Genomic DNA, 55,775 nt, shown 5'->3' with positions numbered 1-55,775 from the left:
GCGTGGGCATGGCCGATTTTGCCCGCCGGGGCATCGGCCAGCTTTCCAACGGCCAATTCCAGCGCGTGCTGTTTGCCCGCATGCTGGTGCAGGATGCCAAATTCCTGCTGCTGGACGAGCCCTTCAACGCCGTGGACGCGCGTACCACTTATGAATTATTGGAAGTATTGCGCCAATGCCACCAAAACGAAGGCCGCGCCGTGATTGCCGTGCTGCACGATTACGAGCAGGTGCGCGCCTATTTCCCCCACACCTTCCTGATTGCCCGCGAAAAAATCGCCAGCGGCGCCACTGCCGAGGTGCTCACCGAAGGCTACCTGAAACAGGCCGCCGAAGCCATGCACCGCACCGAACCGCGCGAATGGTGCGCGGCTTGAGTTTTCAGGTAGCCTGAACGCCATGTTTGCCGCCACCGTTGTTTTCTTCCGAAACCGCAGCGAAGATTTCTCCGCCGGAGCGTTCCCGCAGCGCATCCGCAGCCGCACGCACTTCCCCGCCGAAGGCTACCGCCCGCACTTCGCGCCCAAAGGCAGCCGCGACATGCTCGGCATCGTGTTTGCCGCGTTCGGGCACACCCGATTCGGCGAGCCGCTGCAAGCCGGGCTGGACTACCTCTACCCCGGCCGCGTGGATTATTCCGCCCTGCGCCCCGGAACGGAATTTTGGATTATGGAAGGCGGCACCGCTGTGGGTGAAGGCGTGATAATCCGCAACGACAGCCCGCCCGCCAAGCAGGCTACCTGAAAGCCGGGCTGGAAATATTGCATACCGCACATCGAAAATATAAATAAGGTATAAAAATGAAACAAATGTTTGACATCATTGATAACCGCCTGTTGGATTTTGAAACCGCCGAAAACCCAAACTGGCATTTCGTTTCCAATATCGATGAAATGAAAACCTATCTCTACAGCCAAACAGAAGTGGAAACCTGCTGGCTGGATTTGCGGGAAAACTGCTCGCTCATCTTCAAACTGACAGATGAAAAATTTCGTGATTATTGGGATAAAGAGATTGTGCCCGTTATCCAATCCCGACTGGAAGAAGTCGGATATGCCGACTATCTGAACGACATCGAAGCAGACCTGCTCAACTGTTACTTGAATATCAAACATATACAAAAATATCCGCTTTGGAATGCCGTTTTCAAAGCCTATAAAAAAGGCGTTTTCCCTTGCGGCTGGCTGGGCGATTATCCGGAGGGGAAGCTGGTTGTGTTTCACCCTCATGGCAAATAGCCTGCCGATATGGCCGGAATCAGTATCTTAGCCATCAACCCAAATCCAAAAGACCACCCGAAACACGAATAAGCACACACCATGACCCTCTCCCAGCTCCTGATCGAACCTTTTGCCGACGATTTTATGCGCTATGCCCTTGCCTCCGTGCTGTTTCTGGCCGTGGGCGCGGCGCCGGTGGGCGTGTTTTTGGTGATGCGGCGCATGAGCCTGGTGGGCGATGCGCTCGGCCATGCGGTGCTGCCCGGCGCGGCGGCGGGCTATATTGCCGCCGGTTCGCTCAGCCTGCCCGCCATGAGCCTGGGCGGTTTTGCCGCCGGGCTGGCGATGGCGCTGCTCGCCGGTTTGGTGAGCCGCCACACCAATTTGAAGGAAGACGCGAATTTTGCCGCGTTTTACCTGTCCAGCCTGGCCTTGGGCGTGGTGCTGGTGAGCAGCTACGGCAGCAATGTGGATTTGCTGCATCTCTTGTTCGGTTCGGTTCTGGCGGTGGATACGCCGTCGCTGATTTTGGTGTTGTGTGTGAGCGCGGTGTCGGTGTTGACGCTGGCGCTGATCTACCGCCCGCTGATGCTGGAGAGCATCGACCCGCTGTTTCTGCGCGCGGTAAACGGGCGCGGCGGGCTGTGGCACGTGTTGTTTTTGATGTTGGTGGTGCTGAATTTGGTGGCCGGTTTTCAGGCCATCGGCACGCTGATGTCGGTGGGCGTGATGATGCTGCCGGCGATTACCGCGCGGCTGTGGTCGCGCAGCATGGGCGGGCTGATTGCGCTCGCGGTGCTGATTGCGCTCTCCTGCAGCTTCTGCGGCCTGCTGTTTTCCTACCATGTGGATATCCCCTCCGGCCCGGCGATTATTTTGTGCCTGGGCGGCGTGTATGCCGTGTCGTTGTTTATCGGGCGCGAGGGCGGGATGCTGCCCAAATGGTGGCGCGGGAGGCATTTGCAGGCTTGATATTTGGCAGATACCCATCGGCTAAAGGCTACCTGAAAATACGGCAGCCTCAAGTCGGGCATTGATGCCATACAACCCGGTTTGTTTCCGGTTTTCAGGTAGCCTTTGTGCTTATCATGAATTAAACCGTATTTCCACCAACAATCTACCGGTCTTGCCATCTGTCTGCTGGCACAGCCGAGCGGAGCACGGTTTTTCGGGGAATAAGGGCTTGCATGTTCGAAGCGGCGCAGCCGCAAGTTGCGAGCCCGCCCGAAAAACCGTGTGGAGTGAGGGAAGTTTGGCGAAGCCAAACCTGTGCCCGCAGTCGCTTTTCTTTTGCTTCCTTTTCTTTGGCGAGGCAAAGAAAAGGAAGTGCCCGCGCCGGCATGAGGCGCAAAGGTGAACAGGGTGTGACCATGATAGTCGCCTGGAAATTATAAGGAATAATGAAACCAATAATATGCCAATACAGTAGTATTGGTTTGGGCAAGCTTTAAAGGCCACCTGAAATTTTTCAGGTAGCCTCACGGACGAGCCGGAAGGCTCATATGACAACCAAACATAAGGAGTAAAAGATGAAATTGAAACATTGGAAACTCGGCCTGATTGCCGCGCTGTTTTCCGGCAGCCTGTATGCCGCGCCGCCACTGGAGGTGGTGTCGAGCTTCAGTATTTTGGGCGACGTGGCCAAACAGGTGGGCGGCGAGCGCGTGAACGTGAGCAACCTGGTCGGCCCCGACCAAGACGCGCATGCCTACAACCTCACCAGCCGCGATATGCAGCGCATCCGCAATGCCAAGCTCGTATTGGTGAACGGCTTGGGCTTCGAGCAGGCTGCGGTGATGCGCGGCATCCGCCAAAGCGGCGTGCCGTTTGCCGAGGCCACCAAAAACATCCAGCCGATGAAGGCCGAAGACCACGACGACGATGATCACGACCACGATCATGATCACGGCCATGACCACCACGGCCACGGTCATGACCACGGCCACCACCATCACGGCGAATTCGATCCGCACGTGTGGAACGACCCGGTGCTGATGAAAACCTACGCCCAAAACGTGGCCGACGCGCTGATTAAAGTCGACCCGCAAGGCCGCGCTTATTACCAGCAGCGCCTCAACGGCTACCAAGCCCGCCTCGACGCCATGCACCAATGGGCGCAAACCCAATTCAACAGCGTGCCACAGGCACGGCGCAAAGTGCTCACCGGGCACGATGCCTTCAACTACATGGGCAAACGCTACCGCATCGAATTCATCGCCCCGCAAGGCGTGAGCACCGAAGCCGAGCCTTCCGCCCGCCAGGTTTCCGCCCTAATCCGCCAAATCCGCAGCCAAGGCATCCGCGCCGCGTTTAGCGAAAACATCAAAGATTCGCGCATGGTGGAACGCATTTCGCGCGAAACCGGCATCCGCGTCAACGGCAAGCTCTATTCCGACGCCCTGAGCCGTGGCGCCCCCGCCGCCACTTATGAGCAGATGTTCCGCTACAACGTGAACGCGCTGGTGAATGCGATGAAGCAGTAATTATTTGAAAGCATAGTAAAGGCTACCTGAAAACTGGTTTTTTGGTTTTCAGGTAGCCTTTTATGATGGCGGAAACAAAGCGGTAGGGTTTCAGCTCACGATGAAACTAGCCGCTTACGCTTAAATGGGCATCGTATGGTTCGGAATGTTCCGCCACGATTTGCTGCAAATCGCGCAGAAGGCGGTCGATGGTTTGGGCATAGGCAACGGCATCGAGCCGGGAGAGCAGGTCTAACTCATCGAAACACTCGATGATATTCTGCAATTTTGGCGGGCAGTGGGGCAGGATTTCATCATAGTTTTTCGGCATGCGTAATGTCCAAATGCCTGCTTCCGGCGAAATGACTCCCGATTTGATGGCGTTCAATAAACCGAGCGCCAAGAAGGCGATATAGAGCGTGGGATTGGGGGTGCGGATATGCAGGGTCGGCATGATGATTGGAGAGTTTGGCGAGTAGCCAGGCGATTAGTTTGGCGTAATCATAGCTAAATTAGTGCGCCGGATAAAGTTTCAGGTAGCCTACTTGGGTATGGCAGGCTACCTGAAATGTTTTACTGCTTAGCGCCCGGCTTTCGGCCTCAACTGACTTTTGTGCGCATAGCCATAGTTATCGCTGTCGCTGCCGTGTACGCTCACATAATGCCAGTCGCCTTGGCGCTTGGCGGGGTATTCGATCACGGTGGTGCCGTTGGGGATGCGTTGCTGTATTTCGGCATGGCGGTTGGCATTCAGGCGCAGGTTGGCCGAGCCGTCGGCGCTGTGCACGGTATAAACATGGCGCAGGCTGACCTGGCTTTGGTGCACATAGCCGTTGATGATGCGCCGCTCCGCCGGCTGGTTTGGCCGCAAGGCCAGCCGCACGCGGTACCACGCGCCACTTTTGCCGAGGATAGCGGCTTCACTTTGATTGTCACAAACGGCAAGGATGGCGGCGCGGGTGTTGGGCTGTGCGCGGATATTGACTTTTTCGCTGTCGTGGTTGGTGGACAGATAGCTGGCAGGTGTCGCACTGTCGGGCAGGCCGCAGCTATCGGGGGCGACATGGGCGGCGGCAGTGGCGGATAGCGCCAACAGTACGGCGGCGAAGGAGGCAGTTCGGGTATGCAGTGATGAAAGCATGGGCTTGCTCCTGAGTTGGGTTGATTGGAGGAAATTCGTTACGGATTCACCTGCCGCCATCATATCTAAATTGTTGTGCCAGATAAAGTTTCAGGTAGCCTGCGTGGCGATACAGGCTACCTGAAACTTTAGATATACACAGGCTGCGTTTATGTGGCTCTCAATAAGGGTGCAACATAATCCCGCCATTGCAGGGCCAGGCCTGCGTTGATTTGGGTGAGATTGTCGAGGAAATAGAACAACGGCGGGTCTTGCACGCCTTCTTGGCTGGCCAACGCTTCGTTCCATGCGGCTTCCCACAGGAAAAAGCCCATGGCCGCTTCTTGGCGGCGCAGATGGGGAATGCCATTGAATTGGTTTCTTTGATGCTGCCAATGCTGCCTGCATTTTGCTGCCAGCCCGGCAGAGGACAGCCGGCCTTGGAAAAAGGCGCGGGTAGCGGCGGGATAATCGAACAACATTTGGTGGCTTCGGCTGTAGGGGCGGACGTATTCCTCTAAAAAGCCCAGCGATTGCAAGACGATTTCCTGCACCGGCACGCGCTCGAACCGCTCTGCTTCATCAGCCCAATCCTCTACCAAAATGGTTTCAAACCCTGGGTATGCCTGCAACTCGGCCAGCTGTTCGGGCGTAATCGGCCGGATTGCGCCGATATCGTTTAAACGCATTTGGCGGTATCGGGCAAACGCTTCCGGCAGCTTGGCATCATATTGTGCCAAAGCATGAAAAAAGGCGGACTCGTGCGTTTCTTGGGCGTAATCCGCGGTATAAGGCGCGAGGAAATTGCGTGCGGCCAGCAGGGTGGGCAAATCGCTGCCGGGCGGGTAGTGCGGAGTGGTATGGGTTTGCGTCCATTCGCTTTGGGGGCAGCGGAGATAGCCCCAAGCGCGTTGGTGGGCTTCGTAGAGTTCGCTTGTATCCCATCTGCTGCCGCTATTGAGCAAAGCGGTTTCAATAAAATCGAGGCAGATGCGTAGGTGGAGGGCGGCGGTCATGGCAGATTGCTCAATAGGGTAGGGCGAAAGCAGGCATGGGCCGGCAGGCTGGCTGAAAAGCGGGATCGTGCGTTTCAGGTAGCCTCTGCGGCCAAACAGGCTACCTGAATTATTTTGCCTGCTGTTCGCGCAGCAAGGCTTTGATTTCAGACATTTCTTGATGCAGGCGCGCCAGCTCGGCGCTGCTCACCAGGATTTGGCCGTCTTGCGGCGCTTCGGGCGGGTGTTCCGCATCCGGTTCGGCGGAATGCAGGTTGGACATGGTATCCACAATCACGGCCACGAATAAGTTCAGCATCACAAAGGCAGACACCAAAATAAACGGCACGAAAAACAGCCAGGCGTTTGGATAGGCTTCCATCACAGGGCGCACGATGCCCATCGACCAGCTCTCCAGCGTCATCACCTGAAACAGCGTATACAGCGATTTGCCCAGGCTGCCGAACCATTCGGGGAAGCGTTCGCCGAAGAGCGTGGTGGACATTACCGCGCCCACGTAAAACAGAATGCCCATCAGCCCCGCAATCGCACCGATGCCCGGCACGGCCTGCAAAATGGCATCGGCAATCCGGCGCAGCTGCGGCATGCGGTTGATCAGCCGCAGTACGCGCAACACGCGCAGCGAACGCAACACCGAAAGCGCGCCCGCATTGGGCAACAGCGCCACGGCCACCACGAGGAAATCGAAAATATTCCAGCCGTCGCGGAAAAACCGCCGCCCCAAAGCAACGAATTTCGCCGCCAATTCCACAATAAAAATCACCAGCGCGGCCATATCCAGCCAATGCAGCAGCGCGCCGCAACGCGCCACCACGGCGGGCGAGGTTTGCAGGCCGAGGATGATGGCGTTTAAAACGATGATGATGAGGATGGCCAGCTGGGTGGACGGGTGCAAAACAACGGCACCGATTTTTTGCCGCCAAGCGGCGGGAGAGGTGTGTGTCATGATATACGTGAACGGATAAGGGTTAACAATAGGCTGCCTGAAAGCAGGCAGGATGAAATATAGTGAATTAAATTTAAACCAGTACAGCGTTGTCTCGCCTTGCCGTACTATTTGTACTGTCTGCGGCTCACCGCCTTGTCCTGATTTAAATTTAATCCACTATTAAGATGATGGAAAAGCTTGTATGGCCGGCTTTTCCATCGGGCGTATTGTATCAAGTTTTTTGATTTACTGAAGCTTAATGATTTCAGGTAGCCTGCATGGTGGCGGAGGCTACCTGAAAAATATCGACATAAGCCAAAGTCGGATTATTTGCTGAAGATTATTCCATACTCAGTTGTGCCAATTCGTCTTCCGTGAAGGCGTCTAACAAGATATAGGCGGCATCAATGAAACGGTATTTTTCTTTGGGCAGCCTGGCAATAAAAGTATCGTAGGGCAGTTCGGTAAATGAACCGTTGGTGCTGTTGTGCAGGGCGAGCAGCCAACGGCTGATGTCGTGATCGGACAGGTTCAAAGCAGGATCGTATTCTATTTCCGGCCGATAAGGCAGAATGGTCGGCAGATTGGGGCTTAAGGTGTAGAAGCCGATATATTCGCCCGAATCGTTTTCCCGTGCGATGATTTGTTGTGCGGAATAGGCATCCAGCCATTGAATTTCTCGCATAAAGCGGCTGAAGGCTGCCAGCGGGTCGTGGTCGGCTAGAAATTTCTCGCGGAGCTCTTTATTTAGGGCTACGGGGCGGATGACGCCGTACAGCTTGTAGCTGCGTAAATCTTCTTCGCCTTCAAAAGGAACCATAGATATGCCTGCCTGCATATCTGGTTTGAAATCGAAGGTTTGGATGGTGTCGGCGGTGAAAGTTTCACCGGTTTCGCAGGTAATCGGCTGTTTGAGCGTACGGGCTAAATCGGCAAGGTATTGCAGGGCGATTTGCCAGTCTTCCAAAGTGCTGGGCGTGAATTCCCGTACGGCGTATTCTTGCGTTTTCTCATCAAAAGACAATTCAAAACCCCTGCCGCTTTTTTCGTTCACGCCAAGCAGCAGGCATTCGAAGTCGGAAAGCGGCCGGGCTTGAAATTGTTGTAAATCAAAATTCTCATCGTATTCACTAAATGAGAATTGTGCCAGCGGCTGAGAGGAAAGTTGGAAACACTCCTGCACCGTCAGTACAGGCGCGCGGCGGAATAGCTTTTTGGGGTTTTTTATATAGAAAGAAATGCTCATTGGAATACCTTTTTTGCAGTAAGTAGGGCTGCAATCATACCCAAATCATTAAATCAGATAAAGTTTCAGGTAGCCTGCAAGCAATACAGGCTACCTGAAAATGGTTGACGCTTTAAAACCAATTAGCGTTCGATTTGGCTCACATCCCGCACCGCGCCTTTGTCGGCGGAAGTCGCCATGGCGCCGTAGGCACGCAAGGCGGCGGAGACGTAGCGGTCGCGGTTTTCCGGTTTCCATGCTTTGCTGCCACGCGCTTCCATTTCGGCGCGGCGTTTTGCGAGTTCTTCGTCGGACACTTTCAGGTTGATGCTGCGGTTGGGTATGTCGATTTCAATCGTATCGCCTTCGTGCACCAAGCCGATGGCGCCGCCTTCCGCCGCTTCGGGTGAAGCGTGGCCGATGGAGAGGCCTGATGTGCCGCCGGAGAAGCGCCCGTCTGTCAGCAGGGCGCAGGCTTTGCCCAAGCCTTTAGATTTCAGGTAGGAAGTCGGATACAGCATTTCCTGCATACCGGGGCCACCTTTCGGGCCTTCGTAGCGGATGATGACGATGTCGCCGGCAACGATTTGGTTGCCCAAAATGCCTTCGACGGCGGCTTCTTGGCTTTCAAACACGCGGGCGCGGCCGGTAAATTTGAGGATGCTCTCGTCCACGCCTGCGGTTTTCACCACGCAGCCGCGCTCGGCGATGTTGCCGAACAAGACCGCCAAACCGCCGTCTTGCGAGTAGGCGTGTTCGACGTTGCGGATGCAGCCTTTTTCGCGGTCGAGGTCGAGGGTTTTCCACATGCGGTTTTGCGAGAACGCTTGGGTGGTACGCACGCCGCCGGGGGCGGCTTTGAAGCGTTCGATGGCGTGGGTGTTTTCGGGATTGGTCACGTCCCATTTTTCAATCGCGTCTTTCAGCGTCGGCGCGTGGATGGTGTACACGTCGGTGTGCAGTTTGCCCGCTTTGTCCAGTTCTTTCAGGATGGCGAAGATGCCACCGGCGCGGTGCACGTCTTCCATGTAGTAGTCGTGGTTGTTGGGCGCAGTTTTGCAGATGCAGGGTACGACGCGGCTTAAGCGGTCGATGTCGGCCATTTTGAAATCCACGCCCGCTTCGTTGGCAACGGCGAGCAAATGCAGGATGGTGTTGGTGGAGCCGCCCATGGCGATGTCCATGGTCATGGCGTTTTCAAACGCTTTTTTGGTGGCGATGCTGCGCGGCAGCACGGTTTCGTCGTCTTGCTCGTAATAGCGTTTGGTGATTTCGACAATCATGCGGCCGGCTTCGAGGAACAATTCTTTGCGGCCGGCGTGGGTGGCGAGGTAGGAGCCGTTGCCGGGCAGGGACAGGCCGAGCGCTTCGGTCAGGCAGTTCATGGAGTTGGCGGTGAACATGCCGGAGCAGGAGCCGCAGGTCGGGCAGGCGTTTTGTTCGACTTCTTCGACTTGCTGGTTGCTGACATTGTCGTCCGCCGATTCAATCATGGCGTCAATCAAGTCCAGGCGGCGTTCGGGTTGGATGTTGGCCACACCGATGACCTTGCCCGCTTCCATCGGGCCGCCGGAAACGAAGATGGTCGGGATGTTCAGGCGCATGGCGGCAATCAGCATTCCGGGGGTGATTTTGTCGCAGTTGGAAATGCACACCAATGCGTCGGCGCAGTGGGCGTTGACCATGTATTCGATGGAGTCGGCAATCAAATCGCGGCTGGGCAGGGAGTACAACATGCCGCTGTGTCCCATGGCGATGCCGTCGTCGATGGCGATGGTGTTGAATTCTTTGGCGATTGCGCCCGCTTTTTCAATCTCGCGGGCAACCAGTTGGCCCATGTTGTGCAGGTGGACATGGCCGGGCACGAATTGGGTGAACGAGTTGGCAACGGCGATGATGGGCTTGCCGAAGTCGGTTTCCATCACGCCGGTGGCGCGCCACAATGCGCGTGCGCCCGCCATATTGCGGCCGTGGGTGGAGGTTTTGGAGCGGTAGTCTGGCATGGTTGTGTCCTTGTTTAATATGGTGATTTATAGAATATTTGGGGCTACCTGAAAGCATGAACTGCAACGGAAGTTCAAACAGCTAAAGGCGGTATTTTTCAGGTAGCCTTTCGGTTGGGGCGTATTTTAGCTGAATAGCATGTGTTTGTTGCAAGTGCTGCCGGGAATAGAGGGGAGACATTTATTTTTTATAATGCCTAACATTTTGCAATTTTATTGCATAAACTTCATTTCTAATATGATTCTAAACTGCTTTCAGGTAGCCTGAAACACAAATCAGGCGAATCTGTGCCCTTTTAAAATAGGTATTGCTGATGCCGGGATTGCCTTGCCGGGCGGGAAATGGTAGTTTGGCAGTCTCTTTACAAAATTTGTGGCACAAACTGCCAAGTTGAAGCGGGAGGAGACGGAAGTGAACGAAACCAAAGAAGCCCTATTGGAAATGCAACCGCGCGAGGCGGCGGTGATGGCCGCGCTGGTGGTGGCCGTGATGAGCATCACCATGATTCATTTCGGCTGGGTGCCGCATTTGTCGGTAATTTTGGTGCTGTGCGGGCTGCTCTGTTTCGGCAAAGCCAAAGGGTTGGATTTCGGCCGTATGCAGCTGAGCATGGCGCGCGGCGTACTCTCCGGCATCGGCGCGATTTATCTCTTCTTTTTCATTGGCTTGCTGGTGTCGGCACTGATGGTGTCCGGCGCGATTCCCACGCTGATGTATTACGGCTTCGAGCTGATTTCGCCGCAGTTTTTTTATCTTTCCGCCTTCGTGCTCACTTCGATGGTGGGCGTGGCCATCGGCAGCAGCCTCACCACCTGTGCCACCCTGGGCGTGGCCTTTATTGGTATGGGCAGCGCGTTGGGTGCTAATCCGGCTGTGGTGGCCGGGGCGGTGGTGTCCGGCGCGTTTTTCGGCGACAAAATGTCGCCCATTTCCGACACCACCAGCATTGCCGCCTCCATTGTGGGCATCGATTTGTTCGACCACATCCGCAATATGATGTACACCACCATCCCCGCTTGGCTGCTTACCGCGCTGTTGCTTTGGCTGCTCTCCGGCCACACCGCTGCCGCCGATTTAAGCAGCGTGGCCGCCTTCCAAACCCAGCTGCAGGCCAGCGGCTTAGTGCACGGCTACACCCTGTTGCCCTTTGCCGTGCTCATCGTTTTGGCCATGCGCCGCGTGAACGCGATTTACACCATCATCATCACCATCGCCGTTTCCCTCGTGCTCACCTACCTGCACAGCAGCCCCAGCATCGAACAGCTCGGCGGCTACTTCTTCAACGGCTACGCGCCGCCAGAAGGCACCGATTTGGGCAATGTGGCCAAGCTGATTTCGCGCGGCGGCATCGGCAGCATGTTTTTCACCCAAACCATCGTTATCCTTGCCCTCAGCCTCGGCGGCCTGCTTAACGCCCTGGGCATCCTGCCCGCGCTGCTCTCCGGCATCGGCCATATGTTGGTTAACGCCGGCCGCGCCACCTTCACCGTGGCCGCCACTTCGCTGGGCGTAAACGTGCTCATCGGCGAGCAATACCTCAGCCTGCTTCTGGCCGGCAACACCTTCAAGCCCATCTACGAACGGCTCGGCCTGCACCCGCGCAACATCGCCCGCACCGTGGAAGACGCCGGCACGGTAACCAACCCACTCGTGCCTTGGAGCGTGTGCGGCGTGTTTATCCACCACGCCTTGGGTGTGCCCGTGATCGATTATCTGCCCTACGCCTTCTTCTGCTATCTCAGCCTGCTGCTCACCCTCGTGTTCGGCTTCACAGGCTTCACTTTGAGCAAGAAGGAAGCAGCATAAACGGCACGGCACCACAAACTATTGGAAAAGGCTACCTGAAAAGTGTGTTGTGATACGGAAAGATTGTCTGCGCTGGCAGCAAACACCCACCTTACAGATATGCAGCTATGCTACGCGTGCTACATTCAGATATTCCATCCACACTACGCTTTCCGCTGCTTAAGAATACACTTCTATATTAGGCAACTCTGCCAGATGTATTGGGCAAGTGGCATTCCACCATACCCATTCTAAATAATAATATGGGTCTTCTGGGAAGACTGCTAGCATAGTATCCATTGTCGGCCATACTTCTTTTAATTCGTTGGATTGCTCACTTGGTGTTCCAGATAGAATTTTTGGTGGAACAAATCTAGTATCACATAGCTTTATACTGTTGTCTTCTATCAGTTCTTCTAAAAAACTTATAAAGCAATTGATTATATTGTAATCTTTGATATTAGCATTACTATAAAAAATATATCTTCTAAAGATATCACCGAGAAACTCAACATCTTCTAAAATTGTATGCTTTTCTAACTTCTTCATATTATCTCCTATTGAAATTTTGTGGCTATTCTAGACAACTTGGATAAATTTTGTTTTACCAATTGTTTTGAAATGGAAATCTGAGATTTCATTTTGCTGTTTTTAAAACGCCATTCGCACTCTTTCAAATATAGCTCGAAATGCTCTTTGATAATACTGTTAAACTTACACAGATGTCGTTTCGCCTGATTCCAAAAGCTCTCAATCCCGTTAATGTGGTTTACTTTTTCACAAGACGGGTACTTTGATTGATGTGAAAGTGGCTAAATCCACTAACATCTAAAGCATCAAGCTTTTATAGTAAATTAAATTCAAACCAGTACAGCGTTGCCTCGCCTTGTCGTGCTATCCGTACTGTTTGAAGCTCGCCGCCTTGTCCTAATTTTTGTTAATCCACTATAAAAGGCTACCTGAAAACGCAGCGCAGCAAAATTTCTGCGCTATTAGGTTTTCAGGTAGCCTTTTTATTGGCCTAGGCTGCGGTTTACTGCTGCGGCTGGGCGCGGTCTTTTTCTTCGGTAACGAAGCCGACTTTGCTCAGGCCGGCGTCGCGCACGGCGCTGAGGGCTTTTTCCACGTGGTCGAACTGGGCGTTTTTATCGGCGGCGATGGCAATCACTTGGTCGGGATTGGTTTTGGCCAGCTCTTGCAACCGGCTTTCCAAGTCCTGCAGGCTGATTTTCTCGCCTTCGGCCAAGTGGTAGCTGCCGTTGGCGGCAATGGAAAGGCGCAGCGGGTCTTTGGGCTGGGCGGCGTTTTCCGCCACTTGCTTGGCCGAGGCGGTGGGCAGTTCCAGCGGGATGGAGTGGGTCATCACCGGCATGGTGATCATGAATACAATCAGCAGCACGAGCATCACGTCTACCAGCGGGGTAACGTTGATGTCGGCCATGGGCGAATCGTCGCCGCCGTTCATCGAACCGAAGGCCATGCTCTTACTCCTTGTCGTTCATAATCTTAACGTGCAAATCGTAGGCGTAGGCATCCATATCCTGCACCACCTGTTTGTTGCCGAACACGATGAAGTTGTAGGCCAGCACGGCGGGGATGGCGGCAAACAGGCCGACGGCGGTGGCCACCAGCGCTTCGCCGATGGGGCCGGCCACGGTGGCGATGTTTACCTGGCCTTGCTGGCTGATGTTTTCCAGCGCGTGGTAAATGCCCCACACTGTACCGAACAGGCCGATAAACGGGGCGGTGGCGCCCACGGAGGCGAGAATGGTAAGCCCGCCGTTGAGGCCGCGTTTGGCAATGTCCATTTTATGGCGGATGTGTTGCACCAGATAGTCGCCCAAGGGAATGCTGGTGAGCTGGCTGGCGGGGTTGGCGCGATATTGGCGCGCGGCCTGAACGGCGGATTGGGTAAGGTCGGCCAGAGGGGAGGGGTGGGCTTTGGCCAGGCGCAGCACTTCATCAAGCGAGGCCACGGTGGCGACGGCTTCAATCGTTCCCCGGTTGGCGTGGCGCACTTGGTGCAGGCGGATGCTGCGCATGATGATGATCCACCAGGTGAGGATGCTCATCAGCACCAGCAGCAGAAATACGGTAATCAATACAATGTCGCCTTGGGCGAAAACGTGTCCTAAGTTCATAATATTCCTAATATTAAGGTAATGAGATTGGCTAATCGGTTTAGTTGGGCTTTTAAGGAGCTTTAAAACGCAGGGTAAAAGTATAGCTTTGGCGAACGGGCTGGCCGTTGCGTTTGGCCGGAACGAAGGTATAGCTCTGGCGCACGGTGTTGGCAGCGGATGCGCCGAACAGCGGATGGGAGGCGGAAACGATTTCCACACTGGAAGGCTTGCCGTTGGCTTCCACCATCACGCGCAGTTTTACCGTGCCGCTGATGCCTTCTTCTTCCAATTGTGGCGGATAGGGCGGTTTCGGGTTATTCAGGTAGCCGCCGAGGTGGGTGGGCGCGCTGTCGCCTCCACCACCGCCGCCACCGCCAGGGCCTTGGCCGTTGCCGACACCACCGCCTTCGCCGCCACCACGGCCACCGCCTTTGCCGGGGCCTTCTCCATCGCCTTCACCTTGGCCATGACCGGTGCCACGGCCGCCGCCGCGGCCTCCGCCTTCTCCGGCGGAGGGCGTACCTTTGCCGCCACCACCACCTGCGTTGCCGCTATGGCCTGCATTCGGGTTGGTAGGGGCGATCGGCCGCTCGGTCTGCGCCTGCGGCTTGGGTTCGGGGCGGGGTTGTGCTTGAGGCTGCGGTTTGGGTTCGGGTTTCGGCTCAACCGGTTTGGGCTGAACGATGTCGGCAGGTTTGTCTTGCCGTTCCACCGGTTTGATTTGCGCGCGCTGCTCAGGCACGGGTTTAACCGGCTGCGGCTTGGGCCGCTCCGGTTTCGGCTGTTCTGGTTTGGGCGCTTCGGGCGGGGTTTGCTCCGGCGGCCCGGCGGGCGGCTCGTCTTCAGATATGGTGTCGCCACCCGTACCGCCGCCGCCCCCGCCGCCGCCTATCTCGCCAAGATCGACAAAGCTCAGTCCGGGCGGTTCGGTCGGCAGTTCCGGCGGCTTAATCGAGGTCAGCAGCCAAAACAGCAGGGCGTGGACGGCAATCACGAATAAGAGCGCGGCCGGGGATAAAAGACGGTTTTCGTTTTGCATGATAGGGCGGCATATTAGTGCGAACTATTTTTGTTTGCAAGGAGTTTTTGTTCGGCTGTGCGAACGGCTGATGTTTTCTGGTAAGGCATGGTTGGCTTATATAGATTTGGGGGCTACCTGAAAGCCGGTTGGCATTTTCAGGTAGCCTTTCATGCTGCCGGATTGGTTTGGGCAGGAGTGGTGATATTGGTATAACTGTTTTTCTCTTGATTGATAATGTGAGATTAAAACAACAGAATTGCTATTTATATTTTAAAACAATATTAAATGCTAAAAATATAGCAATCAAATATCTGGCCTGCCTGTGCAGTTGCCGATTCGGGCAGGAAAACTGCATAATGCGGCGACGGCGGGATTGTGGCGGCGGCTTGGATGTTTGTTTTTGTTAAAATCGCGCCTTTCTTTTGTTCGGATGATTGCAGCCGTATGAAAACCCCTGCTTCCTGGTCGTCTAAAATCGGTTTTATCCTCTCCGCCGCCGGCTCTGCCATCGGCTTGGGCGCGATTTGGAAATTTCCCTACACCGCCGGTACCAATGGCGGCGCGGTATTTGTGCTGATGTTTTTGGTGTTCACCATCTTGGTGGCGCTGCCGGTGCAGCTGGCCGAGTTTTATATCGGCCGCAAGAGTGGCAAAAACGCGGTGGATGCGTTTAAAACGCTCGCGCCGAACAGCCTGTGGCCGTGGATCGGGCGCATGGGCGTGTTTGCCTGCTTTATTTTGCTGTCGTTTTACAGCGTGGTGGGCGGTTGGGTATTGAATTATGTGGTGCACGCGTTTGACGGCAGCATCCACCAAAATGCGGATTTCGGCGCGCTGTTCGGCAGCACGATTTCCAGCCCGGCTGGCTCAATCGCCTATCAGGGGCTGTTTATGCTGATGACGGTGTGGGTGGTGAAAAGCGGCATCGCGGCGGGCATCGAACGGGCCAACAAATACATGATGCCCGCGCTGTTTGTGTTGCTGATATTGCTGGCGGTGCGCTCGCTCACGCTAGACGGCGCGATGGCGGGCATCTCCTTCCTGCTCAAGCCCGATTGGTCGCACTTTACGCCGCAAACCATGCTCACCGCACTGGGGCAGGCCTTTTTTGCGCTGAGCCTGGGCGTGTCCACCATGATTACTTATGCTGCCTATTTGGACAAAAAACAGGATTTATTCCGCTCCGGCAACAGTATTATGTGGATGAATTTGCTGGTGTCTCTGTTGGCCGGCTTGGTGATTTTCCCCGCCGTGTTCGCTTTCAACTTTGAGCCGGGGCAGGGGCCGGGGCTGATTTTCGTGGTGCTGCCCGCCGTGTTTATGAAGCTACCGCTGGGGCAAATCCTGTTTGCCGTGTTTATGCTGCTGGTGGTGTTCGCCACGCTCACTTCCGCCTTCTCCATGCTGGAAACCGTGATTGCCGCCGCCATCCGCGAAGACGAGCGCAAACGCAGCAAAACCACCTGGCTGATCGGCACGGCGATTTTTATTGTCGGCATCCCCTCCGCGCTCTCGTTCGGCGTGCTCGCCGAATGGAAACTGTTTGGCAAAACGTTGTTTGACTTGTGGGATTACATGATTACCGCGCTGATTATGCCGATTAGCTCGCTTTTGGTGGCGGTGTTTGTGGGCTGGATACGGCAGAAGAGCGATGTGTTGGCGCACATGCGCGAAGGCAGCAGCGTGCCGCAGGCTCTGATTGTGCTGTGGCTCAACGCCCTGCGCTTTCTCGCGCCGGTGGCGATTTTGCTGGTGTTTGCCAATACGCTGGGCTGGATTTAGCGGCCTGCGGCCAGCCTTTGCTTGCGTGATAAAGGCTACCTGAAAATCTTGGACTGCCGAACTCATTCATTAAGGCTACCTGAAAACCCTTTGCCAGCGGTTTTCAGGTAGCCTTAATAGCAAACCGATTGAACTTTTGATACCGGGCGATAAGCCGCGGGCAGTACGCAAGCGCGGCGAGGCTGGCCAAACGCCGTAGCATGGCATTTTTAAGCTGCCATACCAATATCGGAGGCAGGCAACGCGCCTTTATAGTGGATTAACAAAAATCAGGACAAGGCGGCGAGCCGAAGACAGTACACACGTTATGGCAAGGCGAGCCAACGCGGTACTGGTTTTTGCTAATTCACTATATTACCCATCCGCACCATCACGAGGAAACCTTATGCAAGCACTCATCATCGGCGCTACGGGCGCCACCGGCCAAGCGCTGCTGCCGCTTCTGGCGGATACGCCGCAGGTGGCGCAAATCCACAGCTTCGGCCGCCGCGCTCCCGCGTTTGCCCACGAAAAACTGCACAGCCACATCATCGATTTTGCCCGGTCGCAAACTTGGGCGGAGAGCGTGCGCGGCGACACCGTATTTGCCTGTTTGGGCACGACTTTGCAAGATGCAGGCGGCAAAGAGGCGCAATGGCAAGTCGATTATGAAGCCAACCTCGCCTTCGCCCGCGCCGCCAAGCAAAACGGTGCGCAAACCCTAGTGTTGGTGTCCGCCTTCGGCGCGGATGCGCACTCCCGGTTTTTCTATCCGCGCATGAAGGGTACGCTTGAAGCCGCCTTGACCGAACTCGGTTTTCCGCACCTCATCATCTTCCGCCCGCCGCTGCTGATCCGCCCAGGTAGCACGCGCGTATCCGAACGCCTTTTTGTGCATTGCGCCAACTTCATCACGGCTGCCGGCCTGTTTAAAAGCCAGCGCCCGCTACACGTGGCCGAGCTGGCCGAAGCTATGTGCCGCACCGCGCTGAACCCGCCAGCGGAGCGGGTTCGAGTGTATCAGCCAGAGGATATCCGGGCGTTGTTGAAATAAGGAAAAGGCTACCTGAAAAATCGGCCCTGCAGAATCCTGCAGAGCCGTGGCAAGCCGGCCGGGCTTTTGATTCGAGGCAGTGCGGAAGCGCGGCCGCGGCGGAAGTTCGGTTGGCCATGAATTTTTCAGGTAGCCTTTCGGATGTCAGCCCGGCTCACCGAGTTTGCTCAAATTGCTCCTGCGCCCAGCGTTGGCGGTTGTCGGGGGTGTCGGCAGTTTGAGCCTGCCCCTGCCGCCAGTTGCGGTAGGCCTCAGCATCGAAGGCGATTACCCGGCCGCCCATAGCGGCCACTTCTCCGGCCACGCTTTGGCTGATGCGCCAAGAGGCCAGGTCGGGGCAGGCCTTCGGCTCGGGATACCACAGCACCACCACCGCATCGCCGCCCTGCATTTGGGCTTCGAGTTGCTCGGCATATTGGTCGATGGCTTGGTATTTCTGGTTGAGGCGGGTTTCCACGGCGCGAACCACGTGCAGAGGGATGGGGGCAGTGCCGTTTTCCCATTGCGCCCATTCTTCGGCGGAAGCGCCGTGGGGAAAATCGACATTGGTGGCAAGAGCCTGGCCGGCTTCGGCTTGGGTGAGGCCGAGATTGCGGCGCAGGGCTTTGAGTTCGATGGGGAACATGGTTTTCCTTTTGGGTTGGTTATTTAACTTGTGTGGCCAAGTGTTCTATCGCTGCCTGTGCGCAAAACAGGCCGAAGGCGGCGGTAACCAGCATGCTCGCGCCGTAGCCTGCGCAAGACAATCCCTGCGGTGCGGCGTCGGTTTCGCAGGCGGCGCCGGTTTGCGGCGGGGTGACGTTTTCTTCGGAATAGATGCAGCTCACTTTCATGCGCTCTTTGGGATTGCGCGGAAAGCCGTATCGGCGGCGCAGGGTGTAGCGCAGGTTGGAAAGCAGCGGGTCGTGGGTGGTGCGGGCGAGGTCGGCGCGGCGGATGAGGGCGGGGTCGCGCTGGCCGCCTGCGCCGCCGGACACCACAAAGGCTTGCTTCTGCGCCACAAAATGCGCGGCCATGGCGGCTTTCACACGTACTTGGTCGATGGCGTCGATCACAAAATCAAACGGCTCGGCAAAAAGCGTGCCCACGTTTTCCGCGTCTACAAAATCTTCGATTTCGTGCACGGCGCAGGCGGGGTTGATTTGCAGGATGCGCCGGTGCAGCGCGGTTACTTTGGGCAGGCCGAAATTGTCGGTGAGCGCGTGGAGCTGGCGGTTGGTGTTGGATTCGGCCACGTTGTCCAAATCAATCAGCGTGAGCCGGCCGATGCCGCTGCGCGCCAGCGCCTCTACCGCCCAAGAGCCCACGCCGCCCACGCCCACCACGCAAACATGGGCTTGGGCAAAGCGTTGCAGGGCGGCTTGGCCGTAGAGTCGGGAAATGCCGCCGAAGCGGCGCTCGTTTGGGGCGGAAATAATCATCGGGATAAGTCAAAAAACAGGTAGAAAAAATGGCACATTCAGTGCATCAGTATTATACTGTAAACGTATCAGGAAGAGACCCGTCAGGCGGCTGTAGCCTCTGCGCGGAAGCATTGGAAAATCGTTCACTAGGAGAAAGCTTATGTATCAACATATCGTGATTGCAGTAGACGGCAGCCGCACTTCCCAACACGCGCTCAAACAGGCCTGCGGCCTGGCTAAAGCCACCGGCGCGGCGCTCACATTGGTGCACGTGGCCAACCCCGCCGAATACGTGGCCACCGTTGCCCCCGAGTTTTTGCAGTATGAAAACTACGAAGCCGCCGCCACCGAACAAGGCAACGCGATTTTGGAGACTGCTATCAAACAGGCGCGCGCCGACTTGGGCGAAAATGCCAAAATCGGCAGCCACCTGCTCGTCATCAGCAAAAACGCACGCGATATGGCCAAAAGCCTGGTGGAATATGCCACCGAGCAGAAGGCTGACCTGCTGGTGCTGGGCACCCACGGCCGCACCGGCCTGATGCACCTCCTGATGGGCAGCTTCGCCGAAACCGTGATGCGCGAAACCCGCCTGCCGCTGTTGATTATCCGCCGCGAAGCATAAGGCCGGGATTGAGGCAGGATTAGAGGCTACCTGAAACTTTCAGGTAGCCTTTTGCCAATGGTAAGAGGGTGCACCCACCAAACACGACTTGATTTATCTTTATCAATTCAAAAAGGTATTTGGCAGCGAAAAGATTAAAATCCACTACAATAAAATACAAAAGCGGCTAAAAATCACGCAAGAAGACGGCATCAGCCCGCCGCGCCATTTATCTGCTGTGGAAGCGGAGCTGTTGCGCATAGTGAATCTGCATTTGTATGACTGATGGGTCGGATGGATTGAGGCTACCTGAAAATGCAGCACGGCAAGTTTCTGCGCAGCTGGGTTTTTCAGGTAGCCTTTTTGGCGGCTGCGGGCTTTGCCGTTATGCCAAGCTAGAGTGGATTAACAAAAATCAGGACAAGGAGGTGAGCCGCAGACAGTACAGATAGTACGGCAAGGCGAGCCAACGCTGTACTGGTTTTTGTTAATTCACTATATTTGCCTGCTTCAACACTTGGGCGAGGCTGTGCGACCAGGCAGGCGGGCAGGTTTGGCTGAAATCGGCGGGCACGGTTTGGCGGATGAGGAAGCATGCGTGCAGGGTTTTCCAGTAGGCGGCCGGCCAGCGGGAGAGGGGTTCGGGCGGGCTGGCGGCCAGCTCGGGGTGGGCGGACAGGAATTGCGCCAAGGTATGTTCGGAGGCGCAGCGGAATTCGAGCAGTTGGCGGTGTTCGTCGAGTATGGTGAACCAGCAGTCGTGGAAGCGCTGCCAGTCGGCGGCGAACAGTTGTTCCCATAAGCGGCCGCCTTGGGCGGTGAGGCGGTAGCAGCCGTTTTCGAGGGCGAGCAGCCCGCGCCGTTGCAGCCCGGCCAGTGCCTGCCGCCGTTCGGCGGGGGACAGGGGCGGCAGTTTAGGCGGGGTGTTGAAGAGGATGGCCCAATCTTTGTGCAGGAAGTGCTCGGGCGGGGTGGGCAGCAGGGAGAGGGCGTCGAGGATGAAGTATTCGGCCGGGGTCATGGCTGGGTATTGGGGCTACCTGAAACTTTCAGGCAGCCTTTTGTGCGCGGTAGGCGGGCTGAATGGCGGGGTATGGTTTTAACTTCGTTGAAGCTCACGCTTTCAGGTAGCCTCTGCAGGCTGGGGCGGGCTTACAAAAACAGTTGCAGCAAATCGTTTAAATAGCGTTGGCCGCGTTCGGTGGGGCGCAGGAGGGTGGGGTTGGGGTCGATGAGGCCGAGCCGGGTGGCTTCCTGCAGGGGGCGGGCGATGGCGGCGAGGCTGTGGCCGGTGCGCTCTTGGAACAGGCGGGCGGGCACGCCGTCGGTGAGGCGCATGGCGTTGAGCATGAATTCGAAGGGCAGCTCGCTTGGGGCTACCTGAAAACGTTCAATTGCATCGGCGGGGTTGCCCTGCATGGCGGCGAGGTAGCTGCGGGGGTGGCGGGCACGGGTGGTGCGCGTGATGCCGCTGTGGCTGCTGATTTTTCCGTGGGCGCCGGCGCCGATGCCGATGTAGTCGCCGAATTGCCAGTAGTTGAGGTTGTGGCGGCATTGCTGGCCGTTTTGGGCGAAGGCGCTGGTTTCGTAGCGTTCGAAGCCGGCGGCAAGCAGGGTGTGGTGCACGGCTTGTTCGATGGTGTAGGCGGCGTCTTCTTCGGGGATGCCGGGGGGCGGGGTGCGGCCGAAGGGGGTGTTGGGCTCCATGGTGAGGTGGTAGGCGCTGATGTGGGTGACGCCGAAGGAGAGGGCGGTCTCGGCGTCGCGCTGGGCTTCTTCGGGGGTTTGGTGCGGCAGGGCATACATGAGGTCGGTGTTCACGCGGGGGAAGATGGCGAGTGCGGCTTCGATGGCGGCGCGGGCTTCATCGCCGTTGTGGATGCGGCCGAGGGCGTGCAGTTTGGCGTTGTCGAAACTTTGGATGCCGAGCGACAGGCGGGTGATGCCGGCTTCGGCGTAGCCTTGGAAGCGGGCTTGCTCGAAAGTGCCGGGGTTGGCTTCGAGGGTGATTTCGGCTTCGGGCTGCAGGCGCACCAGGGCGCGCACGCCGGAAAGCAGGCGGCTGATGGATTCGGCGGAAAACACGCTGGGGGTGCCGCCGCCGATGAAAATAGTGTCCACCGGCCGCCCCCAGATGTGGGGCAGTTCGTGTTGCAGGTCGGCGAGCAGGGCGTTGATGTAGGCGGCTTCGTCGGTGTCGGGCTTGAGGCGGTGGGAGTTGAAGTCGCAATAGGGGCATTTTTGAATGCACCAGGGGATGTGGATATAGAGCGAGAGCGGGGGCAGGGCGCTGAGGCCGGAGCCGGGGGCTTGCAGTAGGGGCATGGTGTGGCGATTGGTTTTTAAAATAATGGGTTATTCGGCTTGGAAGGCTACCTGAAAAACTTGGTTGCCGATGCGGATGTCTGCCAGGTAGCCGTCGCGGCGGTCGGTGCACACGGGCAGGCGGATTTGGGCGGCGAGCCAGGAGCCGTCGGCCTGGCGCTTAAGGGGGAAGCGGTTGAAGCCCATGTCCATGCCGTCCATGCTGAAGCTCACTTCGGCCTGCTGGATTTGGGGCGGCACGTTCTCCAGGGTGATGTCGAAGGGGCGGTGGCGCGCGGCGGTAAAGCGGATGCGGCTGCCGTCGGGCAGGGTGCAGCCTTGGCGCGGGTCGCAATCGGTTTGCACCACCGTCTCGGCAGCGGGCTGCTGCCCGGCACGCCATTGGCGTACGGCGAAATGGCCGCCGGCCAGCAGCAACAGCGCGGCGAGGGCGAGCAGGGTTTTGGTGCGTGGGGTGGGCATATGAGGCTACCTGAAAAAGTTTGGGCGGGTTATCTGGGTCTGATTAGGAAAAGTATTATGACAATCGGGGCCAGCAAAAACGGCACAAAGCTGTTGAGAAAACCTGTCCGAAACGCTGCCCTTCCCTCGGCTTTTGATCCTGCTTGCCGTATCAAGGCCACGATAAAGCCGATTACTAAAGCCGGTGTCGAAAACCAATAGGCAAACCATAGTTCACCGTTATCAAACACGAGCACCGCCAGCCAATACCCCCATAATCCCAAATTCATGGTCAGCGAGATGCCCGACACGAAATACGGTCGAACGCTTGATATTTTCCAACTGCACAGCCAAGCCAGTAGGGTGGGGATGAGCAGAAGAATATAATTAGCAAGAGCTACGTCTTCCAAAAAAGGTAAAGTCAATAACCCGATTGAGGGTGGCCAGCACAGCGTATATACCGTTAGCGGCAGATACAGCGCCAAGGCAATCAAAATATCTTTCCAATACGGATTAAGCTTGTTCCACATGCGTTTAACCTTTCAAATTTATAGTGAATTAACAAAAATCAGGACAAGGCGACGAGCCGCAGACAGTACAGATAGTACGGCAAGGCGAGGCAACGCTGTACTGGTTTTTGTTAATTCACTATAGTTTTTCAGGTAGCCTTCCGCGGTATGGCACAGGCTACCTGAAAATAAAAAATCAATAGGAACAACAATATTTGAGAAGCGCCGCTCAGGTTTCAGGCAGACTCATTCGTCAGCGGTTGTTTTGGATGCGCTGTCCGGCGCGGCGGGCGGCGGGGCTGTTGGGGTAGGTTTGTATCAGCTTGCGCCAGGTAACGCGGGCGATGTCGCGCTGCTGCATGCCCCATTGGCAGTTGCCGACGCTGTAGAGGGCTTCGGCGGCTTTGGGGTTGGCGGCGAAGCGGGTGGCGAAGCGTTGGCCGGTGAGGATGACGGATTCGCAGTTGCGCAGTTTTTCGTGGCTCTGCATCAGCAGAAAGAGGGCGTTTTGCTCGGTGCGGCCGCCGCTGCCGCTGCGTTCGGCAAAGCGCAGCTGTTGCAGGGCCTGATTGTAGAGGCCGCTGCGGTAGAGTTGCAGGGCTTGCTGGTAGGCTTGTTCTTGCGGGTTTTCAGCCGGAGCGGCAGCGGGCTCGGCACTGCTTTGGCTGGTGCTGCGGCGGGCGGCGGCGCGGGCGTCGAGGAGCTGGGCGAGCTGCTGCTGGCGTTGTTGCAGCTCGCTGATTTGGCTGCGCAGTTCGGCGACTTGCTGTTGCAGTTGGCCGATTTGCTGGTTGTGGGCGTTGAGCTCGGTTTCGATGCGCTGCGGGGGCTGGGGGTTGTTTTCGGCAGGGGTTGGCGGCACGGGGGGCAGGGCAGTGCAGGCGACGAGGCCGCAGAGGGCGGCGGGGATGGTTAGGCGCATGGGGTTTCCTCGGGATGGCGTTTGCGCAGCAGGGTGAGGCCGTCGCCCAAGGGCAGGGTGAGGGCGGCTACGCGGGAGTCGGTTTGCAGGGATTGGTTGAAGGCGCGGATGCGTTCGACGGATTCGGGCGCGGGCTCGGCATTTTCCTGATACACGCGGCCGCCGAGCAGGAGGTTGTCGATGGCGATGAGGCCGCCGGGGCGCAGCAGGGTGAGGCAGCGTTCGTAGTAGTGGGCGGTGGGCGGTTTGTCGGCGTCGATCAGGGCGAAATCGTAGCTGCCGCTGCGGCCTTGCTTGATGAGCTGGTCGAGCGTGATGAGGGCGGGCTGGAGGTGGAGCTCGATTTTGTGTTCCACGCCGGCTTCGCGCCAGAAGCGGCGCGCGGTGTTGGTGTAGGTGATGTTGATGTCGCAGGCGGTGAGGCGGCCGTGTTCGGGCAGGGCGAGGGCGACGGCGGTGCTGCTGTAGCCGGTGAACACGCCGATTTCGAGGCAGCGTTCGGCGCGGATGAGCTGCACGAGAAAGGCGAGGAGCCGGGCTTGCTCGGCGGCCAGGTGCATTTTGCCCATGCGGTGCTGCGCGGTGGTTTGGCGCAGGCATTGCAACACTTCTGCTTCGGGCGGGTTGATGCTTTTCAGGTAGCCTGCCAGGCCGGGGGGCAGATGGTCGGTGGCTGCGGTCATGGCGCGGCGCGGGGTTTAGTAGGAATAGTAGGTGTAGGGTTTTTTGGCAACTTTGCCGGCGGCGAAATCGGCCTGCTCTTCGGGGTTGAGCTCGACATCCCACAACAGGCCGCGGTTTTGGAGGCGGCGCTCTTGCTCTTCGGGGTGTTCTTCGATGTATTTTTGCAGGAACTGAGTGGCGTCGGATTGGTAGTTATACATGGTGTGTTTTCCTGTGGTGCGGGGTAGCGGCGATTATAACGGAAAGCGCTTGGTTTGGCAGCCGTTGCGGCGAAAGGTTATACTGCGCACTTTATCTGAAACACGCGCCTGCTTGCACACCGCAGGCTACCTGAAAAACAAGAAGAGAATATCCTCTATGCTGACTAAATGGCTGCGCAAAATCCTGCCGGGCAAACCTGAAGCTGCCGCAACGCATCCGCACAAACAGGTGTTGCCGCAAAACACACACGGCATCACGCCGGACGGGATCAGCTATGCGGCGGAAAAGGTGGTGTCGCGGCTGCAGCAGGCCGGGTTTGAGGCTTATGTGGTGGGCGGCGCGGTGCGCGATTTGCTCTTGGGGGTCGAGCCGAAAGATTTCGACGTGGCCACCAACGCCCGCCCCGAAGAAGTGCGCAAAGTATTCCGCCGCAGCCGCATCATCGGCCGCCGCTTTCAGATTGTGCACGTGATGGTGGGGCCGGAAACGATTGAAGTCACCACCTTCCGCGGCGGCAGCCGCCCCGCGCGGCAAAACGAACACGGCCGCATCATGCAAGACAACAGCTACGGCAGCATGGAGCAAGACGCCGCCCGCCGCGATTTCACCTGCAACGCCCTGTATTACAACCCCGCACGCGGGGAAATCACCGATTTCCATCACGGCGTGGCCGATATCCGCGCCAAACGCCTGGTGATGATCGGCGATGCCCGCGCACGCTATCAGGAAGACCCGGTGCGCATGCTGCGCGCCGCCCGGCTTTCCGGCAAACTCGGTTTTCAGGTAGCCCCCGATACCGCCGCGCCGATTGCCGAATGCCTGCACCTGTTGCCCAAAGAGCCGCTGGCGCGCCTGTTCGACGAAGTGATGAAACTCCTGTTTTCCGGCGCAGCCATCAACTGCCTCAAACAGATGCAGGCCCTGGGCATGGACGGCCAAAGCGTGCACCCCCTGCTTGCCTGCGCCTTGGAAAGGCTACCTGAAAACCAAGGGCGTGGCATCGTGGCGCTTGCCCTGAACAGCACCGACAGCCGCCTGCGCGCCGACCAAGGCGTATCCGTGGGCTTTGTGCTGGCCGCCGTATTGTGGCCGCAGGTGCGCGAAGCCTGGCAGCGCGCTCAGAATAGCGGGCTCAGAACCATGCCCGCACTCAGCGCCGCCGTGGCCGAAACCCGCGCTAATATGGAAAAAGGCTGGGGCGTGCCGCACCGCTTCACCGCCTCGATGCGCGAAATCTGGCAGCTCCAGCCCCAATTTGAATACCGGCGCGGCGCCCGTCCCTTCCGCCTGCTCGCCCAGCCCCGCTTCCGCGCCGCCTACGATTTCCTGCTGCTGCGCGCCCGCGCCGGCGAAGTGGAGCAGGGCGTTGCCGACTGGTGGACAGCGTTCCAAGAAGCCGACGAAGAACAGCGTAAGCAGATGATTCAAGCCGCCGAACAATGCCCCGACAGCGGCGATGCCCCCGCCAAAAAACGCCGCCGCCGGCGTAAGAAGAAAACAGGCGCGGCAGATAAGGGCGCGGCTGAATAGGCGGCATTGGGTTGAAGCAGACGTAAGCTGGATTCCCAAATCCGAAACCTTATTCAAAGGCTACCTGAAAATCCCGCCGACTCTGTTTTCAGATAGCCCGATTCCAATTAACCCATGATTAAAAACGCCAAATGAAGCAAGCCATTATTGCCTTGGGTAGCAACCTCGAGCAGCCCGTTTCCCAGTTGCAAAACGCGCTGGCCGCGCTGGCCACGCATCCGCAAGTGCAGGTGCTGGCTGCTTCCTCGTTTTACCGCACCGCGCCGGTGGGCTATGCCAACCAGCCCGATTTCATCAACGCCGTGGCGCTGCTGGCCACCGATTTGCCCGCTGCCGAACTGCTCGCGCTGCTGCACCAAACCGAAGCCGCCGCCGGCCGCGTGCGCAGCTTCCGCAATGCCCCGCGCACGCTGGATTTGGACTTAATCGACTACGCCGGCCAAACGCTCGACAGCCCCGCCTTGCAGCTGCCGCACCCGCGCGCCCATCAGCGCGGCTTCGTGATGATTCCCCTAGCCGAAATCGCCCCGCAGCACATCCTGCCCGGCCAAACCGCTACCGCTGCCGAGCTGGCCGCCATACTGGGCAATGAAGGCGTGCAACGTTTAGATGAAACAGAGAGTTAAATTTTTCAGGTAGCCTTTTAGAGGGCTGCCTGACCCCCGAAAGGCTACCTGAAACATTCCAAGGAGAAACCATGCAGTCAGACTACCGCTACATCGTTGTGGAAGGCCCCATCGGCAGCGGCAAATCCCCGCTCAGCCGCAAGCTGGCCGAGCATTTCGGCTGCACCCTCATCAGCGAGCAGCCCGAGAAGAACCCGTTTTTGGAACAGTTCTATCTCAATGCTGCCAACCACGGCTTAGCCGCCGAACTCTACTTCCTGCTGCGCCGCACCGAAACGCTCAACCTCATCGCCGCCGCCGACGAAATCGGCAATGCCAACCACAGCATGCAGCGCGTGGTGAGCGATTTCCTGCTGGAAAAAGACCAAATTTTCGTGCCCACCATCCTGCGCGAAGACGAGCAGGCGCTGTATTGGCAGCTCAAGCAAAAAATCATGCCCGAAATCCCCGTGCCCGATTTGGTGATTTACCTGCAAACCAGCGCCGGTGCCGCCGAAGCGCAGCTGCGCAGCCGGGGCGACAACCACATCAACCTGTTCCCACCCGGCTACCTGCAGCAGGTGCACGAGGAATACCACCGCTATTTCTACCTCTACGACCGCGCCCCGCTGCTGATTGCCAACACCGAAGAGTTGGATTTCGTGAACAACCCCGACCACTTCCAACTGCTGCTGCACGCCATCGCCAATATGCGCGGCAGCCGGCATTATTTGAACTTGAGCGAACGCTAGGGCGGGGAAGAAAGGCTACCTGAAAAATGTTCAGGTAGCCTTTTGTTTGCTCGAGTCAAGTAAGCTGGGTTGCAGTTTACGGTTAACATAAGTTACTTGCGATTGACTGTTAGTTGTAGAAAGAATGAAAGATTTCCACGATTTTTGAAGAAAATGACTCCTTTAACAACCACAAAAAGGCATCGGTCCAAGCTAACTAGATTGCAAAAGAGATTAAAATTATGAGAAAATTATGTTAGATTTAGGGTTAATTTGCATTGGTTTCTAAATTATTATTAATTTTATTTAAGGAAATTATGATATGCTGAAAAAGTGGAAGCTTTTGTTAATTTTAGTATTAAGCATGGGATTGAGCGCCTGTACACACAGCTATACTTCACCGGACTTTCAAAAATATCGTGTGAGTGATTTGAAAGTCCCGAGACAGTCTTTTGCCGCTCGGATAGAAGTGGAATTTTTCCGCAACGGACAGCCTTTACCAGCCGTTATTCCTCAGGTAAAACGTGAAGTAACCCAGACTTTGCGGCGAACCCGTGTAATAGAACTATCTGATAACGCAGAACATACTTTTAAAATTTCTGCCAACAACGTTGCAGACTTAGGCGATGCTGTGCGAAAAGGGTTCGGAACGGGATTGACTTTTGGCTTGGCTGGCAACACGGTGCAAGATCATTATGAAGTTTCTTGCAGTTATTTGGACAGAAATAAAGTATTGCATACAGAAAATTATCAACATGCTATTGTGACTACTGTTGGCAATGCCTCACCTCCAACAGGAATGTTGGTACATCCTAATCTTAATGCAGCTTTTAGTAGCGTAATGGATGATGTGGTAATCAATTGCTTGGGGGATTTACAGAAAAATGGTTATCTCTTACCACAGGTAAATACCCAATCAGACAAATAATAATTGTAAATTAAAGAAGAAAAGTCAGCGTAGCTCGCATAGGGCGCGTAAGCAAACTCACGCACGCGGTTGCCAAATAATCTGAAGCCGCGTGCGTGCGTTCCGCACGCACCCTGCATGGCTGCAATGGAAAGGCTATCTGAAACTACCCGAGCATTTATGCCTGCCCTGCAAGAATCTTTCGGGCTACCTGAAACTTTGCACTTTATCCTTCCCATATAGCCCGCCATGGCCGGGCTGCCGTTATACATCTCCCATTTACTTGTTCTAACAAAATTGCGCTGATGTTACCTGCGGGTTTCGTCTATACTTCGCCCTGCATTATCAAAGCTGGTCTTGAATTCGATCCTTGCCGCTTTCACGGTGGCAAGCTGTGTTTAACCTAACTGAGGGAACTTTGATGAATCTACATGAATATCAAGCAAAAGAGCTGCTTGCGGGCTATGGTTTGCCGGTTCAGGGCGGGATTTTGGCCGCCAACGGCGAAGAAGCTGCCGCCGCATTCGATAAATTGGGCGGCAAATTTGCTGTGATTAAAGCCCAAGTGCACGCTGGCGGGCGCGGTAAGGCTGGCGGCGTGAAAGTGGTGAAAAGCCGCGATGAGGCCAAACAGGTGGCTGAAAGCCTGATTGGTAAAAATCTGGTGACTTATCAAACCGATGCCAACGGCCAGCCGGTGAACAGCGTGTTGGTGTGTGAAGATATGTATCCGGTGCAAACCGAGCTCTATCTGGGCGCGGTGGTAGACCGTGCCGCGCGCCGCGTGGTGTTTATGGCTTCCACCGAAGGCGGTGTGGAAATTGAAAAAGTGGCCGAAGAAACCCCGGAAAAAATCTTCAAAGTGGTTGTCGACCCGCTGGTGGGCCTGCAGCCCTGCCAAGCCCGCGAAGTGGCCTTCAAGCTGGGCTTGAAAGACAAGCAAGTCGGCCAGTTTGTGAAACTGATGACCGGCGCTTACCAAGCCTTCATCGAAAACGATTTCGCCCTGTTTGAAATCAACCCGCTGAGCGTGCGCGAAGATGGCAGCCTGGCCTGCGTGGACGCGAAAGTGGGCATCGACGGCAATGCTTTGTACCGCCTGCCGAAAATCGCCGAACTGCGCGACAAATCGCAGGAAAATGAGCGCGAGCTGAAAGCTTCCGAATTTGAGCTGAACTATGTGGCGCTGGAAGGCAATATCGGCTGTATGGTGAATGGCGCCGGCTTGGCGATGGCCACCATGGACATCATCAAGCTCAAAGGCGGCCAGCCGGCCAACTTCCTCGACGTGGGCGGCGGCGCCACCAAAGAACGCGTAGTGGAAGCCTTCAAGCTGATTTTGGAAGATAAATCCGTGAAAGGCGTGCTGATCAACATTTTCGGCGGTATCGTGCGCTGCGATATGATTGCCGAAGCCATTGTGGCCGCCGTGAAAGAAGTGAACGTAACCGTGCCCGTGGTGGTGCGCCTCGAAGGCAACAACGCTGAATTGGGCGCGAAGATTCTGAACGAGTCCGGCCTGAAACTCACTTCCGCCGACGGCCTGAACGACGCCGCCGAGAAAATTGTTGCCGCCGTAAACGCCTAAGGAGAACAGAATGAGCGTATTGATTAATAAAGACACCAAAGTATTGGTACAGGGTTTTACCGGTAAGAACGGTACTTTCCACTCCGAACAAGCGATTGCCTACGGCACCAAAGTGGTGGGTGGCGTTACCCCCGGCAAAGGCGGCCAAACACATCTGGGCCTGCCCGTGTTCAACACCATGAACGAAGCCGTGCGCGAAACCGGCGCCGATGCTTCCGTGATTTATGTGCCCGCGCCCTTCGTGCTTGATTCCATCGTGGAAGCCGTGGATTCCGGCGTGAAACTGGTGGTGGTGATTACCGAAGGCGTGCCCACGCTGGACATGCTCAAAGCCAAACGTTATCTCGAAACCAACGGCAACGGCACCCGCCTGGTGGGCCCGAACTGCCCCGGCGTGATTACCCCCGGCGAATGCAAAATCGGCATCATGCCCGGCCACATCCACCAGCCCGGCAAAATCGGCATCATCTCCCGCTCCGGCACGCTCACTTATGAAGCCGTGGCGCAAACCACCAAGCTCGGCCTCGGCCAATCCACCTGCATCGGCATCGGCGGCGACCCGATTCCGGGCATGAACCAAATCGACGCGCTGAAACTGTTTGAAGCCGACCCGCAAACCGAAGCCATCATCCTGATCGGCGAAATCGGCGGCACAGCCGAAGAAGAAGCGGCTGAGTTCATTCAGTCAAACGTGTCCAAACCGGTGGTGGGCTACATTGCCGGTGTCACCGCGCCCAAAGGCAAACGCATGGGTCATGCCGGTGCCATCATCTCCGGCGGCAAAGGCACGGCGGAAGAAAAATTCCGCGCCTTCGAAAAAGCCGGCGTGGCCTACACCCGCAGCCCGGCCGAATTGGGCAGCACCATGCTGGAAGTGCTGAAAGCCAAAGGCTTGGCATAATCCGGTTTGATTAGCTGATAAGAGGTTACCTGAAGATTTTCAGGTAGCCTCTTTTGCTGCGATAGAGGCTACCTGAAAATCTTGTGTATAGTGAATTAAATTTAAACCAGTACAGCGTTGGCTCGCCTTGCCGTACTATCTGTACTGTCTGTGGCTCGTCGCCTTGTCCTGATTTAAATTTAATTCACTATATACGTAATGTGTGGGAAGCAGCTGGGGCGTGAGCGCCTGATCTACTGCTGTGGAGTAGCCAAGACACTATATGCGTTTCATATGCCCCGCGCATCAAGAAAGGCTACCTGAAAAACGGTTTATCCTGTTTTCAGGTAGCCTTTTAGTCTGCCGCACGGGCAGGCTGTTTATTGCCCGCGCAGGAACAGGGAGTCGAGGTCGGCGAGGGTGAGTTTTACCCAGGTGGGGCGGCCGTGGTTGCATTGGTTGCTGCGGGGGGTGTTTTCCATGTCGCGCAGCAGGGCGTTCATTTCGGGCAGGGTGAGGCGGCGGCCGGCGCGCACGGAGCCGTGGCAGGCCATGGTGCTGAGGATGCGGTTTTCGCGCTCTTCCACGGTGCGGATGCTGCCGGTGTGGGCGGCTTCTTGCAACATGCTGCGGGCGAGCTCGGGAATATCGGCTTTGCCCAGCATCTGCGGCACGGCGCGTACGGCGATGGTGTGGCTGCCCACGGCGGAGCAATCGAGGCCGTATTGGCGCAGCAAATCGGCGTGTTCGGCCAGGGCGGCCATTTCTTCGTGGCCGGCTTCGAAGCTCACGGGAATGAGCAACTGCTGGCTGTGTAAGCTGCCGTGGCTTTGGCGCTGGGCTTTCATTTTTTCGTAGTTCACACGCTCGGCGGCGGCGTGCATATCGATTAAGAGCAGGCTGTTTTCGGCTTGAGCTAGGATATAAATGCCGAGCAGCTGGGCGATGGCGAAGCCGAGTGGGTGTTCTGCGGCATTGTTTTCAGGTAGCCGGGCGGCTTCCGTGCTTGATGCGAAGCGGCTTTGCTCGAGGGCGGCAAGCTCGGGGTCTTCGCTGCCGCTGTGTTTGTAGAGCTCGGCATAGGTTTGCCAGGCGGCGCGGCTTTCTTGCAGGGTGAGGCGTTGCTGCTGCGGGGCGCGGGCGGGGCTATAAGCAACGGGGGGGCGGGCGCTCGGGCTACCTGAAAACTCGCCTTGCCCGCTTTCAGGTAGCCTTTGGCTGTGGATGTGTTGCAGCAGACTGCCGGCGTTGCTCACGCTGTCGGTTTGGTCGGCGCGGGTATCGGCCAGCGTTTTGTTCAGGGTGTGGAACACGAGCTGGTGTACGGCCTGGCTGTCGCGGAAGCGGATTTCGGTTTTGGTGGGGTGCACGTTTACGTCCACCATTTCGGGCGGCAGTTCGAGAAACAGCACGAAGGCGGGGGTGATTTGCTGGTGCAGCACGTCGCGGTAGGCCTGTTTGGCGGCGTGCAGCATCACTTTGTCGCGCACGAAGCGGTTGTTTACAAAACAGTATTGCTGGCTGCTGCGGCCTTGGGCGAAGGTGGGTTTGGCAATGAGGCCGTGCAAACGGAGGATGCCGTTGCCGCTGTCGATGGGTAGAGAGGCGGCCTGAAAATCCGCGCCCAGCACGGCGGTGATGCGCTCATTTTGGCTTTGGGCGGGGTATTTGGCGGTGGTTTTGCCGTTGTGAACAAGCTCGAAGGCAATGTGCGGGTTGGCTAGGGCGAGGCGGTCGAACATGGTGGCGCAGTGGGCGTATTCGGTGTTTTCGGATTTGAGGAATTTGCGCCGGGCGGGGGTGTTGAAGAAGAGGTCGGCCACTTCCACGCTGGTGCCTACGGGATGGGCGGCCGCGGCGGCAGGCTCGATTTGCCCGTCGCGGGCGCGCACTTGGCGGGCGGCAGTGCTGCCTTCCTGGCGGCTGGTGAGGGTGAGGCGGGACACGGAGGCGATGCTGGCCAGCCCTTCGCCGCGAAAACCCATGCTGCGCACGTGTTCCAAATCTTGCAGCGAGGCGATTTTGCTGGTGGCGTGGCGGGAGAGGGCGAGCGGGAGGTCGTCGGCATGGATGCCGCTGCCGTTGTCGGCCACGCGGATGAGGCGGATGCCGCCGCCGGCAAGCTCGACTTGGATGCGGCTAGCGCCGGCATCAATGCTGTTTTCGATGATTTCTTTGAGCGCGGCAGCGGGGCGTTCCACCACTTCGCCGGCGGCGATTTGGTTTACGAGGTGGTCGGGCAGGGCATGGATACGGGGCATGATGGGTCTCGGGGTTGGGCTACCTGAAAAGGCGGGGTTTATAGTGAATTAACAAAAACCAGTACGGCGTTGGCTCGCCTTGCCGTAACGTGTGTACTGTCTTCGGCTCGCCGCCTTGTCCTGATTTTTGTTAATTCACTATATTTTCAGGTAGCCTTCAACCGTTTTGCAGTTTGGCGATATCGGGCGTGATCACGCGCACGTTGGCGTTTTGGGCGCGGTGGCGCAGGGCGTGGTCGGCGAGCACGAGGGCGAGCATGGCTTCGGCGATGGGGGCGGCGCGCAGGCCGACGCAGGGGTCGTGGCGGCCGTGGGTTTCGAGCATGACGGGATGGCCGTGGATGTCGATGCTGCGGCGCGGGGTGGCGATGGAGCTGGTGGGCTTCACGGCGAAGTCGGCGCAGATGGTTTGGCCGGTGGAGATGCCGCCGAGGATGCCGCCGGCATGGTTGCTGGCGAAGCCTTGCGGCGTGAGCTCGTCGCCGTGTTGGCTGCCGCGTTGGCGCACCACGTCGAAGCCGTCGCCGAGGGATACGGCTTTTACGGCGTTGATGCTCATCAGGGCATGGGCGATGTCGGCGTCCAGCCGGTCAAACACGGGTTCGCCGAGGCCGACGGGGACGTTTCGCGCTTCAATATGCAGTTTCGCGCCCACGGAATCGAGCGATTTGCGCACGGAATCCATGTAGTTTTCCAAGTCGGCGATTTGGCTTTGGTTGGCGGCAAAGAAGGGGTTTTGGCCGATCAATTCTTCGCCTTCAAATGCGATTTCGAGTTCGCCCACCTGGCTCACCCAGCAGAGAATCTGCGTGCCGAACTGCTCGCGCAGCCATTTTTTGGCTACGGCACCGGCGGCCACGCGGGCAGCGGTTTCGCGGGCAGAGCTTCTGCCGCCGCCGCGATAGTCGCGGATGCCGTATTTGTGCCAATAGGTGTAGTCGGCATGGCCGGGGCGGAATTGTTGGGCAATGTTGCCGTAGTCGCGGCTGCGTTGGTCGGTGTTGCGGATGAAGAGGGCGATGGGCGTGCCGGTGGTGCGCCCTTCAAACACGCCGGAGAGGATTTCTACTTGGTCGGCTTCGCGCCGCTGGGTAACGTGGCGGCTGGTGCCGGGGCGGCGGCGGTCGAGGTCGGGCTGGATGTCGGCTTCGGTGAGCGGTAGGCCGGGCGGGCAGCCGTCGATGACGCAGCCGATGCCTGTGCCGTGGCTTTCGCCGAAGGTGGTGATGCGGAAGAGTTGTCCGAAGGAATTGCCGGGCATGATGGTGGAGATCAGAAGGGTGGAAAGATGCGGCGAGTTTAGCACAAAGGCGGCGGGCGGATTGAAGGCTACCTGAAAATAGATTTCTTGGCTCTTACGAAATTTGGTAAAAACGATATTTTATTTATCAATCATGGAATGGATTTTCAGCAACTGGCAAAATTTCAGGTAGCCTTCGCCGCTTGTATTTTGTTCACCTTTGCGCCTCATGCCGGCGCGTGGCACTCGTTTAGCTGCGTAAAAACAAGCCCTCTTTCAGAGTTCTTGTTTTAACTTCGTTAAAACGAACCCTTCTAACGAAGGTTTCGTTTTTGCTTCGCAGAAACTCGTCCTCCTTCGGAGACCTCGTTTTCTTTGCCTCGCCAAAGAAAAGGAAGCAAAAGAAAAGCGACTGCGGGCACAGGTTTGGCTTCGCCAAACTTCCCTCACTTCATGCGGTTTTTCGGGTGCAAAGAGAAATTGGATTAGCTGCAACTTGCGGCTGCGCCGCTTCGAATATGCAAGCCCTTGTTCCCCGAAAAACCACGCTTCGTTCGGCTGCGCCAGCAGACGGGTGGCAAGTTCGGTAGGTTGGTGGATATTTTTCTTTTTGGAATTTATAGTGAATTAACAAAAACCAGTACAGCGTTGCCTCGCCTTGCCGTACTATTTGTACTGTCTGCGGCTCGTCGCCTTGTCCTGATTTTTGTTAATTCACTATATAGATTAAGGAAGGCTACCTGAAAATAAATTTTCAGGTAGCCTTTGGCTGTTTAGTAACCTAAGCCTTTTTCACAAATTCGGATTTGAGGTTGAGCGCGGTGCCGTTTACTTTGCAGGCGATGTCGTGGTCGCCTTCCTGCAGGCGGATGTTTTTCACTTTGGTGCCTTGCTTGAGCACCAGCGAGCTGCCTTTCACTTTCAGGTCTTTGAGCAGCACCACGCTGTCGCCGTTGGCCAGCGGTGTGCCGTGGGCATCAACTGCGCTGAGGGCGTCGTCTGCTTCGGCAGCGGCATCGGCCTGGGTCGACCATTCGTGGGCGCATTCCGGGCAAACGAGGTTGGCGCCGTCTTCATAGGTGTATTCGGATTGGCATTGCGGGCAGGGCGGGAGGGTAGTCATTCGTTTTCCTTGTAGTTTGAAATAGTTGGCAGGCTACCTGAAAGCTGGCAACGGCTTGCAGGTAGCCTGGGTAGCCTGATGGGGCGGCGGATTATAACGCGGCCAGCACGGCATCGCCCATGCCGCTGCAAGATACGAGCTGGGTGCCTTGTTCGTAAATATCGGCAGTGCGCAGCCCCTGTTCCAGCACCTTCTGCACGGCATTTTCAACTTGTTGCGCGCGCGCTTCGTCGTTCAGGCTGTAACGCAGCAGCATGGCCAGCGAGAGGATGGTGGCCAGCGGGTTGGCTTTGTTTTGCCCGGCGATGTCGGGCGCGGAGCCGTGCGAGGGTTCGTACAGGCCTTTGCCGTTTTCGTCCAGCGAGGCGGAGGGCAGCATGCCGATGGAGCCGGTGAGCATGGAGGCTTCGTCGGAAAGGATGTCGCCGAAGATATTGCCGGTGGCGATCACGTCAAACTGCTTGGGTGCGCGCACGAGCTGCATGGCGGCGTTGTCCACATACATGTGGGAGAGCTCGACGTCGGGGTATTGTTTGCCGATTTCTTCAAAGATTTCGCGCCACAGCTCGGTGGTTTCCAGCACGTTGGCTTTGCCCACGGAGCACACTTTTTTGTTGCGTTTCTGCGCGGCGCGGAAGGCAACGTGGGCGATGCGGCGGATTTCGCTTTCGCTGTAGCGCATGGTGTTGAAGCCTTCGCGCTCGCCGTTTTCCAGCGTGCGGATGCCGCGCGGCTCGCCGAAATAGATGTCGCCGGTGAGTTCGCGCACAATCAGAATGTCCAGTCCGGCCACGATTTCGGGTTTGAGCGTGGAGGCATTGGCCAGCTCTTTATACAAAATGGCGGGGCGCAGGTTGGCAAACAGGTTCAGGTCTTTGCGGATGGCCAAGAGACCGCGTTCGGGGCGCAGCGGGCGGTCAAGCTGGTCGTATTGGGGCGAACCGACTGCGCCGAGCAGCACGGCATCGGCGGCGCGGCACAGGTTTTGCGTGAACTCGGGATAGGGACTGCCGAATTGGTCGTAGGCTTCGCCGCCCAAGGGGGCGTATTCGTAGGATACGTCCAGGCCTTGTTCAATCAATTTGTCGAGCACGCGCACGGCTTCGCGCACGATTTCGGGGCCGATGCCGTCGCCTTTGAGGATGGCTAGTTTTTTGGTCATGAGGGTAGGTCCTTTATAGAAGGTGGATAACTATTTTTCAGGTAGCCTGACTTCGGATCGGAGGCTACCTGAAAACCTTAATGGGGCTGAAACAGGCTGATTTCGCCGTTGTGGTATTGATAAAGATACGGGGAAATCGCGTAGGGGGAATCTGCATAGATTTCGGCGGCCAACTGCTGCAGTTTGTCTAAGGTGGCCGGGTTGTCTGGGCTGCATGCGAAAAGCGCATCTCGGGTGGGCAAGGCAAACACGGGGTTGTCGGGCAAGTGTTTGGCCAGAACGCCGCCCAATAGCAGGATGAGCGAGGCATCGTAAGTGCCGTCGAATAGGATTTGGTTTAGCCCGGATTGCGGATCGGAGGCGATTTGGATTTGGCCTTTGCTGTATCGGCTTAGATTGTCTAACGCGGTTTGCTGCAATTCGGCTTCGCTAATGCCGGCTTGGGCGAGGAGCAGGCGGTCGAGGCTGATGCTGAATGTTTCGTTTTTAAACACATAAGCCAGCAATAAATTCTCGGCCAGCGGCTCGTATATCAGTATTTCATCGGGATTGTCGCCGTTGCTGCGCATGGATTGTGCCATCTCGTCCAGCCATGCGGTAGATTTGATAACGGGCATGATGTTGTCATGATGCAAGGCCGCGTCATTCAGCATCATGGTTTGGCGCATTATTTGGCTGTTGTGGGCCAAGATTGCTTCCAAATCGGCGGGCTCTTGGCAATAAAGGGCATATTGGTTGCCCAAATAGAGGCTGTGGCGGCCATTGCCGATTGCTACCAGCAGAGTGGTGTTTTCCAAGTTCTCTCCCCATTCTATGGAGACTTCTGCGCCGCAATCACGCCGGGTTTGCTCGGCAAAGAGTTCGGCAAATTGCTGCCAGTTTAATAATTCCGGCTGGTTGGGCAGGTTGTTTGAAAATGGCATTTTTTATTCCTTTTGAAATTAGAGGCTACCTGAAAACCTTAATGAGGCTGAAACAGGCTGATTTCGCCGTTGTGGTATTGGTAGAGCAGGGTGGAGATGGTGTAGGGGGGCTTCTTCGGCAATCTGTGCGGCGGCAACCTTCAGGGTGGCGATGGCGCGCTCGTCGGAAGGGTTGCATAAAATCAGCACGTTGCGTGCGGGAATGGCCAACACGGGGTTGGCGGGCAGCACGGGGTCGCTCGGCAGGATTTCGTTTAAGAGCAGGATGAGGGAGGCGTCGTAGTCGCTGTCGAGCAGGATTTGGGTGAGGCTGCTTTCTTCTACGTGTTCAATCTGTATTTTGTCCTGCATATATTGGCGCAGGTTGGCGAGGGCGGTGTGGTGTAGCGCGGCATCGTCGGCCAGGCCGGCGGCGACGGCGTCTTCGCGGCTGAGGGAGCGCATGGCTTCGCCGGTGTCGAGCATATAGAGCAGCACCAAATCGCCGGCAATCGGGCGGTAGATAACGGATTCTTCGGGCTCGGTGCCGGATACTTGGGTGGCCTGCCGCAGCTGTTCGAGCCAGAGGCCGTTTTTGATCACGGGGAATACCTGCTCGGCACGGGCTGGCGGCCGCTCGGCCATCATTTGCCGCACCACGGCGGTGTTGGCGGCGAGGAGGGCGTCTAAATCGGCCGGGGCTTGCAGATAGCGGGCGTAGTGGTTGCCCAGATAGAGCCTGCCTTCGCCCACTTGCAACACGGTGTCTTCAAGGCTTTCGCCCCATTCGATTTGCACATCCGCGGCGCAATCGCGGCGGATGCGCTCGGCGAAGTGTTGGATAAACTGCCGCCAATCCATTGTTTTCGGCTCGCGGCCGAAGAGTTTGCTGAAGAAAGACATTTTCCGATTCCTTTGTTGTTATGAAATGCTTATCCGGGCGGCCTGAAGGCTACCTGAAAATGGGGGTGTGCGTTATTTGATTTTATTATGGTGTCTGATGGCGGAAGCAATAAAGGCTACCTGAAAAAATTTACTCAATGCGGCAATCTGCGCTTCGGATTTTAAACACGGCCTTGCGGATGGTTTGCCCGGGCGTGCCCACCAGCGGGGCGTGGCCGTCGTTGGGGAAGAAGAGGGCAAATTCGCCTATTTCCAAATCAAACCATGTTTCCGGCGTGCAGCGGAAAAATTCGATGTCGCGCTCTTCGTTATAGCCTTGGCCGTGTTGCAGGCGGCTGCGGTCTATCCAGCCGTAGGTTTCCCTGCCGTTTAACGGCACTTGGATATCGATGTGGTTTAAATGCGCTTCGGGCAGGGCGGCTTCGCGTGCGCGCAGGGTTTCGGTTTGAATGAAGAGGCGGATATTCGGGTTGCCGCACGGCACTTGGCCGTCGGGCAGGGCGGCAAAATCCAGGCTTTGCAGCAGGCGGAAGGCTTCGGCAAAGTCGGGGTGCAGCGCGGCGTAGCGGGCGGCGTTGGTGATGGTGTCGGTAATCATGTTTTGCAGAAAGAGATAAAAAGGCCGTCTGAAAATTAAACCTCAGGGTGTAGCGAAGCCAATACGTTCTTCAAGATGCCTTGCCGGAAGACAAATAAGACTTCGGTATAGGCGGCACCATCTCCGATGACGGTCGTTAAGAAAAGGGTGTCGTCTTTCGCGCGGTAGTAACAGTGGCTCAGTTGCGTATTATCGCCTGCCTTTTCAAAATATGGGTTGAACAGGTGGTCATATTGGGCTCGGGGGGCGATTTGTGTTTTACCGTTGCGGAAAAAGGCAATTTCACGATAGTGGCTGAATGGAATTGTACCGTCGGTGCCGAACATTTCTTTTCCTCGATAATGGGAAAGTCCGTATTGATCGTGTGTAAACAGATGTTTTTCTTTATTATAGTTGAAACGTTCCGATTTAATGCTCACGCCCATGCCGTTTTTTTGGCAGGTAAAGCCGTCGGCAGTAGCCGTAACGGGGATGCTTTCATAACGCGACAACGGAATCAGTCGCGAAGTATGCACCCAGCCATCCAGGCTTTTTGTGCCGCGCAAATCGTAGGTCATCTGCCAACCGTGTTCTAAATAAAGCTTTCCGTCCATCTCGGGGGTATAAACATGAGTGCCGTTTGGAATTTTGGTCAGGATTCGGCTTTGGGCGTTCGGTTTTTCGCGTAAGTTGCTGTATCCGTCAGGATCTTGAATTTCTGAGAATTCTGCATGTGTGGCGAGGCTGATAAAAAGTATAGGGAGCAGGATAATTTTTTTCATGGTGGTCGTGAGTGAATGGTTTTATATATCTCAGGTTATATTTCCCGCCAAATTTGGCTTTGATAAAAAAGTCGTCTGAAAAAGCATTCCTTACAGGATAGATTTTTGTAAATCTAAAGTGGAAGCATAATGTTCGGCAATGGCGATAGGCTTGCGGCTGAATTGGTTTATGTCGCCACCTTCTTCGGTACATAAAAATGGAAAGAACGTATAAACGCTGTCGCTACTCAAATTGCGGATTTCTTTGCGCCAATTTTGCCAGCGTAGGTTCTCATAATACATCTGCAGGTCGCCTACTAATGCCCAATGCAAAAATCGCCATAGCCTTTTTCGCAGTCTTCCCATTCGAGAGTGTCAGGCGGCAGGTAGAACACGTTGCCGGGCGTGCCGTCCAATCCGCCGCCGTTGAGGGCGAAATAGCCGCCGGCGGCATCATCGGCAATCAGGTAATAAGGAGCAGGTGCGGCAGGTTTGGATTGTGTGCGGCCGAGATTCCAGCTTTCCAGTCCGCGCGGCAGGCGGGGGCTGCCCGAGCCCAGGATGCGCAGCCAGCCGTGGTCGATGAGGATGCCGCCGGTTTCATACACCACCGCACCCATCACGGAACGGGTGCTTACTTGGGTTTTCACCAGTTCGGCTTCTGCGGCGGCGGGGTTGCGCGGCAGGATTTCCACGGGATTGGCGGCTTCGGCAAGCCATTCTTGAATCAGCGGCCATGCGGGGTCGGCAGTATTGATGAGGTCGGCTAGTGTTTTCATATAAGGCTACCTGAAAGTGAGCGCAGCGAACTTCTGCGAAGCTAAAATGAGCAAGAGCAGAGTTTTGCGAAGCTAAAATGAGAGAGAGGTGTCTGCGAAGCTAAAAGTGGGTGGGTTAAGCAGCTGTTTAGATGGCTATACCTTTACTGCGTAGATTCGCCAAGCATTCGGCAAGGTAATCATCGTCGTGTTCGGCATAAATCGGGTTGCCGACAGGCTCTTCCGCCAAATCGGGATAGGGCGGGCAGGTGTTGCCGCGATGGTTTTTATCGCGCCACGCGGGATCAGGCCGGTAGCCGCGCTGCTGCATTTCGTCCATGATGAGGGCGTGATAGGCATAGAGCAGATAGGGGCTGTGGGCGAAGACGTAGTTTACGGTGGCATGCGGCCGGCCCCAGCCGTTGCCGCGCAGGGCGGCGCATTCGCGGTGTTGGCCGAGCAGTTGGGCGTGGGGGAGTTGGGGGATAAGGGATTGGTGCCACAGGCGCATCAATCAGACCTCCGTAAAAAGTGCAGGCTGCTTTTTGGCAATGGAAAAGCAGCCTGCACATTATTTTCAATCAATAGCGCGGTATTCGCCCGTCCATTCGCCATTGGGCGCGGCGGCATCGGTTTTCATTTTGCCGCTGCGCCGGTCGATTTCATAACTGAACAGACGCGGAGCGGTTGTCGGGTCGCCGCCGCATTGGGCATTGTGTTTTTCGCGCACGTCCACCCTGTAGCCAGTTCTGGTTTTCTCGGCCATAAACATCAGGCATTCGGTTTTCAGGCTGGTCAGCTGATTGCGGGCTACAGATTCGGACACGCGCCGAATCGCCTGCTCTTCGCTGCGCACGCTTTGGGCATGTGCGGGCAGCACGGTAACAGCCGATAGGACAGCCAAACAATAGATAGATTTGAATTTCATCATGTTTCCTTTTATGCACAATAAAAAAACACCGGCAACCGACATCTGCGCATGGGGATGCAGGCTGCCTGCCATTTTAACCGTTAAACAGCCAAGGCTGGCTTTGGCGGCGCTGTGCTTCAAATGCTTTGATGTCGTCCGCATGCTGCAGGGTGAGGCCGATTTCGTCCAAACCGTTTAAGAGGCAATGTTTGCGGTGTTCGGTGATGTCGAAAGGGAATGTTTCGCCGCTTGGCGTGGTTACGGTTTGTTTTTCCAAATCAATGCTTAATCGATAGCCTTCGGTGGCGTAGGTTTCTTGGAACAGCTGTTCCACCTGCTCTTCGGTCAGCACGATGGGCAGCAGGCCGTTTTTGTAGCAGTTGTTAAAGAAGATATCGGCAAAGCTGGGGGCGATGACGGCGCGGAAGCCGTAGTCGTCGAGCGCCCAAGGGGCGTGCTCGCGCGAAGAGCCGCAGCCGAAGTTTTTGCGCGTGAGCAGGATTTGCGCGCCTTGGTAGCGTGGCTGATTCAGCGAAAAATCAGGATTGAGCGGGCGCTTGCTGTTGTCCATACCCGGCTCGCCGTGGTCGAGATAACGCCATTCGTCGAAGCAGTTTACGCCGAAGCCGCTGCGTTTGATGGATTTGAGGAATTGTTTGGGGATGATGGCGTCGGTGTCCACATTATTGCGGTCGAGCGGGGCAACGAGGGCGGTGAGCTGGGTAAAGGCTTTCATGGCGGGTCTTTGTGGTTTGCTTAAAGGCTACCTGAAAAATGTAACCTTTTATTTATATGGTTATTTTCATTCCGGCAGGCCGAGCGCCTGCCGGATGCTTGGCTTATTCGGTGGCGTTTTCGATTTTCTCGCCCACGTTGGAAATGCCGCAGCCAACGGCATTGCTGCCTTTGCGCACGGCTTCGCGGGTGTGGTCGATGTTGTTGGCGGTGTCTTCTTTTACGCCGTGCCAAGTGCTGGAACAGGCGGAGAGGCCGATGGCGGTAATGGCGAGGATGAGAAGGTGTTTCATGTTTTCAGCTCCTTATGTGAAAAATTGAAAGATGCAAGATTGCTTCGTGTGGCTTTATTATCGGCCAAAACGGCAAGACCGACGGCTGATTTAGCCTGAATTTATCGGATTTTACTTTATCAGGCAGGCCGGTTAGCGGTGGTCTTCGGGGTTGTATTGGCGCACGATTCGGGCAAGCTCCGGGCGCTGGTTGCGGCAGTAGGCGGAGATTTCAACGCGGGAGGCGTGGCGTTTGCCGTCTGCACCGAATACCTGGGCGGCTGGGTGTTTGCGGCGCAGTTCGGCCAAGGCGGCAGGGTCTGCTTGGCAGGCGCTTTGGCGGGCGAGGCCTTCGTAGATGTGGCGGATACGGGTTTTGGTGCGGATTTCGCTTTCGGCTATATACGGGCAGGCGGCCACGAAGCTTTGCACGGTGATGAAATCGTTAATCGCCGTGCGGCAGTCTGCCGGTATCGGCCCGGCGGATGCCAGGGCGGGGCTTAGGACGGTGAGGAGGAGGGCGGTTTTGAGGAGGGTTTTCATGAGGCAATCGGTTATTTGGGTTTCTGAGGCGGGTTATTTTAGCTTTTTCAGGTAGCCTTCGGGGTATAGTGAATTACATTTAAACCAGTACAGCGTTGTTTCGCCTTGCCGTACTATCTGTACTGTCTGCGGCTCGTCGCCTTGTCCTGATTTAAATTTAATTCACTATAAAAGTTCTGAAGGCTGTGGCAGGGGCAGGAATATCGTCCTGCTGAGGCTAGCATTCCTCACCGTTATCCGGCATTTTGCCCGAACGCGGCCGTGTACCGATTTTGTTGACCACGGCATTATAGTTGCGTTGGTCGCATTCTACGCCCATTTCCAAACGGCTGATTTCAATCGTGGCGGGGCGGCGGATTTTGCGCGGGTTGCCTTGAAGCCAGGCGGCGGGCAGCATCGATCTTAAATCGGCAGGGGTGAAATAGTTGCGGTGCGGCGGGCGCAGCATAATTTCGATTTCCGCGTCGTTATAGTCATCGGCGATATAGGGCAGCTTGGCGCGTGCGGCGGGCGTGGGCTTGAAGGCTATACTCCACACAGCCCGGCCGTTGTCTTGCAACAAATCGGCATACAACCAGCCTTCCAAACGCATCTTACCAACCAACACGGCGTAATCGGTCGCATCCTTGTGCATACCCTGATAACGCATCGGCGTGCCTTGGGGGATGGTCACGTTTTGACGAAGCGGCGGCAGCAGGTGCGGCGTTTTGGCAAGGGCAAACCCGGTGCAGAGCAACAGCGGCAACAAAGTGGCGTATCGATGTTTCATGATTTTTCCTTTCTAAGGGCGATGGTGTAAAGGCAACCTGTACTGAGCTTTTCGGGCTACCTGAAAACGGATTGGATGCCAACGAACAAATGCCTTATCAGCCGCTGTCTTGGCCGGACAGGCGGACAAAATATTCCGCCAAGCGGTGCAATATGTCTTCGGGGCATTCGCTGTTTTCGGCAAAGAACCAATATTCGCCATACGGATTGTGAATACTGAATTTCCAGCCTTTGTAGCGGAAATCCATCCACGTTTCATCTGTAACCAAATCGGGGCGAAAGGCGGTGGGCAGGCCGCCGAAACGGATAATCCGCCACAGCAGGCGCGAGGGCGGGCAGGTTTGCGGCAGTTGCAGGAACAGGCGCGAGCCGTCGGCCATGATGTCGTTTTTCAGCACGGGTTTGTCCATTGTTCCGCTCCTTGGTTTTCAGGCAGCCCCTGCGGCGGGCGGGTTAAAAATCGGCTTCGTAACCGTGCCCGCGGCTGCCGTAAAACATCAGCCAGCGCGCCAAAGAATAGACGATGTGCAGTTGGCTTTCCAAGCTTTCGGGCGCGGCTTCGGGCGCTTCGTATTGGTCTTTCAGATATTCCAAGCCGTGCTGCCGAGCGGCGGGGGCAACGGCGGCAATCAGGCGTTGAGCGTAGTCCACGGCTTCTTCGGCCAGGTGGTTCGACCATGCTTCGTTGAGCAAATCTTCGCCGATCAACTCTTGGCAGTCAGCCAAAAACTGGCCTCGGAATACGTTTTCGTCCTGCCCGAAGGCACGGTATATCGGCACGCTGTCCTGTTCGGGCGCAAGTTCGATGACGTAATAGCCCCGATAATCTTCATAAACTTCGTCAAACGGCGGTTTGTCCGGGCTGTCGTGGGCATCGTATCGTTCGCGCAACCAGGCATCGGCCCGTGCGTCTTTGCCCACTTGCGGCGCGTTGATGGTTTCGTAGCTGGGTATGCCGAGGCCGAACCATTCTTCCAACAGCGCATCATATTGATCGGGCGGAAGATTGTCTGACGTTATCAGGCGGTAAAGTTCGTAAAAGCGTTGTTCTTTGCCTGCTTTCGGCTTGTTCAACGGGCGCATATCCAATCCCATGGCGTTTTCCTTTCGTGGGTGGGTTTATTAAAGAAGGGGCAGCATCAATGCCCGCTTGGACGGATGAGTTTAAACCGCTGTAAATGCAGGCTGCCTGAAACGCTGAAAAACAGCCCAAAGCAGCCTGCACTTCCTTCACGCGCGTATTACAACTCCCGCACGTCCACAAACCGCCCGGCCACCGCCGCCGCTGCCGCCATCGCGGGACTGACGAGGTGCGTGCGGCCGCCGTTGCCCTGCCGTCCTTCAAAATTGCGGTTGGAGGTGGAGGCGCAGCGCTCTTTCGGTGCGAGGCGGTCGGCGTTCATGGCCAGGCACATGGAGCAGCCGGGTTCACGCCATTCGAAGCCCGCGTCGGTGAAAATTTTGTCCAAGCCTTCTTTTTCCGCCTGCTCTTTCACCAAGCCGGAGCCGGGCACGACCAGCACGCGGTTCACGTTGTCGGCCTTTTTGCGGCCTTTGGCCACGGCGGCGGCTTCGCGCAAATCTTCGATGCGGCTGTTGGTGCACGAGCCGATGAACACCACGTCCACGGGGATTTCGTTCAGCGGCGTGCCGGCGGCCAGGCCCATGTATTCCAAGGCGCGTTCCATGCCCGCGCGTTTCACCGCGTCGGCTTCGTCGGCGGGATTCGGCACTTTGCCGTCCACGCCCAGCACCATTTCGGGCGACGTGCCCCACGTTACCTGCGGCTCAATGTCTTCGGCGCGGAATCTGTACGTTTTGTCGAATTTCGCGCCTTCATCGGACACCAGCGTGCACCAGTAGGCCACGGCTTTGTCCCAATCCGCGCCTTTGGGGGCGAATTTGCGGCCTTGGATGTAGTTGATTGTGGTGTCGTCCACGGCCACCAAGCCGCTGCGCGCGCCGGCTTCAATCGCCATGTTGCACAGGGTCATGCGGCCTTCCATACTCAGGCTGCGGATGGCTTCGCCACCGAATTCGATGGCATAGCCCGTGCCGCCCGCCGTACCGATTTGGCCGATGATATACAGCGCGATGTCTTTGGCGGTTACGCCCGGTTTCAGACGGCCTGAAACTTCAATCAGCATGGATTTGGACTTCTTGGCGGTGATGCACTGGGTGGCCATGGTGTGTTCCACTTCGCTGGTGCCGATGCCGTGCGCCAGTGCGCCGAACGCGCCGTGGGTACTGGTGTGCGAGTCGCCGCAGACGACGGTCATGCCGGGCAGTGTCGCGCCTTGTTCGGGGCCCATCACGTGCACGATGCCTTGGCCTTTGTCTTTAAACGGGAAATACGCCAGCGCGCCGAATTCTTTGATGTTTTTGTCCAAAGTGTCCACTTGCAGCTTGGAAATCGGGTCTTTGATGCCTTCGTCCCAATGGTCGGTGGGCGTGTTGTGGTCGGCGGTGGAGACCACGCTGTCGATGCGCCATAGCTTGCGGCCGGCCATTTTCAGGCCTTCAAACGCCTGCGGGCTGGTCACTTCGTGCACCAGATGGCGGTCGATATACAGCAGCACCGTGCCGTCTTCTTCTTCGCGGACGATGTGGCTGTTCCAGAGTTTGTCGTAGAGGGTTTGTGCGTTCATGGGGTTTATTCCTTGGTGTGGTTTGGGGACGGATTATGCACAAAATGTCTAAATTTTGCAAGAATAGGGGATGTAAATTCGTCAAGGTGCAATAAATTCTAATTTTGTGTACATTTTGTCCTATAGATAAATGGCGGGCTACCTGAAATAGCTTGCCCCCGAATCATTATTAGGCAAGGCAGCCGGGCATCTGACACGGCTTCAATCTGCCTTTTCACCCGCCGAAAACCGTTTCAGGTAGCCCGAAGGATGATAAGGCGTGGGCAACGCTTATTATAGTGGATTAAAATTACTGCTTCCGCGTTTACCGCAGGCTACCTGAAAGAATCCGCCATGACCGAATACCGTTACCCCGCCGCCCAAGCCGCTGCCGAAGTGTTGCAGCGTTTGGCACCGCAGGCCGCCGAGCCGATGTTGCCGCTGTTGGACGAACTGTTTGCCGCGCAAGAGGGCGGCCACAGCTACATCACGCTCGCGCCGCAAGAGGCGGATGCGTTGCGGCAGGCCGCGCCGGTGGTGGGCGACGGCGGCGCGTTTACGCCTTTGGTGCTGCGCGGGCGGCGGCTGTTTGGCGGCAGGCTGTTTGCGTTGGAGCGCAGCGTGGCCGCCGAATTGCGGCGGATTGCCCGCAGCCGGGTGGGGCTACCTGAAAATGCCGGGCTGCGGCAGCGTTTGCACGATTGGTTTCCCGATGCCGGGCATAACGGGCAGCGGCTGGCTGCCGCGCTGGCGGTGTTGCAGCCGCTGATGTTGGTAACCGGCGGGCCGGGCACGGGCAAGACCACCACGGTGGCCAAGCTGCTGGCGCTGCTGTGCGCCGATGCGGCCGAGATGCCTCGTATTGCGCTCACCGCCCCCACCGGCAAGGCCGCCGCCCACATGACCCGTTCGCTGCACCGCGCGTTGAGTAGCTTTAAAGTGGGTAGCGAACGGGTGCTGCAGCATTTGACAGCCTTGGAAGGACAAACTGTCCACCGTTTGCTGAAGCTGAACCCGGTTGCCGGCCGTTCGAAATTTAACCGCGAGCAGCCGCTGCCCTTCGATATTGTGGTGGCCGACGAGGCTTCCATGCTGGATTTGCCGCTGCTGCACCAATTATTGTGCGCCATTCCCGAGCATGGCCGCCTGATTTTGTTGGGCGATGAAAACCAGCTGCCACCAGTGGGCATCGGTGCTGTATTGCACGTGCTGGCGCAGCCCACCGTGCTCACGGCTAAAGAAGCTGCCCAGTTGGCCGAGTGGCTGCCCGAAGGCGTGCCGTTTGAAGTGCGGGATAACCCGCCGCCCTTGGCCGGCAACGTGGCGCGGTTGGAATACAGCCACCGTTTCGATCCGCAGCGCGGCGTGGGCGCATTGGCGCAGGCCGTGGTAAGCGGAGAGGCTGCCGCCGCCGAAGCCGCGTTTGCCCGTTTTCCCGACGACTTGTTCAGGCTACCTGAAACCCCCGCCGCCTTGGCGCGGCACTTTGCCAAACAGCACGAAGCCTACTGGCAGGCGGTCAACAGCGGCGACCTGGCGGCCTGCTTCGCCGCCCAGCAGCAGCTGGTGGTGCTGGCCGCTCGGCGCAGCCAGGCGGCGGAGTTCAACCGCGAATACCGCAAGCTCCTGACCACACAAGGCAGGGCGGCGGAACAGGGCTGGTTTGCCGGGCAGGTGTTGATGGTGGCGGAAAACGATTATGCCGTGAACGTGTTTAACGGCGACATCGGCATCGTGCTGCCGTACGGCGGCGGGCTGGCTGCGTTTTTCCCCGATGCCGGCGGCTTCCGCGCCGTATCGCTCAGCCGGCTGCCCGCGCACGATACCGCCTTCGCCATGACCGTGCACAAAAGCCAAGGCTCGGAATACCAGGAAGTGTGGCTCTTGGGCGACGAGGCCGACTCCGCCCTGTTCGACCGCACCCTGCTCTACACCGCCATCACCCGCGCCCGCCGCCGCTTCGGCTACGCCGGCCAGATGAGCGCCCTCACCGCCGCCGTGCAACGCAAAAATCACCGCTGCACCGGTTTGGGCGAGGCCTTGCGATGGGCGAAGTAAGTAGGCGGGTGTTGCGAAGAAAAAGGCTACCTGAAAATTTCAGGTAGCCTTTTTTGCCGCTTCGCCGTGTTGGCTGTGTGTTTTATAGTGAATTAACAAAAATCAGGACAAGGCGGCGAGCCGCAGACAGTACACACGTTACGGCAAGGCGAGCCAATGCTGTACTGGTTTTTGTTAATTCACTATATCCGAAAACGGATATTGGTTATGATTCTACTTGGGCGGCATGGGCCTGGCAGGGTTGTTGCGGAGAGGCTATATGTTTGGATGCATTGATACTTGAGGCTTAGGGCGGTTCACATTTATAATGACGCGCGTAGAATGCGGCTTAAGAAGAACTGGCACAATAAAAATGACAATTACGACAGCCTGAAATGTTCATGTTTCAGGCTGTTCGGCATTAACAGCCCGGTTTCGGGCAGCTTTTATCCGGCCGCCATAGGCTACCTGAAAATGCCTGCGCTCGTTTAGATAAATCAGAGGAATCAGGAATTGCACAAACCATCAGATGTTTATATCAAACGCGCCGCTGCATTTTTGCCCAACTTGCCGGTGGGCAACGATGAAATGGAAGCGGTGCTCGGCATGTCGGGGGATACGCCTTCTCGCGTGCGCAAGATGATTTTGCGCTCCAATGCCATCACCTCCCGCTATTACGCCATCGACCCGCACACCCGCCGCGCCACGCACAGCAACACGGAACTGGCTGCGCTGGCGGTGCGCGGTTTGCTGGAGCAGGGCTTGCGGGCGGACGAAATCGGCAGTCTCTGCTGCGGCACGTCTTACCCCGACCAGATTATGCCCGGCCATGCAGTGATGGTGCACGGCCTGCTGCCGGAAATTCCGCCCTGCGAAGTAGTGAGCACGGCCGGGGTGTGCGTGGCGGGGATGTCGGCGATGAAGCAGGCCGAACGCGCGGTGCGCACGGGCGAATGCCGCGAAGCGGTGGCGGCGGCTTCGGAAGCGGCTTCGGCAGTATTGCGCGGCGAACGTTTCCGCAGCGAAACCGACAGCCTGCGCCTGCAGGATGCCAAGCCGGAAATTGCGTTTGAAAAGGATTTTTTGCGCTGGATGCTCTCAGACGGCGCGGGCGCGGTACAACTGGGCAGCGAGCCGCTGGCCGGGCAGCTGAATTTGAAAATCCATTGGATGGATTTGCTCTCGTATGCCAACGAGATGCCGGTGTGCATGTATGCTGGCGGTGAAGTGGGGCAGGGCGGGGAATGGCTGAGCTGGAAAGACGTGGATGCCGATGAATGCGCCGAACGCAGCCTGATGACGGTGAAGCAGGATGTGAAGCTGCTGAACGAAAATGTTATCGCCTATACGGCGGAAAAACCGCTGCGCCGCCTGATTGCCAAGCACGGCCTGCGGTCGGACGAGATTGATTGGTTTTTGCCGCACTATTCCTCTGGTTTCTTCCGCAACCGGCTGGCCGACGGCCTGGCCGCTGCCGGGCTGCCGATTGCTGAAGAGAAATGGTTTACCAACCTGCCTTGTAAAGGCAACACCGGCTCGGCGGCGATTTATATTATTTTGGAAGAGTTTATGCGCCGGGAGGATATTAGGCACGGACAGAAAATCCTGTGCTACATTCCCGAAAGCGGTCGCTTTTCCACTTGCTTTATGCTGTTGGAAGCAGTGTATGCCTGAGGCTACCTGAAAACCAAATTCTGTTTGTTTGGAACCGATTGGCATGGACATTAACGACATCCCGCAAGACGACAGCCCCAGCTACCGTGGGCATCAAAAAATCATCTACGGCACGCGCAACGGCCGCTACCAAGCCGCCACCAGTACCGGTTGGCAAGATGAATCCTACGTCACCGTGCAGGCCGTGGCCGAGCTGGAGGAGCAGACCGAAGCCGCCAAGCAGGCTGTGGAACGCGGCGAACGCTCCGCTTTGTATTACCACATGTTCCGCAGCCGTCATGACGAAGCCAGCCTGGCCATGGCCGCCGGCGTATGGCGCTGGCAGCTGCGCCGCCATTTGCAGCCTGCTGTGTTTGAGAGGCTACCTGAAAAAACTTTGGCCAAATACGCCCAAGCTTTGGGTATCAGTTTAAGTGAATTGCAGCAGCTGTTTTAAAGAGCGGGATTTGTAAAAGCGGGTACTAAAAATTGGTTTCTTGCATTGATGGCTTAAAAAGCTTGCTTATCTAAATGATAAGCAAGCTTTTTTTATGGTTTATTCAGTTGTATTGGATTGTGTGCGCCAGATTATACAGCATCCTGTGTGTGTAGGCTTGTGTGGTGACGTGATGGAACTTTTACTGCATAGGGTGATAAAGGCTACCTGAAAGCTAGGGAGGTAGGGCAATGCGATATTTTGATTGATTTTTTATTTCGTGTAGTAGAGGGTTTAAGAACGGATATTGCTGTTAGCCAGTGTTGGGTAATTTAAACTGGGAATAACTTGCAACTTACCTAGTGAGGCTACTCAATAGAAGCTGAAATTTCACTTAGATGACAGAATGCGAGAGTGTTTCATGATTTAGTTTCCAGGTAGTCTGAAGTGTTAAGTGCTTGTATATAAGAAAATCTAAAAGTATTTTTATTGTTTGAGATTAGGTTAGAAGCGCAGCTGGTATGGCTTGTTCAGGAAGATGTGTTGCAAAACAGTTGTAAACTTTTGTAATGAAATACAACCAATCGATAAGCGACTAGGAGGACGCGTTAATTAGCTGTATCATCTATCCGCAATTTGCCCGCAGGTTTTAGAATACGTAGTCTATTGAATTTATTTGAATAAAATAAATTCGTTCTGCAAGAGTAATTTAAGTTTTGTGTGATTTGGCAAGCGTAGGAAGAAATAGGTAGTGAGATTGATGTAAATCAACCTATGGGCTCTATCCCACTATTTTTTTTGATTTTTTTGAAAGTTAGGGAGCTGAGTATATGAACAAAGTTTACCGTACCGTATGGAATGAACATACCAACACTTGGGTGGCTGTGGCAGAGATTGCTACTGCACGTGGGAAATCAGGCAAAGCCAAAGTGGTGGCTACAGGTATTGCTACTGCACTTGGGAAATCAGGCAAAGCCAAAGTGGTGGCTACAGGTATTGCTGTAATGGGAGCACTGGCTTCTTCTGCTGCTCAAGCAGGGTTAGTATGGGGTGATAATGCCAGCGCGCCATATTATGACTCAATCTCTATGGGGAATGGCAGCAAGGCAAAAACAAACTACACCATTACGCTGGGGACTAATGCTGAAAATACGTCAAATGGCGAAGCAGGTGTAATTATCGGGAATGGTTCTCAAGCCATAACAGATGTAAACCCCAATACAGCCAAAAATACCATGGGGCAGCAAGTTGTAGTTGGTGAAGCCAGCGTGGCCAATAGCCAAGGTGTTGCGCTTGGTGCGCAAGTATATGCTACAGGTCAATCATCTATTGCAATTGGTGGCGATGACTTAGGCAATAATGACAGTAAAACATCCGCAGGGAAATATACTGGTGCTGATGAATGGCGCAATTACGCAGGTCAACCCATTACCGTAGAAGGTGTTAGCACCAAAGATGCTTCCAACCCCGCAATTGGTTTTACCAGCACCACAGCAAGTGGGCGCGGTTCTATTGCGATTGGTCATATGAGCCAATCAACAGGCAAAGCCTCTTTGGCTTTTGGCGCGGATTCCCACGCAGAAGCGGATGGTGCCATTGCCGTGGGTATGGTATCGCAAGCGAAAGGTCCCGCTGCGGTTGCCATCGGGGTGGGCGCAGAGGCGCAAAAATTACATGCGACAGCAATTGGTTTAAAAGCGATTGCTTCGGGTGATAGAAGTATTGCAATTGGCGATTCTACGAAATCTGATGCTTTACGCACTATTGCAATGGGCTGGAAAGCAGATGCATCAGGCGCTGATGCTGATGAAGCCATTGCTATTGGCGTTGATTCTGTATCAAGAGGGCGTCAAAGCGTGGCGCTAGGTTCTGCAACAGCAGCAATCGGCAACCAATCAACAGCCATTGGTAATAACAGTATCGCCAGAGGTAATTCTTCTATTGCGATTGGTGGGGATGATTTAAATAAAGTTTCCCAAGATGCTGCTGGAAATTGGAACCAATCAGCGACAGCACTTAAATACAAACAATTAACAGGCGATGATTTGATTCAAGACCCTGTTAATAAGCGATATATCTCTACTGAGGCAGGCAATGCTGCCGTGGCTTTGGGTGTGCAATCTTTTGCTAAGGGCGATTTGGCCACTACCGTGGGTACGCGTTCATCAGCAAATGAGGCGGCAGCCGTTGCGCTTGGCGCGGGGACGCATGCATCCAAGGAAAACTCTGTGGCATTGGGTGCGGGCAGTACAACTGCTACAAACGCTACTGATGTGTCATCAGCCACAATTGGTGCAATCACCTACGGTGGTGGGACTAGCCCGTTTGCTGGTAGCGGCAATGTGGTTGCCGGTGACCAAGTTTCAGTTGGTGCGGCCGGTTTCGAACGTCAAATTAAACACGTTGCACCTGGTGCCATTACCGATACCAGTACTGATGCTATTAACGGTAGCCAGTTGTTCTATGTGGCCAAAGGTTTACAAGAACAAATTACAGCTGCTGGCGCTAACGGTATCCACTTCTATCATGTAAATGGCGAAAATACTGACAATAACTACAATAATGATGGAGCAACAGGCAGTAAAGCTTTAGCAGCAGGTATTAATGCTAAAGCGGCTGGCGCTAGCTCTGTTGCGGTTGGTAGCGCTGAAGTTGCAGCAAAATCTGTTGTTGGTCAGTCAAATTCCCAGGGTGCGGTTGCAATTGGTAATTCCGCTTATGCAGCAGGTCTCCAAGCAATCACTCTTGGTGCTAGCCGTGCGGAAGAGGAGAAGGCAATTGCCATCGGCTCTAATGCCCGCTCTAGTGCCAAGGCTTCTACGGCTATTGGTGCGGATGCAGTCGCTTCTAAAGTAAATGGTATCTCTATTGGCTCCAGTGCCAATACAGCTGGTAATAATAGCGTAGCAATTGGTGCAGATAGTTCTACTGTCGCAGCTGGTTCAGTTGCCTTGGGTTATGGCTCTCAGGCTACTCGGGCTGCTATTGATGCGACTAAAGTTCAGGCTAATGCAGCGCCTACTGTGGCGAATAATCAGGTTTACGCACTGGCGTCAGCTTCTAATACTGATCAAAACAATATTAGGGCGACAGTAAAAGGCGAGCTGGGTGCGGTATCAGTTGGTACGCAGAGTGGTACCCGTCAGATTATTAATGTGGCTGCTGGTACAGAAGATTCTGATGCGGTAAACGTTGCCCAACTAAAAGCAGTAGCAAACCAGATTGCCGCCTCTTCTTCATCTGCGGCTACACACTACTATAGTGTTAAAGGTAGTGGATCTACAGATGGTAACTACAATAATGATGGTGCCACCGGCGATAAATCAATGGCAGCTGGTGTGAATGCCTCTGCTAAAACAAGTAATTCCATTGCAATTGGTACTAATGCTTCTGTTGATGTGGGTACAGCTACTGCTGACTCAGGTACAGTTACTGGTGTAGGCTCAGTGGCTGTAGGTGCGGATAGCGCCGCCAAAGGTACTAATGCCGCTGCATTCGGCCAAAAAGCTGAAGCTTTTGGTCAAAACTCTTTGGCTGCCGGCCAAGATTCCCATGCAACTGGTAAATCTTCTGTTGCCTTAGGGGATGGTGCCAGAGGCAGCCAAGATTCCGCAACAGCTGTGGGTGTATATACCAAAGCGAGCGGCGCTGGTGCTACGGCAATTGGTAGCAGTGCTGAAGCCAATACTTGGGGTGCTACGGCATTGGGTTTAGGTGCTAAAGCAATTACCAATAGCAGCACTACAGCAATTGGCCGTGCAGCCGAAGCAACTGGTTCTTCTGCTACAGCTGTTGGTGCCGCAGCATCAGCAACAGGTAATAATGCAGTTGCGGTAGGTAATGATAGTACGGCAGCTGGATCCAGTTCTTTTGCTGCAGGGCATGGCGCTGAGGCTGGTGCTGTGAATAGTGTATCTATTGGTCTTAATGCAGGTAAGGGTGCGAGCAATAATATTCGCACTATTGCGATTGGCGATTCTGCAGCAATCAATAGCAATGGTAACAACAATGTTGCCGTAGGCACCCAAGCCATGAATGGCTATGTAGGTAATGCCAGTATTGGTATTGGTGAACAAGCTGGTTTGGAATCGAAGGGTCAGCATAATACCGTGATTGGTTGGACTGCTGCACGCCACTTGGATGGTGATGACAATATTGCTATTGGTACTCGTGCTAATGACGCTACTGCTGCGTCTCCTAGAACAGTTACTAATACTATAGCCTTAGGCTCAGATACCAAAGCTACGGTAAATGGGTCGGTTGCGTTGGGTAATAAATCCGTTGCTTCTACCGCTGCTGGTGTGGAAGGAGCTGATCCGCTGAATGCAGTTACAGCTAAAAATAACGCTACTTGGACTTCTACTGAAGCAGCAGTATCTGTAGGCGATGTTGCAAATAATATTACTCGCCAGATTACGGGGGTAGCTGCAGGTAAGGAAGATACTGATGTAGTAAACGTTGCTCAGTTGAAAGCTGTGGCGAGTCAGATTACTACGCAAGCCGTATCCACTACTCCATTGACTGTAGCCAACGGCAAAGTTACTCCGCCGGCCGCAGCTGATGCCAACAAACTGGCCACAGCAGGCGACATTGCCAATGCCATCAACAACAGCGGCTTCAACATTAATGCCGGCGGCAACGTAGTAGGTACTTCTACCGCTACTATTGCCAAACCCGGCAGCACCCTGACGCTGAAAGCCGGTGACGGATTGACTGTGAAACAGGATTTGGACGGCCAAGGTAACCAAAGCTACACCTACACTTTGAATGCCCAAACCGTAGTGCAGAATGCCCAAACCCCGGTGGTGTACACCAAAGCCGACGGTACGAAGGTGTACAAACACACCGACGGCAACTTCTACACCCAGCCTAACGGTGCGGGTACCCAAGTAGACGCCGGTGACGTGATTGCTAGCATGCAGGATGCGGCCGGCAGCACCACTGCACCGACCACATTGGCCAACGTGAAGAGCAACCTGGCTGATACTGCTACAGCCACCACCAATCCGGCCAACAACGATCGTGCCACACTGACTGCCAACAACAAAGGCAACAACG

At 56.0% G+C, this 55,775-nt stretch carries 55 protein-coding genes and 4 pseudogenes (1 of these 59 running past the window's edge); 19 read left to right on the top strand and 40 right to left on the bottom strand.

The window, feature by feature from the left end; genetic code table 11:
* The 5 genes from A7Q00_RS06465 to A7Q00_RS06445 form a co-directional block, all read left to right on the top strand.
* Positions 1 to 377: the 3' portion of a metal ABC transporter ATP-binding protein gene (locus A7Q00_RS06465; RefSeq protein ID WP_064089781.1), read on the top strand. Its footprint begins 352 nt before the window's first position; the window shows 377 of its 729 coding nt (coding positions 353-729); the start codon falls outside the window, past its left edge; the stop codon is at positions 375 to 377.
* 22 nt (positions 378 to 399) lie between these two features.
* Entirely contained in the window at positions 400 to 744 is a 345-nt protein-coding gene (locus A7Q00_RS06460; protein WP_064089780.1) for a hypothetical protein, read from the top strand.
* A gap of 56 nt (positions 745 to 800) precedes the next feature.
* A complete protein-coding gene (locus tag A7Q00_RS06455; protein WP_064089779.1) occupies positions 801 to 1,238 on the top strand; it encodes a hypothetical protein in 438 nt (145 codons plus the stop codon).
* 81 nt (positions 1,239 to 1,319) lie between these two features.
* Entirely contained in the window at positions 1,320 to 2,192 is an 873-nt protein-coding gene (locus A7Q00_RS06450; protein WP_064089778.1) for a metal ABC transporter permease, read from the top strand.
* 563 nt (positions 2,193 to 2,755) lie between these two features.
* Positions 2,756 to 3,703 carry a metal ABC transporter solute-binding protein, Zn/Mn family gene (locus A7Q00_RS06445; protein ID WP_179946209.1) on the top strand — a complete coding sequence of 316 codons (948 nt, stop codon included), beginning with the start codon at positions 2,756 to 2,758 and terminating at the stop codon, positions 3,701 to 3,703.
* 106 nt (positions 3,704 to 3,809) lie between these two features.
* Here the strand turns inward: A7Q00_RS06445 and A7Q00_RS06440 are convergent, their stop codons facing one another.
* From A7Q00_RS06440 to ilvD, 7 genes and pseudogenes are all read right to left on the bottom strand, one after another.
* A complete protein-coding gene (locus A7Q00_RS06440; RefSeq protein ID WP_064089776.1) occupies positions 3,810 to 4,136 on the bottom strand; it encodes a hypothetical protein in 327 nt (108 codons plus the stop codon).
* A gap of 126 nt (positions 4,137 to 4,262) precedes the next feature.
* Positions 4,263 to 4,823 carry an SH3 domain-containing protein gene (locus tag A7Q00_RS06435; RefSeq protein ID WP_064089775.1) on the bottom strand — a complete coding sequence of 187 codons (561 nt, stop codon included), beginning with the start codon at positions 4,821 to 4,823 and terminating at the stop codon, positions 4,263 to 4,265.
* Positions 4,824 to 4,972: 149 nt separating this feature from the next.
* Positions 4,973 to 5,818 (bottom strand): hypothetical protein, encoded by an 846-nt coding sequence (locus tag A7Q00_RS06430; RefSeq protein ID WP_064089774.1) that lies wholly within the window; start codon positions 5,816 to 5,818, stop codon positions 4,973 to 4,975.
* A gap of 109 nt (positions 5,819 to 5,927) precedes the next feature.
* Positions 5,928 to 6,764, bottom strand: a complete 837-nt coding sequence (locus A7Q00_RS06425) for an ion transporter (protein WP_064089773.1) — start codon at positions 6,762 to 6,764, stop codon at positions 5,928 to 5,930.
* 39 nt (positions 6,765 to 6,803) lie between these two features.
* Positions 6,804 to 6,925, bottom strand: a pseudogene (locus A7Q00_RS13945) (IS5/IS1182 family transposase); the annotation flags it as partial.
* A gap of 161 nt (positions 6,926 to 7,086) precedes the next feature.
* The gene (locus A7Q00_RS06420; protein WP_064089772.1) at positions 7,087 to 7,992 is read right to left on the bottom strand and encodes a DUF4299 family protein; all 906 of its coding nucleotides are present in this window, start codon (positions 7,990 to 7,992) and stop codon (positions 7,087 to 7,089) included.
* Between the two features lie 122 nt (positions 7,993 to 8,114).
* A complete protein-coding gene (gene ilvD / locus A7Q00_RS06415) occupies positions 8,115 to 9,974 on the bottom strand; it encodes a dihydroxy-acid dehydratase (RefSeq protein ID WP_049253318.1) in 1,860 nt (619 codons plus the stop codon).
* A 442-nt stretch (positions 9,975 to 10,416) separates the two neighbouring features.
* On the opposite strand from ilvD, the gene A7Q00_RS06410 reads away from it, so the two are divergent.
* A complete protein-coding gene (locus tag A7Q00_RS06410) occupies positions 10,417 to 11,781 on the top strand; it encodes a Na+/H+ antiporter NhaC family protein (protein WP_064089821.1) in 1,365 nt (454 codons plus the stop codon).
* Positions 11,782 to 11,940: 159 nt separating this feature from the next.
* On the opposite strand, the gene A7Q00_RS06405 is transcribed toward A7Q00_RS06410, so the two are convergent.
* From A7Q00_RS06405 to A7Q00_RS14155, 5 genes and pseudogenes are all read right to left on the bottom strand, one after another.
* Positions 11,941 to 12,309 carry a hypothetical protein gene (locus tag A7Q00_RS06405; protein ID WP_064089771.1) on the bottom strand — a complete coding sequence of 123 codons (369 nt, stop codon included), beginning with the start codon at positions 12,307 to 12,309 and terminating at the stop codon, positions 11,941 to 11,943.
* Positions 12,310 to 12,317: 8 nt separating this feature from the next.
* Positions 12,318 to 12,598, bottom strand: a pseudogene (locus A7Q00_RS12890) (transposase); the annotation flags it as partial.
* Between the two features lie 195 nt (positions 12,599 to 12,793).
* Positions 12,794 to 13,240: an ExbD/TolR family protein gene (locus A7Q00_RS06400; protein WP_064089770.1), complete on the bottom strand. Its 447-nt coding sequence runs from the start codon at positions 13,238 to 13,240 to the stop codon at positions 12,794 to 12,796.
* Between the two features lie 4 nt (positions 13,241 to 13,244).
* On the bottom strand, positions 13,245 to 13,901 hold the full coding sequence (locus A7Q00_RS06395) for a MotA/TolQ/ExbB proton channel family protein (RefSeq protein ID WP_064089769.1): 657 nt from the start codon (positions 13,899 to 13,901) through the stop codon (positions 13,245 to 13,247).
* A 52-nt stretch (positions 13,902 to 13,953) separates the two neighbouring features.
* Positions 13,954 to 14,922: an energy transducer TonB gene (locus A7Q00_RS14155; RefSeq protein WP_064089768.1), complete on the bottom strand. Its 969-nt coding sequence runs from the start codon at positions 14,920 to 14,922 to the stop codon at positions 13,954 to 13,956.
* A 426-nt stretch (positions 14,923 to 15,348) separates the two neighbouring features.
* Between A7Q00_RS14155 and A7Q00_RS06385 the strand changes: the two genes are divergently transcribed.
* Complete coding sequence (locus A7Q00_RS06385; RefSeq protein WP_179946207.1) at positions 15,349 to 16,686, top strand: sodium-dependent transporter; 1,338 nt, start codon at positions 15,349 to 15,351, stop codon at positions 16,684 to 16,686.
* A 385-nt stretch (positions 16,687 to 17,071) separates the two neighbouring features.
* Positions 17,072 to 17,719, top strand: a complete 648-nt coding sequence (locus tag A7Q00_RS06380; RefSeq protein ID WP_064089766.1) for an NAD(P)H-binding protein — start codon at positions 17,072 to 17,074, stop codon at positions 17,717 to 17,719.
* A gap of 154 nt (positions 17,720 to 17,873) precedes the next feature.
* Here A7Q00_RS06380 and A7Q00_RS06375 read toward each other — a convergent pair whose 3' ends face one another.
* Together A7Q00_RS06375 and A7Q00_RS06370 are read right to left on the bottom strand one after the other, a co-directional pair.
* The gene (locus A7Q00_RS06375; RefSeq protein ID WP_064089765.1) at positions 17,874 to 18,344 is read right to left on the bottom strand and encodes an Aca2/YdiL-like domain-containing protein; all 471 of its coding nucleotides are present in this window, start codon (positions 18,342 to 18,344) and stop codon (positions 17,874 to 17,876) included.
* A gap of 19 nt (positions 18,345 to 18,363) precedes the next feature.
* Positions 18,364 to 19,140 (bottom strand): tRNA threonylcarbamoyladenosine dehydratase, encoded by a 777-nt coding sequence (locus A7Q00_RS06370; RefSeq protein WP_064089764.1) that lies wholly within the window; start codon positions 19,138 to 19,140, stop codon positions 18,364 to 18,366.
* Between the two features lie 142 nt (positions 19,141 to 19,282).
* On the opposite strand from A7Q00_RS06370, the gene A7Q00_RS06365 reads away from it, so the two are divergent.
* A complete protein-coding gene (locus tag A7Q00_RS06365; protein ID WP_064089763.1) occupies positions 19,283 to 19,747 on the top strand; it encodes a universal stress protein in 465 nt (154 codons plus the stop codon).
* A 466-nt stretch (positions 19,748 to 20,213) separates the two neighbouring features.
* Here the strand turns inward: A7Q00_RS06365 and A7Q00_RS06360 are convergent, their stop codons facing one another.
* From A7Q00_RS06360 to A7Q00_RS06330, 7 genes are all read right to left on the bottom strand, one after another.
* Entirely contained in the window at positions 20,214 to 20,747 is a 534-nt protein-coding gene (locus A7Q00_RS06360; RefSeq protein ID WP_064089762.1) for a hypothetical protein, read from the bottom strand.
* 131 nt (positions 20,748 to 20,878) lie between these two features.
* Positions 20,879 to 22,051 (bottom strand): radical SAM family heme chaperone HemW, encoded by a 1,173-nt coding sequence (gene hemW / locus A7Q00_RS06355; protein ID WP_064089761.1) that lies wholly within the window; start codon positions 22,049 to 22,051, stop codon positions 20,879 to 20,881.
* Between the two features lie 30 nt (positions 22,052 to 22,081).
* Positions 22,082 to 22,513, bottom strand: a complete 432-nt coding sequence (locus tag A7Q00_RS06350; protein WP_064089760.1) for a hypothetical protein — start codon at positions 22,511 to 22,513, stop codon at positions 22,082 to 22,084.
* A 29-nt stretch (positions 22,514 to 22,542) separates the two neighbouring features.
* Positions 22,543 to 23,022, bottom strand: coding sequence for a hypothetical protein (locus tag A7Q00_RS06345; protein WP_064089759.1), 480 nt, complete (start codon positions 23,020 to 23,022; stop codon positions 22,543 to 22,545).
* Between the two features lie 232 nt (positions 23,023 to 23,254).
* Positions 23,255 to 23,923, bottom strand: a complete 669-nt coding sequence (locus A7Q00_RS06340) for a tetratricopeptide repeat protein (RefSeq protein WP_064089758.1) — start codon at positions 23,921 to 23,923, stop codon at positions 23,255 to 23,257.
* Positions 23,914 to 24,606 (bottom strand): O-methyltransferase, encoded by a 693-nt coding sequence (locus tag A7Q00_RS06335; RefSeq protein ID WP_064089757.1) that lies wholly within the window; start codon positions 24,604 to 24,606, stop codon positions 23,914 to 23,916. The genes A7Q00_RS06340 and A7Q00_RS06335 overlap by 10 nt, the downstream gene beginning before the upstream one ends.
* 15 nt (positions 24,607 to 24,621) lie before the next feature.
* Complete coding sequence (locus tag A7Q00_RS06330; protein ID WP_003823186.1) at positions 24,622 to 24,807, bottom strand: DUF3460 family protein; 186 nt, start codon at positions 24,805 to 24,807, stop codon at positions 24,622 to 24,624.
* Between the two features lie 157 nt (positions 24,808 to 24,964).
* Here A7Q00_RS06330 and pcnB point away from each other — a divergent pair, with 157 nt between their 5' ends.
* From pcnB to sucD, 6 genes are all read left to right on the top strand, one after another.
* Positions 24,965 to 26,338: a polynucleotide adenylyltransferase PcnB gene (gene pcnB, locus A7Q00_RS06325; RefSeq protein ID WP_064089756.1), complete on the top strand. Its 1,374-nt coding sequence runs from the start codon at positions 24,965 to 24,967 to the stop codon at positions 26,336 to 26,338.
* A 131-nt stretch (positions 26,339 to 26,469) separates the two neighbouring features.
* A complete protein-coding gene (gene folK, locus A7Q00_RS06320) occupies positions 26,470 to 26,964 on the top strand; it encodes a 2-amino-4-hydroxy-6-hydroxymethyldihydropteridine diphosphokinase (RefSeq protein ID WP_064089755.1) in 495 nt (164 codons plus the stop codon).
* Between the two features lie 71 nt (positions 26,965 to 27,035).
* Positions 27,036 to 27,695, top strand: coding sequence for a deoxynucleoside kinase (locus tag A7Q00_RS06315; protein ID WP_003823182.1), 660 nt, complete (start codon positions 27,036 to 27,038; stop codon positions 27,693 to 27,695).
* 301 nt (positions 27,696 to 27,996) lie between these two features.
* Positions 27,997 to 28,602, top strand: coding sequence for a hypothetical protein (locus A7Q00_RS06310; RefSeq protein ID WP_049258917.1), 606 nt, complete (start codon positions 27,997 to 27,999; stop codon positions 28,600 to 28,602).
* 400 nt (positions 28,603 to 29,002) lie between these two features.
* Positions 29,003 to 30,169, top strand: coding sequence for an ADP-forming succinate--CoA ligase subunit beta (gene sucC / locus A7Q00_RS06305; protein ID WP_064089754.1), 1,167 nt, complete (start codon positions 29,003 to 29,005; stop codon positions 30,167 to 30,169).
* Positions 30,170 to 30,179: 10 nt separating this feature from the next.
* Positions 30,180 to 31,070 (top strand): succinate--CoA ligase subunit alpha, encoded by an 891-nt coding sequence (gene sucD, locus A7Q00_RS06300; RefSeq protein WP_003823180.1) that lies wholly within the window; start codon positions 30,180 to 30,182, stop codon positions 31,068 to 31,070.
* 49 nt (positions 31,071 to 31,119) lie between these two features.
* On the opposite strand, the pseudogene A7Q00_RS13485 reads toward sucD, so the two are convergent.
* From A7Q00_RS13485 to leuC, 19 genes and pseudogenes are all read right to left on the bottom strand, one after another.
* Positions 31,120 to 31,262, bottom strand: a pseudogene (locus A7Q00_RS13485) (IS5/IS1182 family transposase); the annotation flags it as partial.
* Positions 31,263 to 31,429: 167 nt separating this feature from the next.
* Positions 31,430 to 33,310, bottom strand: a complete 1,881-nt coding sequence (gene mutL / locus A7Q00_RS06295) for a DNA mismatch repair endonuclease MutL (RefSeq protein ID WP_064089753.1) — start codon at positions 33,308 to 33,310, stop codon at positions 31,430 to 31,432.
* A 157-nt stretch (positions 33,311 to 33,467) separates the two neighbouring features.
* Positions 33,468 to 34,571, bottom strand: a complete 1,104-nt coding sequence (gene aroC, locus A7Q00_RS06290) for a chorismate synthase (protein WP_064089820.1) — start codon at positions 34,569 to 34,571, stop codon at positions 33,468 to 33,470.
* Between the two features lie 760 nt (positions 34,572 to 35,331).
* On the bottom strand, positions 35,332 to 35,673 hold the full coding sequence (locus A7Q00_RS06285; RefSeq protein ID WP_023886801.1) for a zinc ribbon domain-containing protein YjdM: 342 nt from the start codon (positions 35,671 to 35,673) through the stop codon (positions 35,332 to 35,334).
* Positions 35,674 to 35,764: 91 nt separating this feature from the next.
* Positions 35,765 to 36,835: a 3-isopropylmalate dehydrogenase gene (gene leuB, locus A7Q00_RS06280; protein WP_064089752.1), complete on the bottom strand. Its 1,071-nt coding sequence runs from the start codon at positions 36,833 to 36,835 to the stop codon at positions 35,765 to 35,767.
* 77 nt (positions 36,836 to 36,912) lie between these two features.
* Positions 36,913 to 37,758 (bottom strand): DUF1444 domain-containing protein, encoded by an 846-nt coding sequence (locus A7Q00_RS06275; protein ID WP_064089751.1) that lies wholly within the window; start codon positions 37,756 to 37,758, stop codon positions 36,913 to 36,915.
* Positions 37,759 to 37,776: 18 nt separating this feature from the next.
* Complete coding sequence (locus tag A7Q00_RS06270; RefSeq protein WP_082887775.1) at positions 37,777 to 38,640, bottom strand: DUF1444 domain-containing protein; 864 nt, start codon at positions 38,638 to 38,640, stop codon at positions 37,777 to 37,779.
* A gap of 130 nt (positions 38,641 to 38,770) precedes the next feature.
* A complete protein-coding gene (locus A7Q00_RS06265; protein ID WP_064089750.1) occupies positions 38,771 to 39,238 on the bottom strand; it encodes a NanQ anomerase/TabA/YiaL family protein in 468 nt (155 codons plus the stop codon).
* 35 nt (positions 39,239 to 39,273) lie between these two features.
* On the bottom strand, positions 39,274 to 39,999 hold the full coding sequence (locus A7Q00_RS06260; protein WP_064089749.1) for an SH3 domain-containing protein: 726 nt from the start codon (positions 39,997 to 39,999) through the stop codon (positions 39,274 to 39,276).
* Positions 40,000 to 40,089: 90 nt separating this feature from the next.
* Positions 40,090 to 40,757 (bottom strand): annotated as a pseudogene (locus tag A7Q00_RS06255) (DUF2625 domain-containing protein).
* A 127-nt stretch (positions 40,758 to 40,884) separates the two neighbouring features.
* Positions 40,885 to 41,247: a TIGR02328 family protein gene (locus A7Q00_RS06250; protein ID WP_064089748.1), complete on the bottom strand. Its 363-nt coding sequence runs from the start codon at positions 41,245 to 41,247 to the stop codon at positions 40,885 to 40,887.
* A gap of 66 nt (positions 41,248 to 41,313) precedes the next feature.
* Positions 41,314 to 41,667, bottom strand: coding sequence for a hypothetical protein (locus tag A7Q00_RS06245; RefSeq protein WP_064089747.1), 354 nt, complete (start codon positions 41,665 to 41,667; stop codon positions 41,314 to 41,316).
* Positions 41,668 to 41,740: 73 nt separating this feature from the next.
* The gene (gene leuD, locus A7Q00_RS06240) at positions 41,741 to 42,382 is read right to left on the bottom strand and encodes a 3-isopropylmalate dehydratase small subunit (protein ID WP_064089746.1); all 642 of its coding nucleotides are present in this window, start codon (positions 42,380 to 42,382) and stop codon (positions 41,741 to 41,743) included.
* Between the two features lie 103 nt (positions 42,383 to 42,485).
* Complete coding sequence (locus A7Q00_RS06235; RefSeq protein ID WP_064089745.1) at positions 42,486 to 42,674, bottom strand: hypothetical protein; 189 nt, start codon at positions 42,672 to 42,674, stop codon at positions 42,486 to 42,488.
* A 132-nt stretch (positions 42,675 to 42,806) separates the two neighbouring features.
* Positions 42,807 to 43,196 carry a hypothetical protein gene (locus A7Q00_RS06230; RefSeq protein ID WP_064089744.1) on the bottom strand — a complete coding sequence of 130 codons (390 nt, stop codon included), beginning with the start codon at positions 43,194 to 43,196 and terminating at the stop codon, positions 42,807 to 42,809.
* 217 nt (positions 43,197 to 43,413) lie between these two features.
* The gene (locus A7Q00_RS06225; RefSeq protein ID WP_064089743.1) at positions 43,414 to 43,965 is read right to left on the bottom strand and encodes a hypothetical protein; all 552 of its coding nucleotides are present in this window, start codon (positions 43,963 to 43,965) and stop codon (positions 43,414 to 43,416) included.
* A gap of 97 nt (positions 43,966 to 44,062) precedes the next feature.
* On the bottom strand, positions 44,063 to 44,374 hold the full coding sequence (locus A7Q00_RS06220) for a hypothetical protein (protein ID WP_064089742.1): 312 nt from the start codon (positions 44,372 to 44,374) through the stop codon (positions 44,063 to 44,065).
* A gap of 43 nt (positions 44,375 to 44,417) precedes the next feature.
* Complete coding sequence (locus tag A7Q00_RS06215; protein WP_064089741.1) at positions 44,418 to 45,059, bottom strand: hypothetical protein; 642 nt, start codon at positions 45,057 to 45,059, stop codon at positions 44,418 to 44,420.
* A gap of 146 nt (positions 45,060 to 45,205) precedes the next feature.
* Complete coding sequence (leuC, locus tag A7Q00_RS06210) at positions 45,206 to 46,612, bottom strand: 3-isopropylmalate dehydratase large subunit (protein WP_064089740.1); 1,407 nt, start codon at positions 46,610 to 46,612, stop codon at positions 45,206 to 45,208.
* A gap of 333 nt (positions 46,613 to 46,945) precedes the next feature.
* Between leuC and recD the strand changes: the two genes are divergently transcribed.
* The 4 genes from recD to A7Q00_RS13475 form a co-directional block, all read left to right on the top strand.
* Positions 46,946 to 48,649 (top strand): exodeoxyribonuclease V subunit alpha, encoded by a 1,704-nt coding sequence (recD, locus tag A7Q00_RS06205; protein ID WP_064089739.1) that lies wholly within the window; start codon positions 46,946 to 46,948, stop codon positions 48,647 to 48,649.
* A 492-nt stretch (positions 48,650 to 49,141) separates the two neighbouring features.
* Positions 49,142 to 50,302: a beta-ketoacyl-ACP synthase III gene (locus A7Q00_RS06200; RefSeq protein WP_064089738.1), complete on the top strand. Its 1,161-nt coding sequence runs from the start codon at positions 49,142 to 49,144 to the stop codon at positions 50,300 to 50,302.
* Positions 50,303 to 50,345: 43 nt separating this feature from the next.
* Positions 50,346 to 50,738, top strand: a complete 393-nt coding sequence (locus tag A7Q00_RS06195) for a DarG family dialkylresorcinol biosynthesis protein (RefSeq protein WP_064089737.1) — start codon at positions 50,346 to 50,348, stop codon at positions 50,736 to 50,738.
* A gap of 809 nt (positions 50,739 to 51,547) precedes the next feature.
* A partial coding sequence (locus tag A7Q00_RS13475) for a beta strand repeat-containing protein (protein ID WP_281179003.1) occupies positions 51,548 to 55,775 on the top strand: 4,228 nt, incomplete at its 3' end.

The sequence above is a fragment of the Eikenella halliae genome (genome assembly GCF_001648475.1).
Taxonomy (GTDB): Bacteria; Pseudomonadota; Gammaproteobacteria; order Burkholderiales; family Neisseriaceae; genus Eikenella; species Eikenella halliae.
This window is presented reverse-complemented; position numbering and strand designations above follow the sequence as displayed.

Excerpts from the sequence above, each read along its gene's own strand:
- A7Q00_RS06460 (WP_064089780.1), top strand. The coding sequence starts at position 400 with ATGTTTGCCGCCACCGTTGTTTTCTTCCGAAACCGCAGCGAAGATTTC.
- A7Q00_RS06455 (WP_064089779.1), top strand. The coding sequence starts at position 801 with ATGAAACAAATGTTTGACATCATTGATAACCGCCTGTTGGATTTTGAA.
- A7Q00_RS06450 (WP_064089778.1), top strand. The coding sequence starts at position 1,320 with ATGACCCTCTCCCAGCTCCTGATCGAACCTTTTGCCGACGATTTTATG.
- A7Q00_RS06440 (WP_064089776.1), bottom strand. The coding sequence starts at position 4,136 with ATGCCGACCCTGCATATCCGCACCCCCAATCCCACGCTCTATATCGCC.
- A7Q00_RS06435 (WP_064089775.1), bottom strand. The coding sequence starts at position 4,823 with ATGCTTTCATCACTGCATACCCGAACTGCCTCCTTCGCCGCCGTACTG.
- A7Q00_RS06430 (WP_064089774.1), bottom strand. The coding sequence starts at position 5,818 with ATGACCGCCGCCCTCCACCTACGCATCTGCCTCGATTTTATTGAAACC.
- A7Q00_RS06425 (WP_064089773.1), bottom strand. The coding sequence starts at position 6,764 with ATGACACACACCTCTCCCGCCGCTTGGCGGCAAAAAATCGGTGCCGTT.
- A7Q00_RS06420 (WP_064089772.1), bottom strand. The coding sequence starts at position 7,992 with ATGAGCATTTCTTTCTATATAAAAAACCCCAAAAAGCTATTCCGCCGC.
- ilvD (WP_049253318.1), bottom strand. The coding sequence starts at position 9,974 with ATGCCAGACTACCGCTCCAAAACCTCCACCCACGGCCGCAATATGGCG.
- A7Q00_RS06410 (WP_064089821.1), top strand. The coding sequence starts at position 10,417 with ATGCAACCGCGCGAGGCGGCGGTGATGGCCGCGCTGGTGGTGGCCGTG.
- A7Q00_RS06405 (WP_064089771.1), bottom strand. The coding sequence starts at position 12,309 with ATGAAGAAGTTAGAAAAGCATACAATTTTAGAAGATGTTGAGTTTCTC.
- A7Q00_RS06400 (WP_064089770.1), bottom strand. The coding sequence starts at position 13,240 with ATGGCCTTCGGTTCGATGAACGGCGGCGACGATTCGCCCATGGCCGAC.
- A7Q00_RS06395 (WP_064089769.1), bottom strand. The coding sequence starts at position 13,901 with ATGAACTTAGGACACGTTTTCGCCCAAGGCGACATTGTATTGATTACC.
- A7Q00_RS14155 (WP_064089768.1), bottom strand. The coding sequence starts at position 14,922 with ATGCAAAACGAAAACCGTCTTTTATCCCCGGCCGCGCTCTTATTCGTG.
- A7Q00_RS06385 (WP_179946207.1), top strand. The coding sequence starts at position 15,349 with ATGAAAACCCCTGCTTCCTGGTCGTCTAAAATCGGTTTTATCCTCTCC.
- A7Q00_RS06380 (WP_064089766.1), top strand. The coding sequence starts at position 17,072 with ATGCAAGCACTCATCATCGGCGCTACGGGCGCCACCGGCCAAGCGCTG.
- A7Q00_RS06375 (WP_064089765.1), bottom strand. The coding sequence starts at position 18,344 with ATGTTCCCCATCGAACTCAAAGCCCTGCGCCGCAATCTCGGCCTCACC.
- A7Q00_RS06370 (WP_064089764.1), bottom strand. The coding sequence starts at position 19,140 with ATGATTATTTCCGCCCCAAACGAGCGCCGCTTCGGCGGCATTTCCCGA.
- A7Q00_RS06365 (WP_064089763.1), top strand. The coding sequence starts at position 19,283 with ATGTATCAACATATCGTGATTGCAGTAGACGGCAGCCGCACTTCCCAA.
- A7Q00_RS06360 (WP_064089762.1), bottom strand. The coding sequence starts at position 20,747 with ATGACCCCGGCCGAATACTTCATCCTCGACGCCCTCTCCCTGCTGCCC.
- hemW (WP_064089761.1), bottom strand. The coding sequence starts at position 22,051 with ATGCCCCTACTGCAAGCCCCCGGCTCCGGCCTCAGCGCCCTGCCCCCG.
- A7Q00_RS06350 (WP_064089760.1), bottom strand. The coding sequence starts at position 22,513 with ATGCCCACCCCACGCACCAAAACCCTGCTCGCCCTCGCCGCGCTGTTG.
- A7Q00_RS06345 (WP_064089759.1), bottom strand. The coding sequence starts at position 23,022 with ATGTGGAACAAGCTTAATCCGTATTGGAAAGATATTTTGATTGCCTTG.
- A7Q00_RS06340 (WP_064089758.1), bottom strand. The coding sequence starts at position 23,923 with ATGCGCCTAACCATCCCCGCCGCCCTCTGCGGCCTCGTCGCCTGCACT.
- A7Q00_RS06335 (WP_064089757.1), bottom strand. The coding sequence starts at position 24,606 with ATGACCGCAGCCACCGACCATCTGCCCCCCGGCCTGGCAGGCTACCTG.
- A7Q00_RS06330 (WP_003823186.1), bottom strand. The coding sequence starts at position 24,807 with ATGTATAACTACCAATCCGACGCCACTCAGTTCCTGCAAAAATACATC.
- pcnB (WP_064089756.1), top strand. The coding sequence starts at position 24,965 with ATGCTGACTAAATGGCTGCGCAAAATCCTGCCGGGCAAACCTGAAGCT.
- folK (WP_064089755.1), top strand. The coding sequence starts at position 26,470 with ATGAAGCAAGCCATTATTGCCTTGGGTAGCAACCTCGAGCAGCCCGTT.
- A7Q00_RS06315 (WP_003823182.1), top strand. The coding sequence starts at position 27,036 with ATGCAGTCAGACTACCGCTACATCGTTGTGGAAGGCCCCATCGGCAGC.
- A7Q00_RS06310 (WP_049258917.1), top strand. The coding sequence starts at position 27,997 with ATGCTGAAAAAGTGGAAGCTTTTGTTAATTTTAGTATTAAGCATGGGA.
- sucC (WP_064089754.1), top strand. The coding sequence starts at position 29,003 with ATGAATCTACATGAATATCAAGCAAAAGAGCTGCTTGCGGGCTATGGT.
- sucD (WP_003823180.1), top strand. The coding sequence starts at position 30,180 with ATGAGCGTATTGATTAATAAAGACACCAAAGTATTGGTACAGGGTTTT.
- mutL (WP_064089753.1), bottom strand. The coding sequence starts at position 33,310 with ATGCCCCGTATCCATGCCCTGCCCGACCACCTCGTAAACCAAATCGCC.
- aroC (WP_064089820.1), bottom strand. The coding sequence starts at position 34,571 with ATGCCCGGCAATTCCTTCGGACAACTCTTCCGCATCACCACCTTCGGC.
- A7Q00_RS06285 (WP_023886801.1), bottom strand. The coding sequence starts at position 35,673 with ATGACTACCCTCCCGCCCTGCCCGCAATGCCAATCCGAATACACCTAT.
- leuB (WP_064089752.1), bottom strand. The coding sequence starts at position 36,835 with ATGACCAAAAAACTAGCCATCCTCAAAGGCGACGGCATCGGCCCCGAA.
- A7Q00_RS06275 (WP_064089751.1), bottom strand. The coding sequence starts at position 37,758 with ATGCCATTTTCAAACAACCTGCCCAACCAGCCGGAATTATTAAACTGG.
- A7Q00_RS06270 (WP_082887775.1), bottom strand. The coding sequence starts at position 38,640 with ATGTCTTTCTTCAGCAAACTCTTCGGCCGCGAGCCGAAAACAATGGAT.
- A7Q00_RS06265 (WP_064089750.1), bottom strand. The coding sequence starts at position 39,238 with ATGATTACCGACACCATCACCAACGCCGCCCGCTACGCCGCGCTGCAC.
- A7Q00_RS06260 (WP_064089749.1), bottom strand. The coding sequence starts at position 39,999 with ATGAAAAAAATTATCCTGCTCCCTATACTTTTTATCAGCCTCGCCACA.
- A7Q00_RS06250 (WP_064089748.1), bottom strand. The coding sequence starts at position 41,247 with ATGCGCCTGTGGCACCAATCCCTTATCCCCCAACTCCCCCACGCCCAA.
- A7Q00_RS06245 (WP_064089747.1), bottom strand. The coding sequence starts at position 41,667 with ATGATGAAATTCAAATCTATCTATTGTTTGGCTGTCCTATCGGCTGTT.
- leuD (WP_064089746.1), bottom strand. The coding sequence starts at position 42,382 with ATGAAAGCCTTTACCCAGCTCACCGCCCTCGTTGCCCCGCTCGACCGC.
- A7Q00_RS06235 (WP_064089745.1), bottom strand. The coding sequence starts at position 42,674 with ATGAAACACCTTCTCATCCTCGCCATTACCGCCATCGGCCTCTCCGCC.
- A7Q00_RS06230 (WP_064089744.1), bottom strand. The coding sequence starts at position 43,196 with ATGAAAACCCTCCTCAAAACCGCCCTCCTCCTCACCGTCCTAAGCCCC.
- A7Q00_RS06225 (WP_064089743.1), bottom strand. The coding sequence starts at position 43,965 with ATGAAACATCGATACGCCACTTTGTTGCCGCTGTTGCTCTGCACCGGG.
- A7Q00_RS06220 (WP_064089742.1), bottom strand. The coding sequence starts at position 44,374 with ATGGACAAACCCGTGCTGAAAAACGACATCATGGCCGACGGCTCGCGC.
- A7Q00_RS06215 (WP_064089741.1), bottom strand. The coding sequence starts at position 45,059 with ATGGGATTGGATATGCGCCCGTTGAACAAGCCGAAAGCAGGCAAAGAA.
- leuC (WP_064089740.1), bottom strand. The coding sequence starts at position 46,612 with ATGAACGCACAAACCCTCTACGACAAACTCTGGAACAGCCACATCGTC.
- recD (WP_064089739.1), top strand. The coding sequence starts at position 46,946 with ATGACCGAATACCGTTACCCCGCCGCCCAAGCCGCTGCCGAAGTGTTG.
- A7Q00_RS06195 (WP_064089737.1), top strand. The coding sequence starts at position 50,346 with ATGGACATTAACGACATCCCGCAAGACGACAGCCCCAGCTACCGTGGG.